The organism is Longimicrobium sp. (genome assembly GCA_036389135.1).
Taxonomy (GTDB): Bacteria; Gemmatimonadota; Gemmatimonadetes; order Longimicrobiales; family Longimicrobiaceae; genus Longimicrobium.
This window is the reverse complement of record DASVQP010000038.1, coordinates 113,827-157,153: the sequence shown is the minus strand read 5'-3', so window position 1 is coordinate 157,153 and position 43,327 is coordinate 113,827. Positions and strand designations below refer to the sequence as shown.

At 69.9% G+C, this 43,327-nt stretch carries 44 protein-coding genes (1 of these 44 cut by a window edge); 42 read left to right on the top strand and 2 right to left on the bottom strand.

Features of this window, described 5'->3' with window-relative positions; genetic code table 11:
- Positions 1-173: 173 nt before the first annotated feature.
- Both VF584_09550 and VF584_09545 read left to right on the top strand, forming a co-directional pair.
- Complete coding sequence (locus VF584_09550; GenBank protein HEX8210424.1) at positions 174-1,220, top strand: DUF1028 domain-containing protein; 1,047 nt, start codon at positions 174-176, stop codon at positions 1,218-1,220.
- A complete protein-coding gene (locus VF584_09545; protein ID HEX8210423.1) occupies positions 1,220-1,417 on the top strand; it encodes a type II toxin-antitoxin system PrlF family antitoxin in 198 nt (65 codons plus the stop codon). The genes VF584_09550 and VF584_09545 overlap by 1 nt, the downstream gene beginning before the upstream one ends.
- A gap of 413 nt (positions 1,418-1,830) precedes the next feature.
- On the opposite strand, the gene rlmN is transcribed toward VF584_09545, so the two are convergent.
- Positions 1,831-2,919: a 23S rRNA (adenine(2503)-C(2))-methyltransferase RlmN gene (gene rlmN, locus VF584_09540; protein ID HEX8210422.1), complete on the bottom strand. Its 1,089-nt coding sequence runs from the start codon at positions 2,917-2,919 to the stop codon at positions 1,831-1,833.
- A gap of 265 nt (positions 2,920-3,184) precedes the next feature.
- On the opposite strand from rlmN, the gene VF584_09535 reads away from it, so the two are divergent.
- From VF584_09535 to VF584_09450, 18 genes are all read left to right on the top strand, one after another.
- On the top strand, positions 3,185-3,643 hold the full coding sequence (locus tag VF584_09535; protein ID HEX8210421.1) for a PTS sugar transporter subunit IIA: 459 nt from the start codon (positions 3,185-3,187) through the stop codon (positions 3,641-3,643).
- A complete protein-coding gene (locus VF584_09530) occupies positions 3,640-4,023 on the top strand; it encodes a VanZ family protein (GenBank protein HEX8210420.1) in 384 nt (127 codons plus the stop codon). The genes VF584_09535 and VF584_09530 overlap by 4 nt, the downstream gene beginning before the upstream one ends.
- Entirely contained in the window at positions 4,020-5,903 is a 1,884-nt protein-coding gene (aspS, locus tag VF584_09525; protein ID HEX8210419.1) for an aspartate--tRNA ligase, read from the top strand. The genes VF584_09530 and aspS overlap by 4 nt, the downstream gene beginning before the upstream one ends.
- A 577-nt stretch (positions 5,904-6,480) precedes the next feature.
- Positions 6,481-7,482, top strand: coding sequence for a PhoH family protein (locus VF584_09520; GenBank protein ID HEX8210418.1), 1,002 nt, complete (start codon positions 6,481-6,483; stop codon positions 7,480-7,482).
- Positions 7,482-9,761 (top strand): HDIG domain-containing protein, encoded by a 2,280-nt coding sequence (locus tag VF584_09515; GenBank protein HEX8210417.1) that lies wholly within the window; start codon positions 7,482-7,484, stop codon positions 9,759-9,761. The genes VF584_09520 and VF584_09515 overlap by 1 nt, the downstream gene beginning before the upstream one ends.
- A gap of 2 nt (positions 9,762-9,763) precedes the next feature.
- Positions 9,764-10,210 (top strand): rRNA maturation RNase YbeY, encoded by a 447-nt coding sequence (gene ybeY, locus VF584_09510; GenBank protein ID HEX8210416.1) that lies wholly within the window; start codon positions 9,764-9,766, stop codon positions 10,208-10,210.
- Positions 10,211-10,244: 34 nt separating this feature from the next.
- Entirely contained in the window at positions 10,245-11,615 is a 1,371-nt protein-coding gene (gene mgtE / locus VF584_09505; GenBank protein HEX8210415.1) for a magnesium transporter, read from the top strand.
- Positions 11,616-11,728: 113 nt separating this feature from the next.
- A complete protein-coding gene (recN, locus tag VF584_09500; protein HEX8210414.1) occupies positions 11,729-13,411 on the top strand; it encodes a DNA repair protein RecN in 1,683 nt (560 codons plus the stop codon).
- Positions 13,412-13,657: 246 nt separating this feature from the next.
- Positions 13,658-14,083: a cytochrome c maturation protein CcmE gene (locus tag VF584_09495; GenBank protein ID HEX8210413.1), complete on the top strand. Its 426-nt coding sequence runs from the start codon at positions 13,658-13,660 to the stop codon at positions 14,081-14,083.
- Positions 14,080-16,128 carry a heme lyase CcmF/NrfE family subunit gene (locus tag VF584_09490; protein ID HEX8210412.1) on the top strand — a complete coding sequence of 683 codons (2,049 nt, stop codon included), beginning with the start codon at positions 14,080-14,082 and terminating at the stop codon, positions 16,126-16,128. The genes VF584_09495 and VF584_09490 overlap by 4 nt, the downstream gene beginning before the upstream one ends.
- Positions 16,128-16,610: a cytochrome c-type biogenesis protein gene (locus VF584_09485; GenBank protein ID HEX8210411.1), complete on the top strand. Its 483-nt coding sequence runs from the start codon at positions 16,128-16,130 to the stop codon at positions 16,608-16,610. Before VF584_09490 ends, VF584_09485 begins: the two co-directional genes overlap by 1 nt.
- Entirely contained in the window at positions 16,607-16,993 is a 387-nt protein-coding gene (locus tag VF584_09480; protein HEX8210410.1) for a zinc ribbon domain-containing protein, read from the top strand. The genes VF584_09485 and VF584_09480 overlap by 4 nt, the downstream gene beginning before the upstream one ends.
- On the top strand, positions 16,990-17,715 hold the full coding sequence (ccmA, locus tag VF584_09475; GenBank protein ID HEX8210409.1) for a heme ABC exporter ATP-binding protein CcmA: 726 nt from the start codon (positions 16,990-16,992) through the stop codon (positions 17,713-17,715). The genes VF584_09480 and ccmA overlap by 4 nt, the downstream gene beginning before the upstream one ends.
- Entirely contained in the window at positions 17,712-18,386 is a 675-nt protein-coding gene (locus VF584_09470; protein HEX8210408.1) for a heme exporter protein CcmB, read from the top strand. The genes ccmA and VF584_09470 overlap by 4 nt, the downstream gene beginning before the upstream one ends.
- The gene (ccsA, locus tag VF584_09465; GenBank protein ID HEX8210407.1) at positions 18,386-19,126 is read left to right on the top strand and encodes a cytochrome c biogenesis protein CcsA; all 741 of its coding nucleotides are present in this window, start codon (positions 18,386-18,388) and stop codon (positions 19,124-19,126) included. Before VF584_09470 ends, ccsA begins: the two co-directional genes overlap by 1 nt.
- Positions 19,126-19,449, top strand: a complete 324-nt coding sequence (locus tag VF584_09460) for a CcmD family protein (GenBank protein HEX8210406.1) — start codon at positions 19,126-19,128, stop codon at positions 19,447-19,449. Before ccsA ends, VF584_09460 begins: the two co-directional genes overlap by 1 nt.
- Before the next feature lie 127 nt (positions 19,450-19,576).
- The gene (locus VF584_09455) at positions 19,577-20,119 is read left to right on the top strand and encodes a hypothetical protein (protein ID HEX8210405.1); all 543 of its coding nucleotides are present in this window, start codon (positions 19,577-19,579) and stop codon (positions 20,117-20,119) included.
- Positions 20,116-20,340 (top strand): hypothetical protein, encoded by a 225-nt coding sequence (locus tag VF584_09450; GenBank protein HEX8210404.1) that lies wholly within the window; start codon positions 20,116-20,118, stop codon positions 20,338-20,340. Before VF584_09455 ends, VF584_09450 begins: the two co-directional genes overlap by 4 nt.
- A 558-nt stretch (positions 20,341-20,898) precedes the next feature.
- Here VF584_09450 and VF584_09445 read toward each other — a convergent pair.
- Positions 20,899-22,218, bottom strand: coding sequence for an erythromycin esterase family protein (locus VF584_09445; protein HEX8210403.1), 1,320 nt, complete (start codon positions 22,216-22,218; stop codon positions 20,899-20,901).
- 221 nt (positions 22,219-22,439) lie between these two features.
- On the opposite strand from VF584_09445, the gene VF584_09440 reads away from it, so the two are divergent.
- From VF584_09440 to queA, 22 genes are all read left to right on the top strand, one after another.
- Positions 22,440-23,075: a superoxide dismutase gene (locus VF584_09440; protein HEX8210402.1), complete on the top strand. Its 636-nt coding sequence runs from the start codon at positions 22,440-22,442 to the stop codon at positions 23,073-23,075.
- Positions 23,076-23,207: 132 nt separating this feature from the next.
- Positions 23,208-24,137, top strand: a complete 930-nt coding sequence (ftsY, locus tag VF584_09435) for a signal recognition particle-docking protein FtsY (protein HEX8210401.1) — start codon at positions 23,208-23,210, stop codon at positions 24,135-24,137.
- 306 nt (positions 24,138-24,443) lie between these two features.
- The gene (gene recG, locus VF584_09430) at positions 24,444-26,576 is read left to right on the top strand and encodes an ATP-dependent DNA helicase RecG (GenBank protein ID HEX8210400.1); all 2,133 of its coding nucleotides are present in this window, start codon (positions 24,444-24,446) and stop codon (positions 26,574-26,576) included.
- A 218-nt stretch (positions 26,577-26,794) separates the two neighbouring features.
- Positions 26,795-27,640, top strand: a complete 846-nt coding sequence (locus VF584_09425; protein HEX8210399.1) for a deoxyribonuclease IV — start codon at positions 26,795-26,797, stop codon at positions 27,638-27,640.
- Between the two features lie 56 nt (positions 27,641-27,696).
- Positions 27,697-28,044 (top strand): hypothetical protein, encoded by a 348-nt coding sequence (locus tag VF584_09420; GenBank protein ID HEX8210398.1) that lies wholly within the window; start codon positions 27,697-27,699, stop codon positions 28,042-28,044.
- A gap of 93 nt (positions 28,045-28,137) precedes the next feature.
- The gene (locus VF584_09415) at positions 28,138-30,405 is read left to right on the top strand and encodes a TonB-dependent receptor (protein HEX8210397.1); all 2,268 of its coding nucleotides are present in this window, start codon (positions 28,138-28,140) and stop codon (positions 30,403-30,405) included.
- 563 nt (positions 30,406-30,968) lie between these two features.
- Positions 30,969-31,379, top strand: a complete 411-nt coding sequence (locus VF584_09410; GenBank protein ID HEX8210396.1) for a 6-carboxytetrahydropterin synthase — start codon at positions 30,969-30,971, stop codon at positions 31,377-31,379.
- Positions 31,380-31,979, top strand: a complete 600-nt coding sequence (gene folE, locus VF584_09405; GenBank protein ID HEX8210395.1) for a GTP cyclohydrolase I FolE — start codon at positions 31,380-31,382, stop codon at positions 31,977-31,979.
- A 14-nt stretch (positions 31,980-31,993) separates the two neighbouring features.
- Positions 31,994-32,710 (top strand): SDR family oxidoreductase, encoded by a 717-nt coding sequence (locus tag VF584_09400; protein HEX8210394.1) that lies wholly within the window; start codon positions 31,994-31,996, stop codon positions 32,708-32,710.
- A gap of 4 nt (positions 32,711-32,714) precedes the next feature.
- Positions 32,715-33,095: a 6-carboxytetrahydropterin synthase gene (locus tag VF584_09395; protein ID HEX8210393.1), complete on the top strand. Its 381-nt coding sequence runs from the start codon at positions 32,715-32,717 to the stop codon at positions 33,093-33,095.
- Positions 33,096-33,384: 289 nt separating this feature from the next.
- Entirely contained in the window at positions 33,385-34,017 is a 633-nt protein-coding gene (locus VF584_09390) for a Trm112 family protein (protein HEX8210392.1), read from the top strand.
- Positions 34,018-34,148: 131 nt separating this feature from the next.
- Positions 34,149-34,598, top strand: a complete 450-nt coding sequence (locus VF584_09385; GenBank protein HEX8210391.1) for a tetratricopeptide repeat protein — start codon at positions 34,149-34,151, stop codon at positions 34,596-34,598.
- 5 nt (positions 34,599-34,603) lie between these two features.
- A complete protein-coding gene (cutA, locus tag VF584_09380) occupies positions 34,604-34,990 on the top strand; it encodes a divalent-cation tolerance protein CutA (GenBank protein ID HEX8210390.1) in 387 nt (128 codons plus the stop codon).
- Positions 34,974-35,627, top strand: a complete 654-nt coding sequence (locus VF584_09375; GenBank protein HEX8210389.1) for a tetratricopeptide repeat protein — start codon at positions 34,974-34,976, stop codon at positions 35,625-35,627. Before cutA ends, VF584_09375 begins: the two co-directional genes overlap by 17 nt.
- 428 nt (positions 35,628-36,055) lie before the next feature.
- Positions 36,056-37,519 carry a S8 family peptidase gene (locus VF584_09370; protein ID HEX8210388.1) on the top strand — a complete coding sequence of 488 codons (1,464 nt, stop codon included), beginning with the start codon at positions 36,056-36,058 and terminating at the stop codon, positions 37,517-37,519.
- 193 nt (positions 37,520-37,712) lie between these two features.
- A complete protein-coding gene (locus VF584_09365) occupies positions 37,713-38,495 on the top strand; it encodes a 3'(2'),5'-bisphosphate nucleotidase CysQ (GenBank protein HEX8210387.1) in 783 nt (260 codons plus the stop codon).
- A gap of 98 nt (positions 38,496-38,593) precedes the next feature.
- Positions 38,594-38,896: a YciI family protein gene (locus VF584_09360; GenBank protein HEX8210386.1), complete on the top strand. Its 303-nt coding sequence runs from the start codon at positions 38,594-38,596 to the stop codon at positions 38,894-38,896.
- Between the two features lie 226 nt (positions 38,897-39,122).
- Positions 39,123-39,866 (top strand): YebC/PmpR family DNA-binding transcriptional regulator, encoded by a 744-nt coding sequence (locus VF584_09355; GenBank protein HEX8210385.1) that lies wholly within the window; start codon positions 39,123-39,125, stop codon positions 39,864-39,866.
- Positions 39,867-39,888: 22 nt separating this feature from the next.
- Positions 39,889-40,455, top strand: a complete 567-nt coding sequence (gene ruvC / locus VF584_09350) for a crossover junction endodeoxyribonuclease RuvC (protein HEX8210384.1) — start codon at positions 39,889-39,891, stop codon at positions 40,453-40,455.
- Positions 40,452-41,039 (top strand): Holliday junction branch migration protein RuvA, encoded by a 588-nt coding sequence (gene ruvA, locus VF584_09345; protein HEX8210383.1) that lies wholly within the window; start codon positions 40,452-40,454, stop codon positions 41,037-41,039. Before ruvC ends, ruvA begins: the two co-directional genes overlap by 4 nt.
- Before the next feature lie 182 nt (positions 41,040-41,221).
- Positions 41,222-42,307, top strand: coding sequence for a Holliday junction branch migration DNA helicase RuvB (ruvB, locus tag VF584_09340; protein ID HEX8210382.1), 1,086 nt, complete (start codon positions 41,222-41,224; stop codon positions 42,305-42,307).
- Positions 42,304-43,327, top strand: the 5' portion of a protein-coding gene (gene queA / locus VF584_09335) for a tRNA preQ1(34) S-adenosylmethionine ribosyltransferase-isomerase QueA (protein HEX8210381.1). The gene runs 17 nt beyond the window's last position; 1,024 of the gene's 1,041 nt are visible here — the first part of the coding sequence; its start codon is at positions 42,304-42,306; its stop codon lies beyond the right edge, outside the window. Before ruvB ends, queA begins: the two co-directional genes overlap by 4 nt.

Here is a 43,327-nt window from a genome sequence, read left to right as displayed (position 1 = left end):
CGGGTGGCGCTCTCGCATGCCTTGAAGTGAACCCAGTCGGAGAGCCGGATGCGGGAAATCCGCACGTCCGGTTCGATGAGCGGGTCGGGGAAACCGGGCAACCATGCCACGGCGCCCCGACTCGACTCTACTGAGGCCCGCGGTTGCGGTTTTTCGTCCCCGAACCGACTCCCATGCGCCCGATCCGAATCTGCGTTCCGCTCCTCCTGGCCACGGCCCCGCTCGCCGCGCAGGAGCCCGCCGCGTGGGGCGACCCCCTGCGCTTCAGCACCTTCTCCATCGCCGCCGTGGACCCCGCCACAGGCGAGACCGGGGTCGCGGTCACGACGCGCGTGGCGTGCGTCGGGAATGCGGTGCCGCACGTGCGCGCGGGCGTCGGCGCTGTCGCGACGCAGGCGTTCACGCGCGTGGAGTACGGCCCCGAGCTGCTGAGCCTCCTTGCGCGCGGCGTCGCCCCCGCCGAGGCCCTGCGCCAGACGCTGGCGGCGGATACCCTCGCGGCGCAGCGGCAGGTGGGGGTGATCGCGGTGAACGGCGCATCGGCGCAGCACACGGGGACGGGCAACAGTCCGTGGGCCGGTAACCGCGCCGGGCGCAACTACGTCACTCAGGGCAACCTCCTGGTCGGCCCCGAAGTGCTCGCCGCCGTCGCCCGCAGCTTCGAAGAAACCGAGCCCAGCGGCCGCCACCTTGCCGACCGCCTGATCGAAGCGCTCGCCGCGGGCCACGCGGCCGGCGGCGACGCACGAAAGGGGCGCGCCCAGTCCGCCGCCGTCATCGTGGCCGATCCGCGCCCCGGCCGCTCCCGCCGGCCCGACCAGGTCACGGCCGACATCAACGTCTGCGAGCACGCGGAGCCTGTCGCGGAGCTGCGCCGCATCTACAACACGATCTCGGAAACGCTGGGCTTCCGCACCCTCCAGCAGTTCGCCGGATCGGACGTGTGGCAGCTCAAGCTGATCCTCCACGCACTCGGCCACTATCGCCGCGCCGAGACCGAGCTCGCGCGCGACAGCACCGCCAACGTCTACACGCCGGAAGCCGTCGCCGCCGTCGACGCATTCCGCCGCGCCGAAGGCCTCACCGGCCCCGCCCAGGGCTCCCCGCCCGGCCTCGTCGACGCCGAAACGCTCCAGCGCCTCTGGGCCGCCCTCGAGCGCACCGGCAAAGCCGACGCCGTCCGCCGCCGGATCCGGGAGCTGACCGCGGTTCGGAGGTGATGATGAAGACGGGCAACAACGGCGTACACGATGGAAGCTCACAGGACGGCACTGTGCTGGAAGCATTCCTCGCGATTATCGAGCGCGGCATGGCCGAGGATCCAGAGAGCATTCAGCCGCTTTCATCTGATTTGCTTGCACGCGCGGAACGGCTCGTGGGGAAAATGCGCGTGGATCTGACCGAGCGAATCGACTGACTCAGCCTCAGGACAAAGGCAGAGGAGCTGCTGAAATCAGCAGCTCCTCCGGTGGCGAGTAAACTCGCGGCAACAACAGCACAAAGTCCGCCTTCGCGGACTCGGGGGCGAGATCCGTTCGCGTGGCAGGACCCGGCGCGGCGGGAAGCCCGCTCAACGAGCGAATGAATTCGCCGCTGGAACCACACGTAGTCCGCCTTCGCGGACTGGCTTGCGGCTGGCGAGACCGCTTCAGCGGTCTTCCCGTGGTTCCAGCCGAGGGCTTCAGCCCCCGGTTTCCGGGATTCGCGATTCGCCCCCCCGCCGGATTCGGCACGGGCCGCCGCCGCCCCACACCAACCCCGCCCCCACGAGCCCTGCGAAGGCAGGCTTCCCGCGGTTGTTGCAGCGGTTTCAACCGCCGGCCCCACCCTTCAGATCGACCCCATCTGCACCGGCTTCCTCCCCTCCTTGACCTCCGCGCGGAGCTGGCCGCAGGCGGCGGCGATGTCGCTGCCGCGGCTCTCGCGCACGAAGGCGGAGATGCCGCGCGACTCCAGGCGCTCCACGAAGTAGTTCAGACGCTGCCGCTTCGACGGGCGCCAGTCCGTACCCGGGATCGGGTTGAAGGGGATGAGGTTCACGAAGGCGTTGAACTCGCGGATCACCACCGCCAGCTCGTCCGCCAGCTCCGGCAGGTCGGTGACGCCGTCGATCATCACGTACTCGAAGGTGATCCGCTTGCCGCCCGCCGCGTCGAACTTGCGCAGGGCATCGAGGAGCTCGCCGAGGTCGTACTTCTTCTCGAGCGGGATCAGCTTCTGGCGCAGCTCGTGGTTGGGCGCGTGGAGCGAGACGGCCAGGCGGAACTGCTCCGGCATCTCCGCCATGCGCAGGATGCCGGGGACCACGCCCACCGTGGACACCGTGATGCGCCGCGCCCCCAACTTGTAGCCGTGGTTCAGGATGCGCAGGGTAGGGAAGACCGCTTTGGGGTTCATCAGCGGCTCGCCCATCCCCATGAAGACGATGTTGGTGATGTCGTCGTAGCCGTGGCTGCGCGCCCAGTGGCGCGCGCCGCGGAACTGCGACACGATCTCCCCCGCCGTGAGCTGGCGGCGGTATCCTGCCCAGCCAGTGGCGCAAAAGGTGCACGCCATCGCGCACCCCGCCTGCGACGAGATGCACAGCGTGAGGCGCGTGGCGGTGGGGATCAGCACCGACTCGATCAGCTCGCCGTCCGCCAGGCGCCAGAGGTGCTTGGCGGTGCCGTCCACCGAGCGGGAGATCTTGGCCGGCGCGGGGGCGGTGAAGGCGAACGCCTCGCCGAGCGCGGCGCGCTCCGCCAGCGGCAGGTCGGTCATGTCGTCGAAGCCGAACGCCTCGCGCTCGTAGATCCAGCGCAGCACCTGCTTCACGCGGAAGGCGGGCTGCCCCCTGCGCTCGAAGTGGGCGCGGAGCACGGCTTCCGCCTCCTCGGGAAGGAGGCCGATCAGGTCGGTCGGGGGTGCTTCGGGTGTCATGGCGATTTGTTGGACGGAAGTGCTAAGTGCTAAGTGCTAAGTGCTAAGTGCTGAACACCGCTGTTTAGGACTTAGGACTTAGGACTTAGGACTCAGGACTCGGAGTTACATTCGCGCCGTACGCGTTCCGGCTTGATTCCCCCCACCGGCCGCGGTGTTCCCCGGGCGCATGCTTGATGCCGCCGCGGGCCCACGTTAGGTTGACGGGCTTCCGGCCACGCTCCCCCACGGCGTGGCCGGTGCTTTCCACCCCTCTGAGGTGCGCGTGCTGCTGACCGAGCTGCTGACCCCGGACCGCATCCAGGTGCCGCTGCGAGGCGCGTCCAAGGACGCCCTGCTGCAGGAGCTGGTGGAGGTGCTGCACCGCGGCGGTTACCTGAGCGACCCCGCCGACGTGCTGCGCGCCGTGCGCGCGCGCGAAGAGGTGCTGAGCACCGGCATCGGCAGCGGCGTGGCGATCCCGCATGGGAAGTCGGACTCGGCGCCCGAGCTGGTGATGGCGGCCGGCGTAGCGCCCGAGCCGGTGGACTTCGACGCGCTGGACGGGCGCCCCGTGACGCTGGTCTTCCTCCTGGTGGGCCCGGAGTCGGCGGCGGGGGCGCACGTCAAGGCGCTCTCGCGCATCTCGCGCCTGGTGCGCCGCGACGCGTTGCGCGAGAGATTGGCCGCCGCCCGCACGCCGGACGACTTCCTCGCCGTGCTGGCCGAAGCCGAGAGCACGTGAAGCGCTGGCTGCGCTGGACACCGGCGCTGCTGTACATGGCCGCGATCTTTGTGGCCTCCGCCCAGCCCACGGTGCGGCTGCCGGACGTGGACAACTCGGACAAGATGCTGCACTTCGCGGCGTACGCGGGGCTCGGCGTGCTGCTGGCGTACGGCGGTGCACCGGCCGCGGTCGGCCGGCTCCCGCTGATCGCGATCGGGACGCTGTACGGCGCATCGGACGAGGTGCACCAGAGCTTCGTGCCGGGCCGCACACCGGACCTGCTGGACTGGGTGGCGGACACGCTGGGCGCGATCGCCGGCGTACTTGCCGCTCACCGATTCTTCTCACGACGACGCGCCCGTGCCGCCGCGCCGGGTGCCGATCCTTTGCGCCGATGACGGACCACTTCGCCACCGCATTCCGCACCGCCGCCGCGGGCACGCTCCGCGCGGCCGACGCAGGCACCGCCGCCACGCTCGCCGGCTGGGTGCACCGCCGCCGCGACCTGGGCGGGCTCGTCTTCCTGGACCTGCGCGACCGCGAGGGGATCGTGCAGGTCTCCTTCGACCCCGCCTGGACGCCGGAGGATGTGCTCGCCGAGGCGCGCCACCTGGGCCCCGAGGACGTGGTGCAGGTGGAGGGGACGATCTTTCCCCGCATCGCCGGGCAGCACAACGCGGACATGGCCACGGGCGACGTGGAACTGCGCTGCACCGGGCTGCGCATCCTGACGCGCGCCGAGCCGCTCCCCATCCAGGTGTACCGCGCCCCGTCCGACGAGCTGGCCTCCGAGGACCTGCGCCTGCGCTATCGCTACCTGGACCTGCGCCGGCCGGAGCTGCAGAGGAACTTCATCGTGCGGCACCGCGCCGCGCACGCCACGCGCACGTACCTGGGCGGGCAGGGCTTCCTCGAGATCGAGACGCCCATGCTCACCAAGCCGACGCCGGAGGGCGCGCGCGACTTCGTGGTGCCCAGCCGCATGCACCCCGGCGAGTTCTACGCCCTCCCGCAGTCGCCGCAGATCTACAAGCAGCTGCTGATGGTGAGCGGCTACGACCGCTACTTCCAGATCGCCCGCTGTCTGCGCGACGAGGACCTGCGCGCCGACCGCCAGCTCGAGTTCACGCAGATCGACGCCGAGATGGCGTTCGTGAACGAGGAGGACGTCTTCCGGCTGGGCGAGGGGCTGATGGCGGCCGTCTTCCGCGACGTGCTGGGGGTGGAGCTCGCCGTCCCGTTCCCGCGCATGACGTTCATGGAGGCGCTCGCCCGCTACGGCACCGACAAGCCGGACCTGCGCTTCGACCTGCCCATCGTGGACGTGACGGAGGCGCTGGCCGGCGCCGACTTCCGCCTCTTCCAGGCGATCGAGGGTACGGCACAGCGAATCCGCGGCATCCGCATCCCCGGTGGCGCGCGGCTGTCGCGCAGGGAGCTGGACGAGCTGCAGGATGTGGCGAAGCGCGGCGGCGCGGCGGGCGCCCTGTGGGTCAAGCGCGGCGACGAGGGGATGTCCGGCCAGTTCGCAAAGGCGCTCACGGGCGGCGTGCTGGAGTCGTTCCTGGGCGCCAGCGGGATGGAGGCCGGCGATCTGTTCGTGGCCGTCGTGGGCCACTTCCGCTCCGCCCCGGACGCCACCGCCGCGTCCGACGAGGCGATCGCGTCGCCGCTGGAGGGGGCGCTGGACGAGCTGCGCCGCCACCTCGCCCGTAAGATGGACGTGGTGGACGAGACGAAGCACGCGTGGCTCTGGGTGACGGAGTTCCCGCTCTTCGACTGGGATGCGGAGCATGGCCGGCTGGTGTACGCGCACAACCCGTTCAGCATGCCGCACCCCGACGACCTCCCCATCTTCCTGGAGGCCTCGAAGAACGGCGCTCCCACGGGTGCGGAGGCGCGCGCCCTGTACGCCCGCGGCCTGCGCTCGCGCGCGTACGACGCGGTGTGCAACGGCGCGGAGATGGCGAGCGGCTCGGTCCGCATCCACATCCCCGAGCTGCAGCGCTCCGTCTTCGCCGCGATGGGGATCGGCGAGGAGGAGGCGGAGGCGAAGTTCGGGTTCCTGCTGGAGGCGTACCGTTTCGGCGCGCCGCCGCACGCGGGCTTCGCCTTCGGCTTCGACCGCCTGGTGATGCTCCTTGCCGGCGTCGCCTCGATCCGCGACGTCGTCGCCTTCCCCAAAACGACCAGCGCCCGCGCCCTTTTCGAAGGCGCGCCGGTGAAGCTCGGCGAGGATCAGTTGAAGGAAGCGAACATACAGGTGCGTGGGAAGTAATAGGGAAGTGCCAAGTGCCAAGTGCCTAGTGCCTAGTGCCTAGTGCCTAGTGCCTAGAGGGTGACGAAGCGGCCCCAACTGTCATCCTGAGGGAGCCCGCCTAACGGAGCATCGCGGAGCAAGCCGGACTCCCTGCGGTGACCGAAGGATCTAGCCGGCGAGGCAAGGGAACGGTGCGACACGCTGGACCTCACGGCACGCGCAGTAGATCCTTCGCTCCGCGCCGTGGCTCCGAGCATGGGAGAGGGCAGAGAAGCGCGTCGCTCAGGATGACAGAGGGGGTTGGGTGGACGCGCGCAGGGGGCGGTGCGGGGGCGGGCACGGGCGGCCACGTGGGGCCGCCCTTACCAGGGGTGGTGCGTGCGGCGTTAACCGTGCGGGGGCAAAGGGCGGGCAGACACGCAGGTCTGCCCCTACGCGGGTCGGCGTGCGCGAGGGCGGCGGTGCGGGGGCGGACACGGGCGCGATGAATCGCGCCCCTACGGCACGGCGCCGCCTTTACTTGGCACTTAGCACTTGGCACTTAGCACTTGGCACTTGGCACTTCAGTTTCTCCATACACCCGCAGCATAACTAAATGCCTGATACTCCATCGCCGGTCCAGCACCGGCTTCCCGCCGAAGGGGCGGACCCGCTCGCGCTGGGCGGGGTGAACGACGCCAACCTCACCGAGCTCGGGCGCGTGTCCGGGCTGCGCGTGGTCCTGCGCGACGACCACCTCCTCCTCAGTGGTCGGCTCGAAGACGTGGAGCGCACCGTTCCCGTCGCGCAGCACATGATCCAGATGGCGCGCACCGGAGTGCCCTTTGGCACCGACGACGTGGCGCGCTTCTTCGATGCGTCCCGCTCCGGCAACGGAGTGGGTAAGCTGGCCGATCCCGGCCGCGTCGTCGTGCCGGGCGTGCGCCGCGCCATCACCCCCAAGTCCGAGGGGCAGGCGGCGTACCTCCAGAACATCGAGGAGAACGACATCACGGTGGGGATCGGTCCGGCCGGGACCGGAAAGACCTACCTGGCCGTCGCCATGGCGGTGGACGCGCTCTTCAAGAAGCGGGTGAAGCGCATCATCCTGGCGCGCCCCGCCGTGGAAGCCGGTGAGAACCTGGGCTTCCTGCCGGGCGACCTGCAGGAGAAGATCGATCCGTACCTGCGCCCGCTGTACGACTCGCTGGAGGACATGATCCCGCCCGACCGGCTGCGCAGGGCGATGGAGAGCCGCTCCATCGAGATCGCGCCGCTGGCGTACATGCGCGGGCGCACGCTGCAGGACGCCTTCGTGATCCTGGACGAGGCGCAGAACGCCACGCGCGCGCAGATGAAGATGTTCCTCACCCGCCTGGGGCTGAACTCCAAGGCGGTGATCACGGGGGACAAGACGCAGATCGACCTTCCCAACAAGGGCGACTCGGGGCTGATCGAGGTGGAGCAGGTGCTGAAGGGGATCGAGGGGATCGCCTTCTCGTACCTGAGCGGGCGCGACGTCATCCGCCACCGGCTGGTGAAGGAGATCATCGAGGCGTACGCCATCGCCAGCGGCGAGACGGTGCCCGACGGCAGCCAGGAGCCGGTGGCTTCCTGATGAAGCCCGCCGCCGCGGAGCTGCCCCGGCCCGAGCGGCGCGCCGCCCTGCGCCCCGCCGGGGACGATGCGCCCTGGACCCGCGCGCGGCGCCTGCGCCACCACGGCTTCCGCCTGGCCCTGCTCCTGGGCACGGCGGGGGCCGTGACCGCGCTCTTTCCGGCGGCGCGCGGGTCGGACACGCCGGTGCTGGAGCGCGGCGTTGTGGCGCGCAAGGACGTGGTGGCGGAGATCCCATTCCAGATCCCCAAGACCACCGAGGAGCTGCGCCACGACCAGGACGAGGCCGCCAGCGGCATCCCCCCGGTCTACGACTTCGACCCCACCGCCGCGGACAGCGTCGTGCGCGGCCTGCGGGTCTTCTTTGCGTCCGTCGACCGCCAACTCGCCGCCGCACCGGCAGCCGAGCGTGACGAGGCGGTGCGCCGCACCCTGGCCGCCGCCCGCGTCCCCACGACGCTGGGCGCGGTCGAGGTGCTGGGCGACTCCACGCGGCGCGCGATGCTGGCCGCGGCGACCGAGGCGACCGTGCGCGAGCGGTTCGGGCAGGGGATCGCGCGCGGCGCCACCGAGCGCAACCGCCTCCCGGCCGTGCGCGTGCGCGGCCTGCCCGACGGCGAGCGGCTCGTGCCGTCCGACTCGTTGCGCACCGCGGACGAGTTCTTCAGCGGTGCCGCCGCGGCGCTCCCGCCCGAGCTGGGTGCGGATGCGGCGGAGCTGCAGCGCCTGCTGCTGGTGCGCTACTTCCGCCCCTCGCTCGCGCACAACGAGGCGGAGACGCGCGCCGCCCGCGAACGCGCCCGCGCCGCGGTGGACCCGGTGAAGGCGCGCGTCCTGGCCGGCGAAAGGATCGTCGGCGCGCGCGAGCAGGTGGGAGAGCGCGAAGAGGAGCGCCTGCGCGCCTATCAGGCCGCCCTCGACGCGCAGCGCGACGAGCGTGGCGGCGGGCGCACGACGGGGCGCGTTCTGGGCTCCATCCTGTACAACGTGCTCCTGCTGGGCATCGTCGGCTTCCTCCTGCGCCTGGCGCGGCTCCAGGTGTACGATGATGACCGCGCCGTCACGTTCCTGGCGGTTCTGATCGTCGCCGTCTCGGGCATGGCGGCGCTGGTGGCGCGCGGCGGGCTGCCGCCGGAGCTGATCCCGGTGCCCTTTGCGACGCTCGTCGTGGCCGTGCTCTGGGGCGGGCGGCTGGCGCTGGTGACGGCGCTCGTGCTGGCGCTCCTCCTCGGTGGACAGACGCCTTTCCTGGGCGCGGCGACGGCGTTCTCGGCGGCGGTGGGCGGCGCCGCGGCGTCGTTCGGCGTGCGGCTGGCGCAGCGGCGGCTGCAGACGTGGGCGGTGGCGGGAGTTGTGGGGGCGGCGTACGCGGCGTGCGCACTCGCGGTCGGGCTGCAGCGCGCGGAGCCGTGGCAGGTGATCGGCTGGTCCGCGGTGTGGGGCGTGGTGAACGCGACGGCGTGCACGCTGCTGGCCATCGGCTTCCTTCCCGTGGCGGAGTGGTTCACCCGCGTGACGACCGCGCAGACGCTGCTGGAGCTGGCCGATCCCAACCACCCGCTCCTGCGCCGGCTCTCCATGGAGGCGCCGGGGACGTACGCGCACACCATCAGCGTGGCGAACCTGGCCGAGGCGGTGTGCAACGCCATCGGCGCCAACGCGCTGCTGGCCCGCGTGGGGGTCTACTACCACGACGTGGGCAAGATCGCCAAGCCGCACTACTTCATCGAGAACCAGCCGCGCGGCCGCAACCCGCACGACAAGCTGAAGCCGGCCATGAGCGCGGCCATCGTGCGCAGCCACGTCATCGAGGGGCTGCGGCTGGCGGAAGAGTACAAGGTGCCGGCCACGGTGCGCGCCTTCATCACGCAGCACCACGGCACGCAGTCGATATCGTTCTTCCTGGACCAGGCCCGCGCCGCGGACCCGGACGCCCGCGTCAACGCGACGGACTTCCAGTACCTGGGCCCCAAGCCGCAGACGCGCGAGACGGCGGTGGTGATGATGGCCGACTCGGTGGAGTCCGCCGCGCGCGTGCTGCAGGACCCCACGCCGGAGCGGATCCGCGAGCTGGTGGACCGCATCGTGGGCGCCAAGATCGCCGCCGGCCAGCTCGACGAGTGCCCGCTGACGCTGCGCGAGATCCACACGACGCGCGAAGTGCTGGCCCGCGTCCTCTCGGGGATGTACCACCAGCGCCTCGACTATCCCTCCGCCGTCCCCGCCCCGGAACTCCCCCGGGAAGCGCAGGAGCCGGAGCCCACCCGGGCCGCGGGGTGAACGTGCAAGAACTGATCGTGGAGGTGAGCGTGGGCGAAGGCGTGGCGCCGCCCGTCCGGCCGGAGCGCGTGGAGGCCGCCGTGCGCCACGTCCTGCTCGCCGAGGGGGTCGCCGAGGCGGAGATCTCCGTCGCGCTGCTGGCTGACGGCGCCATCGCGGCGATGAACGACCAGTACCTGGAGCACGAGGGGCCCACCGACGTCATCACCTTCGCCATGCACGAAGGCGACGAGCCGCCGCTGGGCGACGTGTACGTGGGCGTGGAGCAGGCCGTCCGCCAGGCCGCCGAGTTCGGCGCGACGGCGGAGGAGGAGGTGCTGCGCGTGGCCGTGCACGGCGTCCTCCACGTCCTCGGCTACCAGCACCCCGACGGACCCGAGCGCATGCAGTCCGAGATGTTCGTCCGACAGGAAGAGCTGCTGCGCTCCTTCCTCTCCGGCGACACATGATTCTTCGCCACGCCCCACCCCTGGCCCGCGCTTGATGCCCGCTTCCGAGCAACTGTCCGTCGCACGCCTCCGCGAGCTCCTCGAGCACGAGGACGACGCGGGGCTGCGCGCGTTCCTGGACGAGGTTCCGCACGCCAGCGACATCGCGGACCTGCTGGAGGAGCTGGACGAGGAGGACCGCGCCCACGCGGTGCGCGTGCTTGCCGGCGACCCGGCGCTCGCCGCCGAGGCGCTGGCCGAGATGGACCCCGACGAGCACCCCGAGGACTCGCTCGCCGGCCTGGAAAACGAGCAGATCGCCGCCGTCGTGGCCGAGATGTCCGACGACGACGCCGCGGACCTGATCGGCGAGATGGACCCGGAAGACCAGGCGCGCGTGCTGGCGGCGCTCCCGGTGGAGGACGCCGGCGAGATCCGCGACCTGATGCGCTACCCGGAAGACTCCGCGGGCGGCATCATGACCACGGAGCTGGTCGCGATCCCCGTGGGCCTCACCGCCGCGGAGGCGACCGAGGAGGTGCGGCGGCAGGCGCTGGAGCAGGAGATGGAGGAGCTTTACGTCGTCTTCGTGGTCGACCGCCGGCGCGTGCTCCAGGGCTTCCTTCCGCTGGCGCGGCTGGTGAGCGCGTCGCCGGCCGCGCAGGTGACGGACCTGCTGGAGGAGGTCCCCGCGACCGTCCTCCCGGAGACGGACCGCGAGGAGGTGGCGCGCATGGTGTCGCGCTACAACCTGACGGTGGTGGCGGTGGTGGACGGCGCGGGGCGGCTGCTGGGCGGCGTGACCTTTGACGACGTCCTGGACGTGATGGAGGAGGAGAACACGCGCGACATCCTCGGCCTCGGCGGCACCTCGCAGGCGGAGGAGCTGCGCGGCGGCTGGCAGGACGCGGTGCGCTCCCGGCTCCCCTGGCTGTGCGTCAATCTGCTGACCGCCTCGTCCGCCGCGGCCATCATCTACGCATTCGAGGACGTGGTGGCGAACGTGGCGCTGCTGGCCGTGTGCATGCCGGTGATCGCCGGCATGGGCGGCAACAGCGGGACGCAGGCGCTGGCGGTGACGGTGCGGCGGCTCGCGCTCACCCCCGGCACCAAGCGGTTGTGGAGCGTCCTCTTCAAGGAGCTCCTGGTGGGTGCCACCAATGGCCTGTTGACCGGCCTCGTCCTCGCCACCGCCACTTACCTCCTCGCCAGCCACGAAGGCGCCAACACCAAGCTGGCGCTGGTGGTGCTGATGTCGATGTGGGGGAACCTGGCCGTGGGGAGCTTCGCCGGCGCCTTCGTGCCCACCATGCTGGAGCGCCTGGGCATCGACCCCGCCATCGCCTCCTCCATCTTCGTGACGGCGTTCACGGACATGTTCGGGTTCTTTTTGCTCCTGGGGCTCGCGTCGCGGATGCTGCTGTAGGGAAGTGCCAAGTCCTAAGTGCTAAGTGCTGTTACTCAGGACCTGGCACTTGGGACTTGGCACTTCTTTTCCTCCCCCGCGAACCGTGTCCACCTTTCGGGGTATCTTCGCGCATGCTTTCCGAGCTGCGGATCCGCAACTTCGCCCTGATCGACCGGCTCAGCGTACGGCTGGGGCCGGGCCTCAACGTGCTCACCGGCGAGACCGGCGCGGGCAAGTCGATCATCGTGGGCGCGCTGGGCCTGCTCCTGGGCGAGCGGGCCTCCGCGGACGTCGTGCGCCACGGCGAGGAGCGCGCGTCGGTAGAGGGCGTGTTCGACGTGGCCGGGCGCGAGGACGTGGAACGGATGCTGGACGAGCGCGGCTTCGAGGCGGAGGAGGGGACGCTCGTCCTCAAGCGCGAGGTGGTGGCCGAGGGGCGCAGCCGCGCCTGGGTCAACGGCTCGCCGACCACCGTCTCCGTGTTGGGCGAGCTGGGGCGGCTCCTGGTGGACCTCCACGGCCAGCACGAGCATCAGACGCTCCTCCGCCGCGACGAGCAGCGCGCCATCCTGGACGCCTACGCAGGCAATGCGGAGGCGGTGGAGAAGATGCGCGCCGCGCACGCCGCCGTCCTGGGGCTGGAGCGCGAGCTGGAGTCGCTAGAGACGCGCCGCCGCGAGGCCATGCAGCGCGCCGACTACCTGCGCTTCCAGGCGGACGAGATCGAAAAGGCCGCCCTCAGCCCCGGCGAGGAGGAGGAGCTGGAGGACGACGCGCGCCGCCTCACCCACTCGGAGGAGCTGACCGCGCTCTCCGGCGGATTGTACGAGGCGCTGATCGGCGCGGACGAGGCGCTGGTGAGCGGGCTGGGGAGCATCCGCCGCGCGCTGGACTCGCTCGTCCGCATCGACCCGTCGCAGGCGGAGCTCCAGGAGCTGTACGACAGCGCGTACTACGCGCTCCAGGAGCTGGGCGACCGCATGGAGCGCTACGCCGCCAACATCGAGCACGATCCCGCGCGCCTGGACGAGATCCGCCGCCGCCAGGACCTGCTTTTCCGCCTGCGCTCCAAGTACGGTGGCACGCTGGAGGAGATCGTGGAGATCGGGCGGCAGGCGCGCGCCGAGCTGGACCTGGTGGACGGCGCCGGCTTCGAGGCCGCCGCGCTCAACAAGCGCCTGCTCGCCGCCCGCGAGGCCCGCGATGCAACGGCCGCCGACCTTACCGTTCGCCGCGACAAGGCGGTCAAGAAGCTGTCGCGCGAGGTCACCTCCGTGCTCCCCGAGCTGGGGATGGCGGGCGGGGTCTTCGCGGCGGTGCGCGTGCCGCTCGCGGCGCCGGGCGCGCACGGGGCGGAGGACGTCGAGTTCCGCGTGTCGCTCAACAAGGGCTTCGACCCCAGGCCGCTCTCCTTTGTCGCCTCCGGCGGGGAGATGTCGCGCATCATGCTGGCGCTCAAGACGATCCTGGCGCGGCTGGACTCCGTCCCCACGCTGATCTTCGACGAGGTGGACGCGGGCATCGGTGGGCGGGTGGGGCTGCAGGTGGGGGACAAGATGCGGGAGGTGGCGGGGAGCCATCAGGTCTTCGCCATCACCCACCTTCCGCAGATCGCCTCGCGCGCGCACCTGCACCTCCTCGTCTCCAAGCTGGAGCGCGACGGGCGCACTACCACCGAGGTCACCCCCCTGGAATCCGCCGGCCGCGTCTCCGAGATCGCCCGCATGCTCGGCGGCGATCCGGAGAGCGAGAAGTCGCTGGAGCACGCGCGTGAGCTGCTGGAGCGCGGAGTGACCGCGGGGATGAAGGGATGAGGGGGTGAGGGGATGAGGGGATGAGGGGCTGAAGGGATGAAGGGATGAGGGGATGAGGGGAGGGGGATGTGGGATGAAGGCATGAAATTATCGGGGCTGTGTAGTTCATCCCCTCATCCCCCATCCCCTCATCCCCGTCCGTCAGGCTTTCCCCCACAACCGTGTAGCGCCGAACGCCTTTCACCGCAGAAGATTGCGCGCTATATTCGGCGCGTTGACTCGCACCCTTCCGCGGAGGATCTCCCGGTGAAGAAGCAGCGCAAGTTCGCCGCGGCAGCCGTGGCGCTGGTGGGCGTCGTGGGGTACCTGATGGTTACGGGGATGAAGGACTCCGCGATGTACTACTACACCCCCACCGAGCTGGTGTCGGCGGTGAACAAGGACCCGTCGCTCCACGCGCTGGGGTACAAGGTGGGCGGGCGCGTGGTGCCCGGCACCGTGCGCTACGACCAGCGCACGCTGGACCTCTCCTTCTCCGTGATGGACATCGCCAACGGGACCACGCAGTTCCCCGTGAAGTACAACGGGCCGCTCCCGGACACTTTCAAGGAAGGGCGCGACGTGGTGGTGGAAGGGAAGTTCACGCGGGCCGGCACCTTCGAGGCGTCCACCGTGCTCACCAAGTGCGGCTCGCGCTACGAAGCCGTCGAAGCGGATCTGAAGACGTCGTGATCACTTCGATCGGCGAAGTCGCCCTCTGGGTGGCGCTCCTCCTGGCCGGGTGGGGCGCCACGCTCGGCTTTGTGGGCGGGCGGCGCGGGCGCGGAGACCTGGTGCTCAGCGCCGAGCGCTCCGTGTACGCCGTGTTTGCGCTGCTGCTGGTGTCGTGCGGGGCGATCATCGCGTCGTTCCTGCGCAACGAGTACGTCTACCAGTACGTCGCGGGGTACTCCAACCGCGAGCTCTCCCTCTTCTACAAGATCACGGGGCTGTGGGCCGGGCAGACCGGCTCCCTCGTCTTCTGGGCCACGCTGCTGGCCCTCTTCTCGGCCATCGTCGTCGCGCAGAACCGGCGGCGCAACCGCGAGTTCATGCCCTACGTCACGGGGACGAACCTCGCGGTGCTGGCGTTCTTTATGGTGGTGATCGTCTTCGCGTCCAACCCGTTCAAGCTGCTGGACTTCACCCCGGCCGACGGCCGTGGGCTCAATCCGCAGCTCCAGAACTACTGGATGACGATCCACCCGCCGACGCTGTACCTCGGCTTCACCTGCTTCACCATCCCGTTCGCCTTCTGCGTGGCCGCGCTCCTTTCGGGGCGGCTGGACACGCGCTGGATCGCGACCACGCGCCGCTGGACGCTGCTCGCGTGGTTCTTTCTGACGGTGGGTATCATCTTCGGAATGATGTGGGCGTACGAGGAGCTGGGCTGGGGCGGCTACTGGTTCTGGGACCCGGTGGAGAACGCGTCGCTCCTCCCCTGGCTTACCGGCACGGCGTACCTGCACTCCGTGATGATCCAGGAGAAGCGCGGAATGCTCAAGATGTGGAACGTGCTGCTTGTGATGGGCACCTTCCTCCTCAGCATCTTCGCCACTTTTTTGACGCGCTCCGGGCTGATCGAGTCGGTGCACTCGTTCGCCGAGAACCTGACGATCGCGTACATCTTCCTCGGCTTCCTGAGCGCGCTGATCCTGGTGACGGCGGGGCTGGTGTGGTGGCGCCGCGACCGCTTCGAGCCGGACCACCGCATGGAGTCGTTCGTCTCCCGCGAGGCGGCGTTCCTGGGGAACAACCTCCTCTTCGTCACGGGGATGTTCGCGGTGCTCTGGGGGACGATGTTCCCGCTGATCTCCGAGGGCTTCGCGGGGCGCAAGATCACGGTGGGGCCGGAGTGGTTCAACCGCGTCAACATCCCCATCGGGCTGATGCTGCTGGCGCTGCTGGGGATCGGGCCCGTCATCGCCTGGCGCAAGGCGTCGCCGCGCAACCTGCGGCGCAACTTCCTGGCGCCCGTGTCGGTCGCGGTGGTGACCGCGGCGGTGCTGTGGATGGTGGGGGTGCGCCACACTTACGCTCTGCTCACCTTCGGGCTGGGCGCCTTCGTGATGACTACGATCGTGGTCGAGTTCCACAAGGGGACGCGCGCGCGGGCCCACATCGAGCGCGAGCGCTACCTGGCGGCCATGATGCACCTGGTGGCGCGCAACCGCAGGCGCTACGGGGGCTACGTGGTGCACGCCGGGCTCGTGGTGATGTTCGCCGGCTTCGCGGGCGCCGCCTTCAACGTGGAGGAGCAGGCCGCCCTCTCGCCCGGCGAGTCGGTGAAGATCCGCTCCCCGTTCGGGCATCAGTACACGCTGACGTACCAGGCGATGTCGTCGTACCCGGCGCAGAACATGAGCAAGCTGGTCGCGTCCGTCGAGGTCGCGCGCAACGGCGAGTTCGCGGGGATGCTCACCGCCGAGAAGCGCGCCTACAGCCGCCGCGAGGAGATCGTGAGCGAGGTGGGGATCCGGCGCGCGTGGAACGAGGACCTGTACCTGATTCTGGCCGGCATCGACAACATGGAGGCGGTGGCGCAGGGGACGAACCCGCGGCCCGTGGTCACCTTTCGCGTCCTGGTGAACCCGCTGGTGCCGTGGATCTGGCTCGGCGGCCTCATCATGGCCATCGGCACGCTGGTGGCGATGTGGCCCTCCGCCGAGGCCACGCGCCCCGTCCCCCGCCTGCGCGCGCCGGTTGCAGTCCGCGAGCCCGAGCTGGTGGAGGCGTGATGCGCATCCTCCTGGCCGCGCTCCTGCTGGCGCTCGCCGCGCCCGCGCACGCGCAGGTGCAGGCGAAGCTCCCGCCTAAAGTGCAGGCAGTGGTGCACGAGACGCTGGTCAGCCTGCGCTCTCCCGTCACCCCCTCGCACACGCTGGACATGTGCCCTGCGGCCGAGGCGATCGCCCTGCGCGATACCATCCGCACGGCCGCGCTCCAGGGCCAGACGTCGGACCAGATCGTGGAGGGCGTCGTCGCGCGCTACGGCGAGCGGATGAGGACGCTGCCGCGCCGCGACGGCTTCGGCCTGTGGGCGTGGCTCGCGCCGCCGCTGGTGCTGCTGCTGGGCGGATTCGCCGTCTTCTTCGCCATTCGCCGCATGCGTGGCCGCACCGCCGCCACGCCCGTGCCCGCCGGCGCGATGACCGACGAGGACCGCGCGCGGCTCGACGCGGCGCTGCGGGCCTTCGAGCGCGGCGAGGCGGGCGTATGACGGTGCTGGTCTTCGGTCTGATCCTGGCGCTGGCCGCCGCGGCGTGGGTGATCCGCCCCATCGCGGGGCGGCGCACGGCGGTGCTGGTGGATGCCGCGCCCGGCGCGCTGCTCGATGCCGATGCCCGCCGCCGCGCCACGCTCGCCTCGCTCCGCGAGCTGGAGTACGACTTCCTGGGTGGCAAGCTGGACGAGACGGACTACCGCGCCCAGCGCGACCGCATGTCGTACGAGGCGCTGGAGGCGATCCGCGCCGCCGAGACCGCGGAGCGCGCCGTCACCGGCGGGCGCCGCGAGGCGCGCGTGGAGGCGGCCCACGCCTGCGGCTTCGCCAACCCCGCCGGGAGCCGCTTCTGCGCCGGGTGCGGCAAGCGGCTGCGTTGACGGCCGGCGCGGTCCCCGCGGTCGAGGCGATCGCGGTGGAGAAGTGGTACGGCCCGCTCCCGGCGGTGCGCGGCATCTCCTTCGCCCTCGCGCCGGGCGAGTTCCTCACCGTCTTCGGACCCAACGGGGCGGGGAAGACGACGCTCCTCCGCATCCTCTGCGGCGCCGTCGCCCCCACCCGCGGCTCCGTGAAGATCGGCGGGGAGGAGACAAAGGGCGGCGAGGGCGAGTGGCGGCACAAGATCGGCCTCCTCTCGCACCAGACCTTCCTGTACCCGGGGCTGACGGCGGGGGAGAACCTGGACTTCTACGCCCGGCTCTACTCCCTTCCAGACCGCGCCGCCCGCGTGGGCGAGGCGCTGGCGTCGGTGGGGCTGTGGGAGCGGCGAGACGACCGCGTGCGCACCTTCAGCCGCGGGATGCAGCAGCGGGTGGCGCTGGCCCGCACCCTCCTGCACGACCCCGAGGCGGTTTTCCTGGACGAGCCGTACACCGGCCTCGATCCCCACGCCGCCGCCACGCTCCGCGGCGTCCTGGAGCGCCTGCGCGACGGACGGCGGACGGTGGTGCTGGTGACGCACAACCTGTCGCAGGGGCTGGAGCTGGCGGACCGGGTGGCGGTGCAGGTGGGCGGCGAGTGGGTCTCCGACGAGCCCCGCTCCGCGATCGACGCCGCGCGCTGGGAGCAGCTCTACACCGAGCGCGTCGCCGCCGCGGTATGAGCTTCTTCGCCCAGATGTGGGCCGTGGCGCGCAAGGACCTGCTCCTGGAGCTGCGCTCCCGCGAGCGCGTCCTCTCCATGGCGACCTTTGCCGCGCTGGTGGCGGTGGTGTTCTCCTTCGCGCTGGACCCGTCCGTCAGGGCGCGCGAGATCGCCGGCGCCATGATCTGGGTGACGGTGCTCTTCGCGGGGACGCTGGGGATGGGGCGCGCCTTCGCCCTGGAGCGCGAGGCCGATGCGCTCACCGGCGTGCTGGTGTCGCCGGTGGACCGGGGGGCGCTCTTTTTGGGGAAGTGGCTCGCCAACCTGGCGGTGGTGCTGGTGGTGGAGGCGGTGATCTTTCCCGTGTACGGTCTCTTCTTCGGGCTGCCGTACGGGCGGTCGCTCCCCGCGCTGGTGGCGGTGGTGGTGCTCGCCACGCTGGGCTTCATCGCCCTGGGCACGCTGTTCGGTGCCATCGCGGCGCACACCAGGCTGGGGGAGACGCTCCTTCCCATCCTGATGCTGCCGCTCCTGATCCCGGTGGTGATCTTTGCCGCATCCGCCACGCAGCGGCTGCTGGCGGGGCGCCCCGTCGCCGAGATCTCGTCGCAGCTTCGCATGCTTGCGGCGTTCGATCTCGTGTTCCTGTTCGTGTGCACGGCCCTCTTCGGCGCCGTGCTGGAGGAGTGATGACGACCGACGACAACTCGCTCGCGGGCACCCGCCGCTGGGCGATCATGCTGAACGCGCTGGCCGCGCTCGCGCTGACGGCCTCTCTGTACATGGTGTTCTTTTACGCCCCCACCGAGGCCGAGATGGGGGTGGTGCAGCGCATCTTCTACGTGCACGTACCCTCGGCGTGGGTAGCGTTCCTGGCGTTCGGGATCGTGGCCCTCTGCTCGCTCGGCTACCTCTGGCTGCGCGACGAGCGGCTCGACGCCATCTCCGTGGCCTCCGCCGAGCTGGGGCTCCTCTTCACCACCATCGTGCTGGTGACGGGGCCGCTTTGGGGAAAGATCGCGTGGGGGGCGTGGTGGGTGTGGGAGCCGCGCCTGACGCTCACGCTTCTGCTGTGGTTCATCTACGTCGGCTACTTCATCCTGCGCGGCGCCGCCGACTCGCCCGAGCGTGGCAAGCGCTTCGCCGCCATCCTGGGAATTGTCGGCGCGGTGGACATCCCGCTGATCCACCTGAGCGTCACCTGGTTCCGCTCGCAGCACCCCGAGGCCGTGATCCTGCGCCCCGAGGGCCCCCAGGCCGCCCCCGAGATCGTGCAGACGCTCCTGGTGTCGTTCCTCGCCTTCACCCTCCTTTTCTTCGGCCTCCTGATGGTGCGCTACGGCCTGGAGCGGCTCGAGAACCGCGTCGACGCGCAGCGGATCCGCTCGACCCTGCGGCCGTCGGTGCGTAGCGCTGGCGGGATCGCCTGATGCGCCGCGCACTCCTGGCCCCGATCCTGGCCCTGTTGCTCGCCTTCGGCAGCGCACCGCTGCGCGCGCAGGAGCCCGCTCCCGCCGCATCCGCTCCGGCCTCCGCCGCCACGCCGGACGCGTCGCAGGCGCTCCGCACCAACGTGCAGACGCTCCCGGAGCAAACCGCCCCACCGCGCACCCTGCGCGCCTACTGGCACGTCTTCGCGGCATTCACCTTTGCCTGGCTGATGATCCTCGGCTACGCGATCTCCCTCGCGCGCCGGTTCAAGCGCCTGGAGCAGCAGGTGGATGCGATGGGTGGGGAGAGACCGCGGGTCTAATCTGAGTTTTCGACGTCCATCGCACCCCCTCCTCTGTTCACCAGGGTTCGTCTGAATGCGGCCGTTGCCGTTCGCACCGCGACACGCGACAGGAGTCCGGCCGGAGTTCCGGGCGGAGATCGAGCGCGTGATCGAGGGCATGCCGCCGGGCATCCTGAGGGTTCTGGAAGAAGAGGGGTACGCACTGGTTTCGGGCCGGACAATGCTCGAGGCGGAGCCTGTATTGCGCGGTCAGGCACCACGTGGCTATCCACCCGACGCCACATGGGCCAACGTGTCTGGCGGATTTCAAGGCGGTGGTGCCAAACGCATTGTCCTCGCGGAGACTTATGAAGACTACGACACCGGCCTTATCGGTTTCTGCACGGATGTCGCCGAGGCGCTGCGCCACGAGATCGGGCACGCTGTGGACCAGGCATTGCGCGGTGCATCCACCGCCGACGAGTTCAGCTCCGCGTACCTGCTGGGGCGACGACGTGTCGAGGAATGGAACCTTCGTGATCAACTTGAATACTTTTTGAATGAGACGGTCGACGCGGGCGCCGAAGAGACATTCGCGGAACTCGTCGCGATCGTAAGCGGAGGTGGCGCGGCCGGAATGGACGAGTTGATGCGTTCTACCTTCCACGAGGCGTTGTCCGTGGTGACCAGGATATTGGAGGGCCTATGAGCATCTCGATCATGCGTGGGACCGAGGAGACACTTCGCGTCGCCGTGCGGACCGCTGAACCGGACGGCACGCGGAGCGATAGCTTTCGGGACGTGCAGCCCGGGGAGACGTTCTTCCGCATACCTTACCACGTGTTGCGTGCGCATGTCGGGGAGACCCTGGAGTGGGAAGCCCTGCAACAGGAAGCACGGCGGGACGCCGCGGTAATCAGCGGAGATTAATGAGTGACGCAGCCGCGTCTGACGGGTGACGCGCACAACACGCCGTTGCCGCCTTCGCGTGGCTGATGATCCTGCGCTATGCAATCTCTCTCGCCCGCCGCTTCCGCCGCTTGGAGCAGCAGGTGGATGCGATGGGTTCAGGAGGAGGCGGGCGAGTAAACTCGCGGCAACGACAGCACAAAGTCCGCCTGCGCGGACTCGGGGGGAGAGATTAGTCGTCTCTCCCCTTTTGTGTGTCCAGGGCGGGGGGTGAGGTCGAACGGATGGAGCGAGAGTTCGGCGCGGGAGAGAGCACGGGCAGCCACGCGGGGCTGCCCCTACGAGTTGCGGTGCGGAGGGGCAGGGGGCAAGGGCGGGCAGACACGCAGGTCTGCCCCTACGGGATTCGGGTGTGGTGCGATTGTCGGGGCGGGGGCGGAGGGTGGGCGCGATGAATCACGCCCCTACCGCCTCGCGCGGCCTGACGCCCCCTCTCTCGATAACGGCGAGGGCGCAGCCCTCTCCTGTTATCGGGAGAGGGGGCAGCGAGGAACGAGCGGGGGTGAGGGCCACCTCCCCTCACCGCAGCTGCTCCACCGCCGTAGTGCGGTCCACGTGGATCACGGCGTCGAACTGGTCGGCGAGCCGGGCGGTAAAGTAGTGGCTCTGGCGCTCCGTGCGCGGCGCGTAGATCACGCCGACGGCGCGCTCCAGGCGCTCTTCGCGGAGCGCGGGGGCGGCGGGCGAGCCGCGCAGGATCAGGAGAAAGCTCGCGATCTCCGTCTGGTGGAAGAGATTCGCGAAGCTCTCCGGGAGGGCCGGGCGCAACGCGGTCTCCAGCCCCGGGCCGCCCCAGAAGGTGGCGGCGGTCACCTCGCCCTCGTAGGTGGTGAAGCCCAGGAGGAAGGCTCCGCTGCGCTCGCGCATCAGCTGCCCAACCGTGAGCTGCCCCTGCGCACCCATCTCCGTGGCGCGCACGTCGCCCACGTGGGAGTTGTGCGCCCACACGGCGATCTTGCCGCTCTGTCCGCGCGCTTCCAGGTGCGCGGAGAGCGCCGCGAGCGTCTCGGCCATGTGCCGGTCGCGCGCGTTCCAGGCCGTGTGGCCCCCGAAGGCGTTGGTGCGGTAGAACTCTTCAGCGCTCCGCACCACGCGCGCGCTCTGCACCGCGTCGAAGAGCTCGGGGTCGGCGGGCGCGGCGGCGGCGCGCTGCTCCATCTCCTGGAGCTGCGCGGCGGCGAAGGTGGCGCACGAGGCCGCCGGGTTGGAGGCGGCCGCGCTCGCGTACCGCTCCGGGCTGCGGTTGTGCGCGGCGAAGCAGGCGTACCGTGTCCGCGCCCGGTCTGCCGCGGCGGCGTCCACGCGCGACAGGTACGCCACGACGTCGTCCATCGACGGGTAGAGGCTGTACACGTCCATCCCGTAGAACCCCACACGCGCCGCGGCGGGCCGCGCGGCGTTCAGCGCGCGCAGGTCGCGGACGAGGTCGCGCACGACGGTGTTGCGCCACATCCAGTACGGGAACTCCGTGAAGCCAGAGAGCGCGGCCTCCGGCGTGGCGTCGCTTCCCTGGCCGCGAATGTACTGGTTCACGCGGCGCGAGGCGGGCCACTCGCCCTCCACCACGATGGCCGCGAAGCCGCGCTCGTCGATCAGCCTTCGTGAGATCCGCGCGCGCTCCGCGTAGAACTCGTGCGTGCCGTGGGTCGCCTCGCCCAGCATGACGAAGCGGGTGTCGCCGATCGCGGCGAGGAGCGGGTCGTAGTCGGCGGCGGTGCCCCGCAGCGGGAGCGCGGCCTGGCGCACCGTCTCGACGGCGGCATCGGGCTCGACGGAGCCGGTGGTCTCGCCGCACGCGGCCAGGGCGAGCAAGGCGGGGACGAAGATTTTCAGCTTCATGGCGGTTCTCCTGCGGACTACTTTTCACGTGGCCGAGGGGCATAACGGAAGCCCCATTCGGCAGAGCGGGTGCCGCGGCGGCTTCACGGCGGGTCCGTGGCGGAACATCTGGCGCACCGTACATTGGGCCTCCCGGTGCGGCGCTTGCGTGCGCCGTGCGCGACTCGCCGCGTCACACCCGCGCGGGCGATGGTCCGACCAACACACGACGGAGGCACACGATGCCGTTCAACCTTCCCGATCTGCCGTACGCGTACGATGCGCTGGAGCCGCACATCGACATGCAGACGATGCAGTTCCACCACGACAAGCACCACGCCGCGTACGTCACCAACCTGAACGCCGCGCTGGAGAAGCACCCGGATTTCCATGCGGGCGACGACATCGAGGCGCTGCTGCGCCGCATCGACGACGTGCCGCAGGACATCCGCAACGCGGTGCGCAACAACGGCGGAGGCCACGCCAACCACTCGCTCTTCTGGCAGGTGATGGGCCCCAACGGCGGCGGCGAGCCCACCGGAGCTCTCGCCGACGCGCTGACGCAGGCGTTCGGCGGCTACGACCAGCTCAAGACCCGCATGATTGACGCGGGCAAGGGCCGCTTCGGGAGCGGGTGGTCGTGGCTGGTGGTGGACGACCAGGGCAAGCTCCAGGCGATCGACACGCTCAACCAGGACTCGCCGCTGATGCTGGGCTACACGCCGATCCTGGGCGTGGACGTGTGGGAGCACGCCTACTACCTGCAGTACCAGAACCGCCGCCCCGACTACCTCGAGGCGTGGTTCAACACGATCAACTGGGAAGAGGTTACCCGCCGCTTCCAGCAGGCGCAGGCAAGCTTCGGCGCGCAAGGCTGACGCTCCAGCTGATGGGCACCCCCGCCGCGGGTTCGGCGGGGGTGCTTTCGTTTCCCGGTGCAGGGAAGGGCGCGGTGTTGTAGATTGCGGGCCGGTCACGAGATCACGAACGACATGAAAGGCTGCTGATAGATGGCTCGTCTGTTCCGCAAGAAAGAAGAAGGAAAGAAGTCGCTCTGGGACCGCATCGTGGACGTCGCGCTGACGGACGTGACGGTGCTGGTGAAGGGGATGGACGAGGGGTCGCTCGAGGGGCTGGAGGAGACGCTGATCGGGGCGGACTTCGGAGTGCCCTCCACGCTGCGGCTGGTGCGAGTGGTGGAGACGCTGGCGGAGCGCGGGATCGCGCGGTCGCAGAACGACTTCCAGCGCGCGGTGCGCGAGGAGATCGTCGACATCCTCTCCGCCGGGCGGTCGGACACGGCCCTGCGCTTCAACTACGATGAGGGCCCCACCGTCTTCCTGATCGCGGGCGTAAACGGGGTGGGGAAGACGACCACCATCGCGAAGCTGGCGCACCGCCTCACGCGGCAGGGGCGCAAGGTGCTCATCGCGGCGGGCGACACCTTTCGCGCGGGCGCCGTGGAGCAGCTCAAGCGCTGGGCGGACCGCGTGGGGTGCGACTTCGTGGGCGCCGAGGCGGGCCGAGACCCCGCCGCCGTGGCCTTCGACGCCATGGAGCGCGCCATCGCCAACGAGACCGACGTCGTGATCGTGGACACGGCCGGCCGCCTGCACACGCAGACCGACTTGATGAAGGAGCTGGAAAAGGTGCACCGCGTCATCGGGAAAAAGCTCCCCGGCGCGCCTCACGAGACGCTGATGGTGCTCGACTCCACCGTCGGCCAGAACGCACTGGCGCAGATCCGCACCTTTGGCCAGACCCTCCCCCTCACCGGGATCGTCCTCACCAAGATGGACGGCACCGCCAAGGGCGGCATCGTCGTCGCGATCAAGGAGGAGTTCGACCTCCCCGTGAAGTTCATCGGCGTCGGCGAGTCGCTGGAGGACCTGGTGCCGTTCGAGATCGAGGCGTTCGCGGAGGAAGTGCTGACGATGTAGGAAGGGAAGTGCGTGAGTGCGGGTGCGTGGCACCACCCCGCTTATGTCATCCTGAGCGACGCGCTTCTCCGGCCCCGCCCCGGCTCCGCACTTTGGCGCGAAGCGAAGGATCTACTGCGCGTGCCGAGGGGCCCGTCGTTACCCACCGTCCTCTTGCCTCGCCGGCTAGATCCTTCGTTCGCCGCAGGAGTCCAGAGGGCGCGGCGGAGGTTGGCGTGGGCGGCTCTCTCAGGATGACAGATGGCTGGACGGATATCCGCGTCACAACGCACTAACGCACTAACGCACTAACGCACTCCTTCTCCCGTGGTTCGCGGAAAACCGCTCAAGCCCGTCATCCTCCCCACCACGCCCGAGGGCGCGGAGCTTCCCGCGTACTCGGAGCTGGATCGCCCCATCCAGTTCCTCAAGGGTGTGGGGCCCAAGCGCGCGGACCTCCTCAAGAAGATGGGGCTCCTCAACGCGCGCGACCTCCTTTTCCACGTCCCGCACCGCTACGAAGACGCCAGCACGATCACAAAGATCAACGCGCTGGATCCGGGGATGGAGGCGACCATCATCGGGCGCGTGGTGTCCAAGGGCGTGCTCCCCACGCGCAGGGGGCTGCGCATCTTCCAGGCGGTGGTGCGCGACGGGAGCGGGCTGATCGAGTGCTCGTGGCCGGGCCAGCCCTTTCTCGACCGGGTCCTGAAGAAGGGCGACCTCCTCCTCCTCTCCGGCACCGTGCGCTTCTACCACGGGCGCCAGTTCCAGCCGCGCGAGTTCACCGTCATCGCTGCGGAGGGCGAGGAGTCGTCGGAGGAGACGGGCGCCATTTTCCCCGTCTACCCGGCGACGGAAGGGCTGACGCACCGGCAGGTCCGCAACCTGATCGCGGACAACCTGAACGGCCTGCTGGAGTCCGCAAAGAGCGACGATCCGCTGGATGACGCGTTGCGCGAGGATGCGGGGGTCCTGCCGCTGTGGAAGGCGCTCGACCAGATGCACCGCCCCTCGACGCTCGCCGAGGCGGAGGAGGGGCGGAGGCGGCTCGCGTTCGAGGAGCTCTTCTTCCTCCAGATTCTGCACGCCCGCGTGCGCCGTGAGGCCACTGTGGAGCGCCAGGGGATCGCCTTCGAGCGGAAAGACCACCTGGTGCGCCCCTTCCACAAGTCGCTTCCCTTTGCGCTCACCGGCGCGCAGAAGCGTGTGCTGAAGGAGATCGGCGACGACATGGCGGCGCCGCGACGCATGAACCGCCTCCTGCAGGGCGACGTGGGGGCGGGGAAGACGGTGGTGGCGCTCTTCGCCATGCTGCGCGCGGCGGAAAACGGCTACCAGGCCGCGCTGATGGCGCCCACCGAGATCCTGGCGGAGCAGCACGCGCGCACCCTCGTCAAGCTCCTGGGCGACGTCCCCGCCGGCGTCACGCTCCTCACGGGCCGGCTCAGCGCGAAGCAGTGGAAGGAGGCCGCCTACCGCATCGCCGTGGGCGACGCGGACCTGGTGGTGGGGACCCACGCGCTGATCCAGGAAGCGGTGGAGTTCCACAAGCTGGGGCTGGTGGTGGTGGACGAGCAGCATCGCTTTGGCGTCAAGCAGCGGCTCGCGCTCACCGAGATGGGCACGCACGCGGACACGCTGGTGATGTCCGCCACGCCCATACCGCGCTCGCTGGCGCTGACGCTGTACGGCGACCTGGACATCTCCGTGCTCGACGAGCGCCCGCCCAACCGCCGCCCCGTGCGCACCGCGCTGCGCAACGAGTCGGCGCGGCCCAAGGTGCTGGCCTTCGTGCGCGAGCAGGTGGAGCAGGGAAGGCAGGCGTACTTCGTCTACCCGCTGGTGGACGAGTCCGAGAAGCTGGACCTGAAGTCCGCCACGGAGGAGTTCGAGTCGCTGCGCGTCCTCTTCCCCGACTTCCGCCTTGCGCTGATCCACGGCCAGATGCCGGGCGAGGAAAAGGATCGCGTGATGCGCGCGTTCGGGGCGGGCGAGATCGACGTTCTCGTCTCCACCACGGTGATCGAGGTGGGGATCGACGTGGCGAACGCGACGGTGATGGTGGTGGAGCACGCCGAGCGCTTCGGGCTTTCGCAGCTCCACCAGCTTCGCGGCCGTGTAGGGCGCGGATCGGAGGAGAGCTTCTGCATCCTCCTTTCCGCCGGCGCCGAGCACCTGGAGCGGCTGCGCATCTTCGCTTCCACCGAGGACGGCTTCGCCATCGCCGAGGCCGACATGCGCCTCCGCGGCTACGGTGATCTCTTCGGCGCGCGCCAGTCCGGCCTTCCCGCCTTCCGCTTCGCCGACCTGGAAAAGGATGCCGCGCTTCTCTCCAAGGCACGCGGTGAAGCGCGCCGCATCGTGGACGAGGACCCGAACCTGGAGCGTCATCCGGCTCTCAAGAAGGCGCTCCACGCGCGGTACGGCGAGCGGGCGAAGATGTTCGGGGTCGGGTAAATGATCGGGATGGCGTGGGTCGAGGTGGGGCGGAGGAGGGCAGACACGCGTGTCTGCCCCTACGGCATCGGTGCGGAAGGCGAAGGTCGAAGCGGGGGTGAGGGTGGGCGCGATGGATCGCGCCCCTACAGGGCTGGACGTCGCGCCATTCCTCATTCACGGCGTTGACACCCCCGTCAACTCCGTATACTTTCGCGCCTCCTCAAACCGACGAATTGATGCTGCTGGGAGCCCACGTGTCCACCGCCGGCGGGTGCTGCAACGCACCGGGCCGCGCCGAGGAGATCGGCGCAACCGCCATCCAGATCTTCACCAAGCAGCCCAACCGCTGGGCCGAGGTGGAGGTGGGGGAGGAGGACGCCGCGACGTTCCGTGCGGCGATCACCGCGCTGGCGATCGGCTTCACCAACGCTCACGACTCGTATCTCATCAACCTCGCCACCGCCGATCCGGTGCTGCGCGAAAGGTCGCTTGAGGCGTTCAAGGGCGAGCTGCGGCGGGCCGAGCGGCTGGGGCTCGATGCACTCGTCACGCACCCCGGCAACGCGACCGACGGCGACATGGCGCGCGGACTGGCGCAGAACGCCGCGCTGATCGAACAGGCGCTGGAAGAGGTGCCCGGATCCACGATGGTGCTGCTGGAGACGACGGCGGGGGCCGGGCGCGTGCTGGGCTCGACCTTTGAAGAGCTGGCGGAGATCATCGATCGCATCTCACCTCTTCAGCGCCACCGCGTGGGCGTGTGCCTGGACACCTGCCACGTGTACTCCGCCGGCTACGATCTGCGTGAGGATTACGACGGCGTCATCGCGCGCCTGGCGGACACCGTGGGGCTCGACCGGCTGCGCCTCCTGCACCTGAACGACTCCAAGTGCGCCTTCGGCAGCAAAAAAGACCGCCACGAGGCGATCGGCGAAGGGTCGCTGGGCGACGAGCCGTTCCGGCGCATCATGACCGACGAGCGGCTCGCGTCGCTTCCCAAGGTGCTGGAGACGCCAAAAGGTGACGACCACGCGGCCACCGACCGGGCCAACCTCGCGCGCCTGCGGGGTTTCCTGGCGTGAGCGCGGGCCGTCCACGGTGGGAACTCCCGCCGTTGGCGAGGGGTACCCCGCACATCATGAAACACCGCCCCAACGCCCGACTGTTCCTGCTGATCGCCGCTCTTGCCCACGTGCTGGGCGGCGACCTCGGGGCGTTGCTGCACCGCTCGGCGCCGCTCGCGCCAGCCGGGATCACGATCGGTGCGCTGGGCTCGGAGGACGACCGCGCCCCGGTGCCGGAGCACCCGCGCGACTGCGCCTTCTGCCAGACGCTGGCGAACGGCACGCTCGCGCTTCCGGAGCGCGGCCTCGCGCTGCGCGCCGGCTTCGTCGACGCCGCCATTCCGGCGCCGCCGCCGAGCATCGCGCGCCGTCTCCTGTCGGCGTCGCCCTCGCTTCCACGCGGCCCTCCCAGCATCTCCTGACGACCGCGGCGCCCCCATTGGGCCGCGCACCGTGACCACACCCCGCGCGCGAATGCCCGGGGTGCATCCGATCTGTCCGTCCAGGAGTGCAACATGAAGTTTCGTACTTTCGTGCGGTCCGCGCTCGCCGCGGCCGCGTTTGCATGGCTCGCCCCGGCGGCGGCGCACGCCGACGAGGTGGGTCCCATCACGGGCGTCGTGCGCGATGCCCGTGATGGCGCCCCGCTCCCCAACGCCCGCGTCACCATCGCGGAGATCAGCCGCTCCATCACCACGGGCGGCGACGGTTCCTTCACCTTCCGCGCGTTGCGCCCGGGGACGTACCACCTGGACGCGACGCTGCTGGGGTACGCGCCCGCGCACTCGGTCGTCGTCGTCCCGGAGTCGGGGGCGGTGGTGACGGTGGAGATCCGCATGCGCGCCACGCCGCTCGCCATCGAGGGGATCAACGTCACCGCATCCCCCGGCAGCGCGGACCCGCTCCGCATCACGCAGTCGACCGCGGAGATCTCGGGGAAGGAGCTGGAGCGCAACCTGGGGACGAGCGTGGCGCAGACGCTGGCCACGCAGCCCGGCCTCTCGGTGCGCTACTCCGGCCCCGCCGCATCCACCCCCGTCATCCGCGGGCTGAGCGGCGAGCGCGTGCTGGTGCTGCAGAACGGCCAGCGCACCGGCGACCTCTCCGCCTCGTCGCCGGACCACTCGCTCTCCATCGATCCGCTCGCCGCCACGCGTCTGGAAGTGGTGCGCGGGCCGGCGTCGCTGCTGTACGGGAGCAACGCGCTGGGCGGCGTGGTGAACGTCATCGCGCAGAACATCCCCACCACCGTGCCCACGCACGCCGAGGGGTACGTGGCGGTGCAGGGCGAGTCGGTGAACCCGGGCGGCGCGGCCACGGCCGAGCTGATCCTGCCCGTCGGCGGCTCGTTCGCGGTGAGCGGGCGCGGCGGCTACCGCAACGTGGACGACGTGCGCACCGGCGGCGGCGGCACGCTCGACAACACCTTCTTCCGCAACCGCTACGGGCAGGCCGGCGCAGGCTACATCGGCGAGCGGGTGCAGGGCGGGCTGGCCTTCAACGGCTACGGCTTCGAGTACGGCCTCCCCGCCTCGGCCGACGCCGAGGAGTCGGGGATCAGCATCCGCGGCCACCGTTACGAGGGCACCACGCGCGCGGACATGGCGCTGGGCGGCGGCTTCTTCACCAACCTGCGCGCCGAGGGCTCCGCGCAGTGGTACACGCACGACGAGGTGGAGGACACCGGCGAGATCGGCACCACCTTCAACCTGCGCACGCAGACGGCGGGGCTGATCGCCAAGACGGCGCACGGCCGCCTGAACGGCGCTTTCGGCATCTCCGGGCTCTTTCGCCAGTACTCGCCCGAGGGGGAGGAGGCGCTGACGCCCGCGGCGAACACGCGCAACGGCGGCCTCTTCGTGTACCAGGCGATCTCGCTCGGCGGCGGCGAGCGCGCTCCGCAGCTCCAGGCGGGCGCGCGCTACGACGTCTACCGCCTCACCGCGGCCGAGGGCGATCGCTTCGGCGGCGGCGTGACGCGCGACTTCAACAATCTCTCGGGCTCCATCGGCCTCAGCGTGCCGGTGGCGGAGCACCTGTCCGCCAACGTGAGCGCGGCCCGCTCGTTCCGTGCGCCCACGGTGGAGGAGCTCTTCTCCGATGGCTTCCACGCAGCGACGGGCGCCTATGAGCTCGGCGATCCGGAGCTGGGAGTGGAGACGAACAGCGGCCTAGAGGCGGTGCTCCGCGCGCAGTCCGAGCGGATCAACGCGCAGCTCTCCGCCTTCTACAACCGCATCGACAACTACATCTACCCGCTGCTCAGCGGCCAGCGCTTCGACGACGAGGTGGGCGACAGCGTCCCCTTCTATGAGTACGACCAGCGCGGGGCCGAGCTGCGGGGGCTGGAGGGGCAGGTGGAGGGCACCGTCGCGCGTCACGTGGTGCTGGGCGTGACGGGCGACCTGGTGCGCGGCGACTTCCGCGACGGCGGGCATCTGCCGTTCATGCCCCCCGCGCGGCTGGGCGCCTCCGCGCGCTTCGACAACAACCGCTTCTCCGCCGGCATCGAGGCGCGCCACGCCTTCGCGCAGGACCGCGTGGCGACGCGCGAGGGCCAGGGCATCGACGACCCGATTGCCACCGAGACGCCGACCGGCGCGTACGACCTGGTGAACGTCAGCGTGGGCTACACGCTGATCCGCAGTGCGCGAGTGCACTCCATCACCCTGCGCGCGGACAACCTGCTGGACGAGCGCTACCGCGACGCCGCCAGCCGCATCAAGGACTTCGCGCCGAACCCGGGGCGCAACCTGGCGCTGGTGTACAGGTTGTTGTTCTGAGGGGTCCCGGCGACTGAAGTCGCTGCAACAACAGCACAAATTCCGCCTGCGCGGACTCGGGGAAAGGCCGGTGCGGCTCTCCCGCGTTTGTGTGGTCAGGACCACGGGCAGCCACGATGCGAAAGGCGGCGGTCGAGGTGGGGGAGGGGGTGGGCGCCGATGAATCGCGCCCCTACCACAGACATCCGGGTACGGGCGGAGTGCACCCTTTCCCCCGCTTGCGGGGGAGAGGGCCGGGGAGAGGGGGAGGCCGCGTGGGGCAGGGCCAGTTGATGCGCACCCATGCGGCGCATCCACCTTGACGCCGCCCCGCATCCTCCCTACCTTCATCCCCGTCGGGCGTACCGGGGAGCTACATTTTTGAGCCAACAGTTTTGAAGCAGGGACCTGCTCTTGTGGCAGACGTCACGCCTCTCCGGAGGAAGGCGGAAAGCCGCGGGGAAGTCACCCAAACAGTGTATCACACTGGCTTCAAAAATCCTCCCTTGTGCGTCCTGGCTCGGGGCCGGTCTCGCTAGTCGCGAGACTGGCCTTTTCTTGCATACCAACCCTGGAGTGAGCCCGTGCCCAAGGTCCGCGTCACACGGCGGGTGCACTTCTCGGCCGCGCACCGCCTGCACAACCCGGCGCTGACGGACGAGGAGAACGCTCGGATCTACGGGCCCTGCAACCATCCCAACTGGCACGGCCACAACTACGAGATGGACGTGACGGTGGAAGGGGAGCCGGACCCGCGCACCGGCTACCTGGTGGACCTGGGCGAGCTGCGCGACGTGGCGGAAGAGGTGATCGGGCAGATGGACCACCGCAACCTCAACCTGGACGTCCCCTGGCTGCAGGGGGTGATCCCCTCCACCGAGAACCTGGTGGTGGCGATCTGGAACCAGCTGGCGCCGCGCGTGCCCCGGGGCAGGCTGGCGCGCATCGTACTTTGGGAGACGCCGCGCAACTACGCGGAGTACACGGGAGAATAGATGACCGAACTGATCGTTCCCGCCTCCGAGCGGGAGGCACCCGCTTTCGACGAGCTCGTGCGCCTCATGCTCGCGGAGCTGGGGGAGAACCCCGAGCGCGACGGCCTCGTCAAGACGCCCGAGCGCGTGGAGAAGAGCCTGCGCTGGCTCACGCGCGGCTACGACATGTCCGTGGCCGAGGTGATCGGCGACGCCGTGTTCGAGGAAGACCACCACAACATGGTGATCGTCAAGGACATCGAGATGTACTCGATGTGCGAGCACCACATGCTCCCCTTCTTCGGCAAGGTGCACATCGCCTACGTCCCGGACGGGAAGATCGTGGGGCTCTCCAAGCTGCCGCGCGTGGTGGAGGTGTTCGCGCGCCGGCTGCAGGTGCAGGAGCGTCTGACGGAGCAGGTCGCCTCCGCCATCATGGACGTCCTGCGCCCGCAGGGAGTGGGCGTGGTGATCGAGGCCGCCCACCTTTGCATGATGATGCGCGGCGTGGAGAAGCAGAACTCCAAGACCGTCACCAGCGCCATGAAGGGGATCTTTCGCGACGACCTGCGCACGCGCGACGAGTTCCTGCGGCTGGTGACGGGCGGCTCGCTGGTCTGACCACGGGGACGGAAATGGACGACTCGATGCGGGGGAGGACGGCGCTGGTGACGGGTGCGTCGCGCGGGATCGGGCTGGCGGTGGCGCGCGCGCTGGCGGAGAGCGGCGCGTGGGTAGGAATGGTGTCGCGCGGCGGCGACGCCCTGGCCCGCGCCGCGGAGGAGGTGGGGGGGCACGCCATGCCCACCGACGTATCCGACCCGTCGGCGGTGCACACGCTGGCCACCTACGTCGGCGAACTGCTGGGCGACGCGCCGGACCTGGTGGTGAACGCCGCCGGCGCCTTTGCCCTGGCGCGCCTGGCGGAGACGGACCCCGCCTCCTTCGACGCACAGATCGCCGCCAACCTGCGCGCCCCCTTCCTGCTGGTGCGCGCCTTCCTCCCGCTGATGCTGGAGCGCGGGTCGGGGCACATCATCCAGATCGGGTCGGTGGCGGGACGCGTGGCGTACCCGGAAAACGGGGCGTACTCGGCGTCGAAGTTCGGGCAACGCGGGCTGCACGAGGTGTTGCTGCAGGAGGTGCGCGGCACCGGCGTGCGCGCCACCCTGGTGGAGCCAGCCGCCACCGACACCCCGCTCTGGGACCCGATCGACCCCGATTCGCGCGCCGACCTTCCCGACCGCGCGGCGATGCTGCGCGCGGAAGACGTGGCGCGCGTGGTGCTCTTTGCGGCCGTGCAGCCGCGCCACGTGCAGCTCCCTTACATCGCGGTGGAGGCCGCCGCATAGCGCCATGTTCCTGCTGAACGTCAAGGCCCACTACGACTCCGCCCACTTCCTGCGCAACTACCGCGGCAAGTGCGAGAAGCTGCACGGGCACCACTACGTCGTGGAGGCCGGTCTCGCCTTCGAGGACGTGGGCGAGGGCGGCATGGCGTTCGACTTCACGGAGGCCAAGCGCCACCTCCGCGCGATCGCCGAGCACCTGGACCACGAGAACATCAACGACCTCCCGCCCTTCACCGAGCTGGAGCCGAGCGCGGAGAACCAGGCCCGCTGGATCTACCAGCAGATGCGCGACCGCCTCGGCCCCGACGGCGAGCACCTCGCCTACGTCCGTGTCTGGGAGACCCCCAACCAGTGGGCCCAGTACTCTCCCCGCCCGATGTGGTGACCTCCTCGGGCGAGTGAACTCGCTGCAACAACAGCACAAAGTCCGCCTTCGCGGACTCCGGGTCTGATGCCGCGTTTCTCGAGCCGGCTTTAGCCGCCTTCCCGTGGTTCCAGCCGGGGGCTTTAGCCCCCGGTGATGCGGCGCCCGACCCGCCCACCCGCGCCAATGCCACCACCGGAGCCTGCGAAGGCAGGCTTCCCGCGGTTGTTGCAGCGGTTTCAACCGCCGGGCTGCCCAGGCCTGGCCCCCGCCCACCCCGGCACCACCTCGGCCGCACCCATCGACCACCATGCACATCCTCCTCACCGACATCCTCACCTGCCCACGCTGCGGCCCGGAGCTCGGTCTGATCCTCCTGGCGGACCGGCTGGAGGAGCGGCGGGTGGTGCAGGGGAGTCTGGGCTGCTCCAACTGCCGCGAGATGTACCCGATCGAGGATGGTACCGTCGACCTGCGCGTCGTCGGAGGCGCGCCTACGCCCGCGGCCGCGCAGGACCCGGACGCGGCGGTGCGGCTGGCGGCGCTGCTGGGGCTGGCGGGAGCCAGCGGCACCGTGCTGGTGGCCGGCCCCGGCGCGGAGCTTGCTCCCGCCATCGCCGCCCTGGTGCCGGGGCTCCAGGTGGTAGCCTTCACCGCACACCCCATCCCCGAAGACGGCACGCCGGGGGTGAGCCGCGTGGCCGGCGGCCCGGCGCTCCCCGTGCGCGGCGGGATGCTGCGCGGCGTGGCGCTCACCGGCGCGGAGACGCCGCTCGCGGAGGCGGTGCGCGTGCTGGCGCCGGGGACGCGGCTGGTGCTGGACCCCGCGCCCGAAGGCGCATCGGAGGAGCTCCGCCGGCTGGGCGCGGAGGTGCTCCTGGAGCAAGAAGGAGTGGTGGTGGCGAAGAAGCCCGGCCCCACGGCGGCGGCACCGGGACGCTGACCGATTCGGTTGCGCACCCCACCCCTTCGCGGGTAACTTGGGACCCTTGCCGGACGGGCTCCGCGGCGCCCGTCCGGCACCCTCCACCTGGCTTCGGTCCGGTCCCCGAGCACACGCTTATCGAAACCGGAATGTCCTGGTTCAACAAGATCATCCACGGCCGACCTGGCTCGGACGCGCGGGATCCGGACTACTACGAGGAAGGGACCGTCCTCCTCCAGGACGAGAAGTTCCACGAGGCGCTCACCTCGTTCCGGCTCGCCCTGCGCGAAAGCCCTAACGACACGGACGTCCTCCAGCAGATCGCGGTGACGTACACCCGCATCGGGATGACGGACGAGGCGATGAAGACGTACCGCCGCGTCCTGGAGCTGAAGCCGCACGCCTCGGGGGCCCACTACGGGCTGGCGTTCCTCCTGCTCCAGCAGGCGCAGACGGACGAGGCGATCGCGCACCTGCGGGCATTCCTCGCGCGCCCGCCGGCGTCGCCGCACGCGCAGCGGCACATCTCGCATGCGCGCGCCACCCTGGCGGAGCTGACCGGCGACGACGGCCCGCTCCCCGTTGGAGCGGAGCCGTAACAGCGATGAACGACGGCGCGGATCTGGCACTGGTGTTCATGACCGCGCCAGACTCGGCGGTGGCGGAGCGCCTCGCGAAGATGGTGGTGCAGGAGCGGCTCGCCGCCTGCGCTACGGTAATGGTGGGGGTGCTCTCGATGTACCACTGGCAGGGGGAGATGAGGGCCGACTCGGAGTCGCAGGTGCTCTTCAAGACGCGCCGGTCCCTGGTGCCCCGCCTCTTTCAGCGCATTGCGGAGCTTCACCCTTACGATCTGCCGGAGCTGGTCGCCGCGCCGCTGGAGTGGGTGTCGGAGGAGTACGGAAAGTGGGTGCTGGAAGAGACGGAGCACCAGCAGGGGGGAGCGGCGGAGCTCCCCCGCGCAACCAGGGTGGATGATGGTCCGGAATAGCAGAGACTCAGATGGGGACGACCTTCCGCCGGAGACGGGGCAGGATGCCGGGCCCGCGCGCGCCACGCGCGGCCCGCGGCGCGCACCCGCACGCGCCGCCGTGGTCGATGAGCCGCTGGACGACGCACTCGTCGCGCGGCTGGACCGTGCGGACGAGCTGGCCGCCGCCGGCAGCGCCGCCGAGGCGGCCGAGGCGTACAGCGCCGTGATCGCCGTCAGCCCGGACCTGGTGCGGGCGGTGACGGGGCTGGGCGCGGCCCTGGCTGCCCAGCGCAAGTTCGACGCTGCGGAGAAGGAGCTGCGCCGCGCCCAGCGCCTGGCGCCGGACTCGTTCGAGGTGCACCTGCAGCTTGGCACGGCGCTCTACAAGCGGGGCGTGTACGCGGCCGCCGTCACGGCCCTTCGCCGCGCGGTGGAGCTGGACGGCACCTCGGTCTCGGCGTACCTGATCCTGGGCGAGGCGCTCAACCAGCTTGCCGAGTCGGACGCCGCGATCGAGGCGCTGGAGGAGGCCGTGCGCCTTCAGCCCGAGAACACGCGCGCCTACTACGCCATGGGCATCGCCTACGACCGCAAGGGCAACCCGGAGCGCGCCGCCGAGATGTACCGCCTCTCGCGCGAGACATCCAACCGCTGACCGTGATCCTTGCCACCACTCCGCCCCCGGCGCCTACACGGTTCCGGGGCGGTCTGGCATTGTGACGGAAATCTCACGCAGAGACGCGGAGCCGCGGAGAGGAACAATGGACGAGCATCACACAGAAGGCACAGAGGGAACGGTAAGGCTACAGAGAGGAGTATCCTTGATCGTGGTCGTAGTCTGTGCCTCGGTGTCAGGCTGGATTTTCCTAACATTCCCTTCAAGACAAAACGCGCACTGAATTGGTATGCGGCTGCACCGATCTGCAGCACTCCAAGAGTGAACGGTAGCTGGGTCGTTTCTGTAACCTCGCAAAAATGAACAACTTCCACTAAGCGCACTTTAGGACTGTTTTGTGCATTGTAAAGTTGCGCGGTCGCCGATCACCGCTTCCATTCCACTCTCCCTAACTGGAGTAACACTCAATGCACCGCAGTACCGTAGCTATGCTTGGAGTCCTGACCGTGGCCCTCGCCGCCTGTTCGGACCGGACCCCGGTCGCGCCGATCGCCGGACCGGCACCGAGCGCGTCCGTCGCACCGGCGGGAGCGCCGATCAAGGACCAGTACATCGTCATCCTCAAAAAGGGAGCGTCTGCCCGCTCCGCGGCACGAGCCGTGGGCGCCACGCCGAGCTTCGTGTACCAGGCCGCGCTCAACGGCTTCGCCGCCAAGTTGAACGCGGCGCAGCTCAACGCGCTCCGCAACAACCCGCAGGTGGAGCTCATCGAGCAGGACGGCGTGGTGCAGGCCACCGCCACGCAGTACAGCGCGCCGTGGGGGCTCGACCGCATCGACCAGCGCAGCCGTCCGCTGGACGGCAACTACACGTACAACCGCACCGGGGCGGGGGTGACGCTGTACGTGCTGGATTCAGGGATCCGCACCACGCACTCCGATTTTGGCGGGCGCGCCACGGTGGGTTACGACGCCATCGGCGACGGATGGAATGGGCAGGATTGCAACGGGCACGGCACGCACGTGGCCGGCACCGCGGGCGGAAGCACGTACGGCGCGGCCAAGGGCGTGAGCCTGGTATCAGTGCGCGTGCTGGACTGCAATGCGTCGGGTACCTGGAGCGGCGTGATCGCCGGCGTAGACTGGGTGACCGCCAACCGCACCACGTGGTCCGTGGCCAACATGAGCCTGGGCGGCGGCGCCAACAGCGCGCTCGACCAGGCGGTGCAGAACTCCATCAACGCGGGTGTCACCTACGTGGTAGCCGCGGGGAACAACGGCGCCAACGCTTGCAACTACTCGCCGGCGCGCGTCACGGCGGCGCTCACCGTTGGCTCGATCAACTCGTCCGATACGCGAGCCTCGACGTCCAACTACGGAGTCTGCCTGGACCTCTTCGCGCCGGGCGTCAGCATCACCTCCGCCTGGAGCACGGGCGACTATGCCACCAATACGATCAGCGGCACCTCCATGGCTTCGCCGCACGTGGCGGGCGCGGCCGCGATGTACCTGGAGTACAACCCGGGCGCCCTGCCGGTGGACGTGGCGTACGCCATCAACGACATGTCGTCCAAGAACTACGTATCGAGCCCCGGCTCCAACTCGCCGAACCGGCTACTGTACATGGGCTTCATCACCGGCGGGACCACGACGCCTCCGGGTGGCGGTGCGCCGGTCGTTTCGGTCACGTGCGACGAGGGCAGCGGGTACTGCTGGGCCAGCGCTTCCGGCGGCACCGGCGCCGGGTACAGCTTCGAGTGGACGCGCGCAAGCGAGGCGAGCGACGCCAACGGATTCAGCGACGCCTACGTCATCTGCGGCACGATCGCGAGGATCATCACCGTGTCGGCCACGGTCACGGACAGCGGCGGTGCGACCGGCACCGGCTCCACGTCGTATTACTGCCCCGGCAGCGGCGGCGAACTCCCCTGACGTTTGGCCGATCGTGAGTTGAGGTGCGAGAGCGGAGCCGGGATCACCTGGCTCCGCTCTCGGTTCTGCGGATGCGCGCGAAAAGCATCACACACAGAGGGCACAGAGGAACTGCAAGACGCAGAGAACCCTTCTTGCTGTTCTCGCTGTTTCCTCTGTGTCTCTGTGTGAGCCAAGCAGTTGAGCGAGCCTGATGCATCTCAGTGATCTGCAGTCCGACCTCGATCTCGCCCTCCGCGCCGCGCGGGCGGCGGCCGAGGTGATTCGCCCCGCGTTCCGCGCGAAAATGGAGGTGCGCTACAAGGACCCCGACCAGCCCGTCACCGATGCTGACGTGGAGGCGGACCGCGTGATCCGCGAGGTGCTGAATGGCGACCGGCCGGAGTACGGGTGGCTCTCAGAGGAGACCGCCGACTCCCCCGAGCGGCTGGAACGGGAGCGGCTCTGGGTGGTGGACCCCATCGACGGCACCAACTCCTTCGTGCAGGGGATCGCCGAATTCGCCGTCAGCATCGGGCTGGTGGAGGGGGATCGCGCGGTGCTGGGCGTGGTGTGCAATCCCGTCACCGGCGAGGTGTACCACGCCATCGAGGGCGGCGGCGCGTGGCTGAACGGCGTGCCCGTCCGCGTCTCGCCGCGGGTGGGTATGCCGCGCGTCCTCTGCTCGCGGTCCGAGCTGCGGCGCGGGGAGCTGGGCGGGTTCGCGGAGAGCTGCACGGTTCATCCGCTGGGGAGCACCGCGTACAAGATGGTCAAGGTGGCCGACGGCACGGGCGACGCGTTCGTCTCCTTTGGCCCCAAGCACGAGTGGGACGTGTGCGGCGCGGAGGTGATCGTGCGCGAGGCGGGCGGGCGCGTCACGGGGCTGGACGGCGAGCCCTTTCGCTACAACCAGCCGAACCCGTCGTGGCGCGGCGTGGCGGCCAGCAACGGGCGGGTGCACCAGGCAGTGCTCGCGGCGGCCGGGGTGCGGTAGCGGCGGGTTGCGGCGGAGCGCCCGATGCGCTAGCCCTAGAGAAGCGTTGTCTCGACCGCGGCAAGCCCGCGCTCCCCATCCCCAGGCATTCCGGTTCCATGATCCTGATCCTACTCCGCTACGTGAAGCCGATCGACGAAGTAGAAGCCCACACCGCCGCCCATCGCGCGTACCTGGACGGGCTGTACCGTGAAGGGAAGCTGATCTTCTCCGGCCCGCGCGAGCCGCGCACGGGCGGCGTCATCCTCACCACGCTCGACAGCGAGGTGGAGGCCACCAAGATGATCTGCGACGACCCCTACTTCGAGAACGGCATCGCCGAGTTCGAGATCGTACGGTTCAATCCGGTGAAGAGCGATCCGAGGTTTGCGGCGTTTTTGCCGCAGGCGGCGGGGGTGTAGGAATGAAGTGCTAAGTGCTAAGTGCTGAGTCCTGAACGGCAGTGCGTCAGTGCGTGAGTGCGTTTTCACTTAGCACTTAGCACTTAGCACTTAGCACTTAGCACTTAGCACTTAGCACTTAGCACTTAGGACTTAGCACTTCTCTTGGCCTTCAGACCGCGCGTTAGCTATATTCGCCATGCCCCGGCGGCGATCCGTTCCCTTACAGCGTACGTGGAGGTGCCCGATGGCCGGGCATAGCAAGTGGAAGCAGATCAAGCACAAGAAGGCGATCACCGACAACAAGCGCGCGGCCGCCTGGACCAAGCTGATCCGCGAGATCACCGTGGCGGCCAAGGCCGGCGGCGGCGACCCGTCCGGTAACCCGCGCCTGCGCCTCGCCATCGACACGGCCAAGGCCGCCAACATGCCCAACGAGAACATCGACCGCGCCGTCAAAAAGGGCACGGGCGAGCTCGAGGGCGTGTCGTACGAGGAGGTGACGTACGAGGCGTACGGCCCCGCCGGCGTCGCCATCATGGTGGACACGCTCACGGACAACGCCAACCGCACGGTGGCCGACCTTCGCAAGTGGCTCTCGCGCAACGGCGGCAACCTCGGTACCACGGGCTCGGTGGCGTGGATGTTCGATCGCCGCGGCCAGATCCACATCGACTCCGAGAAGTACGACGAGGAGAAGGTGATGGAGGCCGCGCTCGAGGCCGGCGCCATGGACGTGCAGGTGGAGGAAGGCGGCTTCACCGTGCTCACCGAGGTCTCCGACTTCCACGCCGTGCAGGACGCGCTGCGCGAGCAGGGGATCGTGTGGGAGGAGGCCGAGCTGGCGATGGTCCCCAAGACCGAGGTCAAGGTCGAGGGCCCGGACGCGGACAAGCTCGTCAAGCTGCTGGACCTGATCGAGGACATGGACGACGTCCAAAAGGTGTACAGCAACGCCGACGTGGATGTCGACAGCCTCGCCGAGGTCTGAGTCACCCCGAGCGGCCGCGCCCGTGCAGCCGCTCCGTCCGTTGCAGCCGGAGGTGTCGCTGGTGATGGGGGTAGACCCCGGCACCGCGGTCACCGGCTACGGCGTCGTCGCCCGCACGCGCGACGGCGCCGTGTCGCTGGTGGAGTGCGGGGTGATCCGCACCGCCCCCAAGGCCGCTCTCCCCATGCGGCTCCGCGACATCTACGAAGGGCTCTCCGAGGTCATCGCCCGCCACTCGCCGGCCGTGCTGGCGGTGGAGGGCGTCTTCTATTCCAAGAACGTGCGCACCTCCGTCGTCCTGGGCCACGCGCGCGGGGCGGTGCTCCTTGCCGCCGCGCTGCGCGACGTCCAGGTGGCCGAGTATCCGCCCGCCGAGGTCAAGAGCGCCGTCGCCGGGACCGGCGCGGCCACCAAGGAGCAGGTGGGATACATGGTGCAGCGCCTCCTTCGCCTCACCGCCCCCCCCAAGCCGCACGACGCGTCGGACGGCGTGGCGGTGGCGCTCTGCCACTGCTTCCGCGGCTTCGGGCCCGGCGCCAAGACACCGATGAACCTGAAGCTGCGCCTGTTCGACCAGGGGGCGAAGTGATCGCGCGGGTCCGCGGCGAGCTGGTGGTGCGCGAGCTGGAGCGGGTGGAGGTATTCACCCCCGGGGGCGTCTGCTACGAGATCCTCATCCCCAACAGCGTTTTCGAGCGCCTCCCCAAGCTGGGCGAGCAGGTGACGCTGCGCACCTACCAGATCGTGCGCGAGGACGCGCTGATCCTGTACGGCTTCCTGGAAGACGTGGAGCGCGTCGTCTTCGCCAAGTTGCTGGGCGCGAACGGCGTGGGGCCGCGGCTGGCCCTCTCGCTCGTCGGTGCGCTGGGTGCGCAGAGCGTGGTGCGCGCAATCCGCGAGCGCAACTCCGCCGCGCTCGTCTCGGTGAGCGGGGTGGGGAAGAAGACGGCCGAGCGCATCGTCCTGGACCTCACGGGGAAGCTGGACGACGTCCTCCTCTCCCCCGCCGGCGTGGGTGCCCGCGCGCCCGGGATGGAAGAGGCGATGCGTGCCCTCGGCGCCCTCGGCGTCCTGCAGGCCGACGCGGAGCGCGCCATCCGCTCCGTCGTCCAGGAGCACGGCAACCTTCCCGCCCCCGAGCTGATCCGCCAAGCCCTCACCCGCCTCAAGTAAAAACAGCCTCACACAGAGCCACAGAGGGTACCGAAAGAACAGCGGAAGGGGTTCTCTGTGCCTTGCAGTTGATCTCCGTGCCCTCTGTGTGAGCCGCGGTTTCCTTCTTACTGGACCGTAGCGTAAAAACTGTGTACATTCAGCCAACCGAAGATCCCCCGTAGCACTCCCGCGAGGACGCGATGTCGAACGATCCGAACCTGCCCAGGCGCCCGGAGATCACGACGCCGGAGCAGCTCTCCGAAGACGCGACGCAGGAGCTCAGCCTGCGGCCGCAGCGGCTCGCTGAGTTCATCGGGCAGCCCAAGGTCAAGGACTCGCTCCAGATCGCCATCGACGCCGCGCTCAACCGCCGCGAGCCGCTGGACCACGTGCTGCTGTACGGGCCGCCGGGGCTGGGGAAGACGACGCTCGGGATGCTGATCGCGCGTGAGATGGGGGTGAACATCAAGATCACCTCGGGCCCGGTGCTGGAGAAGCCGGCGGACCTGGTGAGCACCCTCACCAACCTGCGCGAGGGCGACGTCCTCTTCATCGACGAGATCCACCGCCTGCGCCCCATCATTGAGGAGTTTCTCTACCCCGCGATGGAGGATTACCGCGTCGACATTCGCATCAGCGAGGGACCGAACGCGCAGACGATCTCGATGGGGATCGAGCGCTTCACGCTGATCGGCGCCACCACGCGCTATGGCCTGCTGACCCCGCCGATGAGGGCGCGCTTCGGCATCGTGCAGCGGCTGAACTACTATCCGGTGGACCAGCTCACCTTCATCGTGGCGCGCACCGCCGAGATCTTTGGCGTCACCTGCGAGCCGGCGGGCGCGCTGGAGATCGCCCGGCGCTCGCGCGGGACGCCCCGCGTGGCCAACCGCCTGATCCGCCGCGTGCGCGACTACGCCCAGGTGCGCGCCGACGGCGTCATCACCAAGGACGTGGCCGATGCCGCGCTGCACATGCTGGAGGTGGACGAGTTCGGGCTGGACGAGATGGACACGCGCGTCCTGCGCTCGCTGATCGAGCAGTTCGGCGGCGGTCCGGTCGGCCTGGGGACGCTCGCCATCGCCATCGGCGAGGACGCGGGGACGCTGGAGGAGGTATACGAGCCCTTCCTCATTCAGACCGGCTTCCTGATGCGCACCCCGCGCGGCCGCGTGGCCACGGCCCAGGCGTACCGCCGCTTCGGCTACGCGCCGCCGGTGGACCAGTCGAACCTGCAGGGCTTTCCGCCCGCTCCCCCGCCGCAGCAGAGCCTGTTCGACGCATGAAGGGGAGCCGGACCTCGGACTACGATTTCGACCTTCCCCCCGAGCTCGTCGCGCAGGCCCCGGCCGCGCGGCGGGACGCAAGCCGCCTCCTCGTGGTTGACCGGGCCACGGGGAGGCGCTCGCACAGGAGCTTCGCCGACCTGCTGGAGTACGTCCCAGCGGGCGACGCGCTGGTGCTCAACGAGACGCGCGTCTTCCCCGCGCGGCTCCTGGGACGCAAGCCGAGCGGCGCCCCCGCCGAGGTCTTCCTCCTGCACCCCGAGGGCGGCGACGAGCGGACGTGGCGCGCGCTGGTGCGTCCCGGCGGCAAGCTGAAGCCCGGCCGTACCGTGGAGATCGCCGAAGGCTTTACCGTTCACATCCTCGAAAGCACCCCCACCGGCGAGCGCATCGTCCGCCTGGACACCGACCTCCCGCTGGACGACGCCCTCCACCTCCACGGCGAAGTTCCGCTCCCGCCCTACGTGGAGCGCGCCGCCGGCCCCGAGGACCGCGAGCGCTACCAGACCGTCTTCGCCCGCGAGCGCGGCTCCGTCGCCGCCCCCACCGCCGGCCTGCACTTCACCCCCGAGCTGTTGGCGGCGCTGGAAGCCAAGGGCGTGCGCATCGTGCGCCTCGTCCTCCACGTCGGCGTCGGCACCTTTCGCCCCGTGGAGGCGGACGATCCCGCCGAGCACCGCATGCACTCGGAGTGGTACAGCGTCCCCCAGGAATCCGCCGCGGCGCTGGCCGAAGTTCGCGCCACGGGCGGCTCCATCTGGGCCGTGGGCACCACCGTCGCCCGCACCCTGGAATCGGTCGCCACCGAAGACGGCACCGTCCCCGCCGGTTCCGGCTGGACGGACATCTTCATCCGCCCGCCCTACCGCTTCCGCGCCGTCGACCACCTCGTCACCAACTTCCACCTCCCGAAAAGTACCCTCCTCATGCTCGTCGCCGCCTTCTGCGGCTACGACCTGGCAATGGAAAGCTACCGCGAGGCGGTGGCGGAGCGGTACCGCTTCTTTTCGTACGGCGATG

Excerpts from the sequence above, each read along its gene's own strand:
- VF584_09515 (HEX8210417.1), top strand. The coding sequence starts at position 7,482 with ATGAAGCCCGCCGCCGCGGAGCTGCCCCGGCCCGAGCGGCGCGCCGCC.
- mgtE (HEX8210415.1), top strand. The coding sequence starts at position 10,245 with ATGCCCGCTTCCGAGCAACTGTCCGTCGCACGCCTCCGCGAGCTCCTC.
- ccsA (HEX8210407.1), top strand. The coding sequence starts at position 18,386 with ATGACGACCGACGACAACTCGCTCGCGGGCACCCGCCGCTGGGCGATC.
- aspS (HEX8210419.1), top strand. The coding sequence starts at position 4,020 with ATGACGGACCACTTCGCCACCGCATTCCGCACCGCCGCCGCGGGCACG.
- VF584_09425 (HEX8210399.1), top strand. The coding sequence starts at position 26,795 with ATGCTGCTGGGAGCCCACGTGTCCACCGCCGGCGGGTGCTGCAACGCA.
- VF584_09520 (HEX8210418.1), top strand. The coding sequence starts at position 6,481 with ATGCCTGATACTCCATCGCCGGTCCAGCACCGGCTTCCCGCCGAAGGG.
- VF584_09480 (HEX8210410.1), top strand. The coding sequence starts at position 16,607 with ATGACGGTGCTGGTCTTCGGTCTGATCCTGGCGCTGGCCGCCGCGGCG.
- VF584_09550 (HEX8210424.1), top strand. The coding sequence starts at position 174 with ATGCGCCCGATCCGAATCTGCGTTCCGCTCCTCCTGGCCACGGCCCCG.
- VF584_09375 (HEX8210389.1), top strand. The coding sequence starts at position 34,974 with ATGATGGTCCGGAATAGCAGAGACTCAGATGGGGACGACCTTCCGCCG.
- VF584_09450 (HEX8210404.1), top strand. The coding sequence starts at position 20,116 with ATGAGCATCTCGATCATGCGTGGGACCGAGGAGACACTTCGCGTCGCC.
- VF584_09545 (HEX8210423.1), top strand. The coding sequence starts at position 1,220 with ATGATGAAGACGGGCAACAACGGCGTACACGATGGAAGCTCACAGGAC.
- recN (HEX8210414.1), top strand. The coding sequence starts at position 11,729 with ATGCTTTCCGAGCTGCGGATCCGCAACTTCGCCCTGATCGACCGGCTC.
- rlmN (HEX8210422.1), bottom strand. The coding sequence starts at position 2,919 with ATGACACCCGAAGCACCCCCGACCGACCTGATCGGCCTCCTTCCCGAG.
- ruvB (HEX8210382.1), top strand. The coding sequence starts at position 41,222 with ATGTCGAACGATCCGAACCTGCCCAGGCGCCCGGAGATCACGACGCCG.
- VF584_09385 (HEX8210391.1), top strand. The coding sequence starts at position 34,149 with ATGTCCTGGTTCAACAAGATCATCCACGGCCGACCTGGCTCGGACGCG.
- VF584_09485 (HEX8210411.1), top strand. The coding sequence starts at position 16,128 with ATGCGCATCCTCCTGGCCGCGCTCCTGCTGGCGCTCGCCGCGCCCGCG.
- ftsY (HEX8210401.1), top strand. The coding sequence starts at position 23,208 with ATGGCTCGTCTGTTCCGCAAGAAAGAAGAAGGAAAGAAGTCGCTCTGG.
- VF584_09365 (HEX8210387.1), top strand. The coding sequence starts at position 37,713 with ATGCATCTCAGTGATCTGCAGTCCGACCTCGATCTCGCCCTCCGCGCC.
- VF584_09460 (HEX8210406.1), top strand. The coding sequence starts at position 19,126 with ATGCGCCGCGCACTCCTGGCCCCGATCCTGGCCCTGTTGCTCGCCTTC.
- VF584_09355 (HEX8210385.1), top strand. The coding sequence starts at position 39,123 with ATGGCCGGGCATAGCAAGTGGAAGCAGATCAAGCACAAGAAGGCGATC.
- VF584_09400 (HEX8210394.1), top strand. The coding sequence starts at position 31,994 with ATGGACGACTCGATGCGGGGGAGGACGGCGCTGGTGACGGGTGCGTCG.
- cutA (HEX8210390.1), top strand. The coding sequence starts at position 34,604 with ATGAACGACGGCGCGGATCTGGCACTGGTGTTCATGACCGCGCCAGAC.
- VF584_09370 (HEX8210388.1), top strand. The coding sequence starts at position 36,056 with ATGCACCGCAGTACCGTAGCTATGCTTGGAGTCCTGACCGTGGCCCTC.
- VF584_09360 (HEX8210386.1), top strand. The coding sequence starts at position 38,594 with ATGATCCTGATCCTACTCCGCTACGTGAAGCCGATCGACGAAGTAGAA.
- folE (HEX8210395.1), top strand. The coding sequence starts at position 31,380 with ATGACCGAACTGATCGTTCCCGCCTCCGAGCGGGAGGCACCCGCTTTC.
- VF584_09390 (HEX8210392.1), top strand. The coding sequence starts at position 33,385 with ATGCACATCCTCCTCACCGACATCCTCACCTGCCCACGCTGCGGCCCG.
- VF584_09440 (HEX8210402.1), top strand. The coding sequence starts at position 22,440 with ATGCCGTTCAACCTTCCCGATCTGCCGTACGCGTACGATGCGCTGGAG.
- VF584_09420 (HEX8210398.1), top strand. The coding sequence starts at position 27,697 with ATGAAACACCGCCCCAACGCCCGACTGTTCCTGCTGATCGCCGCTCTT.
- VF584_09470 (HEX8210408.1), top strand. The coding sequence starts at position 17,712 with ATGAGCTTCTTCGCCCAGATGTGGGCCGTGGCGCGCAAGGACCTGCTC.
- VF584_09395 (HEX8210393.1), top strand. The coding sequence starts at position 32,715 with ATGTTCCTGCTGAACGTCAAGGCCCACTACGACTCCGCCCACTTCCTG.
- VF584_09445 (HEX8210403.1), bottom strand. The coding sequence starts at position 22,218 with ATGAAGCTGAAAATCTTCGTCCCCGCCTTGCTCGCCCTGGCCGCGTGC.
- VF584_09415 (HEX8210397.1), top strand. The coding sequence starts at position 28,138 with ATGAAGTTTCGTACTTTCGTGCGGTCCGCGCTCGCCGCGGCCGCGTTT.